47 protein-coding genes, 1 other RNA gene and 2 pseudogenes (2 of these 50 cut by a window edge) are annotated in these 57,671 nt (G+C 60.9%); 22 read left to right on the top strand and 28 right to left on the bottom strand.

All coding sequences use genetic code 11. The annotated features are described in order from the left end of the window. Positions 1-466 carry the 5' portion of a phosphatase PAP2 family protein gene (locus DN388_RS19450; RefSeq protein ID WP_255001734.1) on the bottom strand. The gene continues 380 nt to the left of window position 1, outside the view, so the window shows 466 of its 846 coding nt (coding positions 1-466); the start codon lies at positions 464-466; its stop codon lies beyond the left edge, outside the window. Positions 467-468: 2 nt separating this feature from the next. After that, positions 469-1,161 carry a histidine phosphatase family protein gene (locus tag DN388_RS19445; protein WP_080922928.1) on the bottom strand — a complete coding sequence of 231 codons (693 nt, stop codon included), beginning with the start codon at positions 1,159-1,161 and terminating at the stop codon, positions 469-471. Positions 1,162-1,546: 385 nt separating this feature from the next. Between DN388_RS19445 and DN388_RS19440 the strand changes: the two genes are divergently transcribed. From DN388_RS19440 to DN388_RS19425, 4 genes are all read left to right on the top strand, one after another. Further along, positions 1,547-3,592 (top strand): TonB-dependent siderophore receptor, encoded by a 2,046-nt coding sequence (locus DN388_RS19440; protein ID WP_255001732.1) that lies wholly within the window; start codon positions 1,547-1,549, stop codon positions 3,590-3,592. A 65-nt stretch (positions 3,593-3,657) separates the two neighbouring features. Beyond that, positions 3,658-4,227: a GNAT family N-acetyltransferase gene (locus DN388_RS19435; RefSeq protein ID WP_043863860.1), complete on the top strand. Its 570-nt coding sequence runs from the start codon at positions 3,658-3,660 to the stop codon at positions 4,225-4,227. A 75-nt stretch (positions 4,228-4,302) separates the two neighbouring features. Then, positions 4,303-5,172 carry an acyl-CoA thioesterase II gene (tesB, locus tag DN388_RS19430; RefSeq protein WP_043863859.1) on the top strand — a complete coding sequence of 290 codons (870 nt, stop codon included), beginning with the start codon at positions 4,303-4,305 and terminating at the stop codon, positions 5,170-5,172. Continuing rightward, a complete protein-coding gene (locus tag DN388_RS19425; RefSeq protein ID WP_253086427.1) occupies positions 5,169-5,759 on the top strand; it encodes an HAD family hydrolase in 591 nt (196 codons plus the stop codon). Before tesB ends, DN388_RS19425 begins: the two co-directional genes overlap by 4 nt. A 66-nt stretch (positions 5,760-5,825) precedes the next feature. Here the strand turns inward: DN388_RS19425 and DN388_RS19420 are convergent, their stop codons facing one another. The 3 genes from DN388_RS19420 to DN388_RS19410 all read right to left on the bottom strand — a co-directional run bounded on the left by DN388_RS19420 (position 5,826) and on the right by DN388_RS19410 (position 9,852). Continuing rightward, positions 5,826-8,297 (bottom strand): TonB-dependent receptor, encoded by a 2,472-nt coding sequence (locus tag DN388_RS19420; RefSeq protein WP_255001731.1) that lies wholly within the window; start codon positions 8,295-8,297, stop codon positions 5,826-5,828. A 105-nt stretch (positions 8,298-8,402) separates the two neighbouring features. Further along, positions 8,403-9,350: a FecR domain-containing protein gene (locus tag DN388_RS19415; protein WP_255001730.1), complete on the bottom strand. Its 948-nt coding sequence runs from the start codon at positions 9,348-9,350 to the stop codon at positions 8,403-8,405. A gap of 1 nt (position 9,351) precedes the next feature. Further along, the gene (locus tag DN388_RS19410; protein WP_043863856.1) at positions 9,352-9,852 is read right to left on the bottom strand and encodes a sigma-70 family RNA polymerase sigma factor; all 501 of its coding nucleotides are present in this window, start codon (positions 9,850-9,852) and stop codon (positions 9,352-9,354) included. A gap of 141 nt (positions 9,853-9,993) precedes the next feature. On the opposite strand from DN388_RS19410, the gene DN388_RS19405 reads away from it, so the two are divergent. The 3 genes and pseudogenes from DN388_RS19405 to DN388_RS19395 all read left to right on the top strand — a co-directional run bounded on the left by DN388_RS19405 (position 9,994) and on the right by DN388_RS19395 (position 11,663). Beyond that, the gene (locus DN388_RS19405; RefSeq protein ID WP_255001729.1) at positions 9,994-11,004 is read left to right on the top strand and encodes an NAD(P)-dependent alcohol dehydrogenase; all 1,011 of its coding nucleotides are present in this window, start codon (positions 9,994-9,996) and stop codon (positions 11,002-11,004) included. A gap of 171 nt (positions 11,005-11,175) precedes the next feature. Continuing rightward, positions 11,176-11,322 (top strand): annotated as a pseudogene (locus DN388_RS19400) (type II toxin-antitoxin system HicA family toxin); the annotation flags it as partial. Further along, positions 11,322-11,663: a type II toxin-antitoxin system HicB family antitoxin gene (locus tag DN388_RS19395; protein ID WP_043863853.1), complete on the top strand. Its 342-nt coding sequence runs from the start codon at positions 11,322-11,324 to the stop codon at positions 11,661-11,663. The pseudogene DN388_RS19400 and the gene DN388_RS19395, both read left to right, overlap by 1 nt. Before the next feature lie 82 nt (positions 11,664-11,745). Here the strand turns inward: DN388_RS19395 and DN388_RS19390 are convergent, their stop codons facing one another. From DN388_RS19390 to DN388_RS19370, 5 genes are all read right to left on the bottom strand, one after another. Then, positions 11,746-14,037: an autotransporter domain-containing protein gene (locus DN388_RS19390; RefSeq protein WP_255001727.1), complete on the bottom strand. Its 2,292-nt coding sequence runs from the start codon at positions 14,035-14,037 to the stop codon at positions 11,746-11,748. A 290-nt stretch (positions 14,038-14,327) separates the two neighbouring features. Further along, the gene (locus tag DN388_RS19385; RefSeq protein WP_043863851.1) at positions 14,328-15,107 is read right to left on the bottom strand and encodes a class I SAM-dependent methyltransferase; all 780 of its coding nucleotides are present in this window, start codon (positions 15,105-15,107) and stop codon (positions 14,328-14,330) included. 118 nt (positions 15,108-15,225) lie between these two features. Further along, a complete protein-coding gene (locus DN388_RS19380) occupies positions 15,226-16,281 on the bottom strand; it encodes a hypothetical protein (protein WP_255001725.1) in 1,056 nt (351 codons plus the stop codon). 96 nt (positions 16,282-16,377) lie between these two features. After that, the gene (locus DN388_RS19375; protein ID WP_058540570.1) at positions 16,378-16,758 is read right to left on the bottom strand and encodes a RidA family protein; all 381 of its coding nucleotides are present in this window, start codon (positions 16,756-16,758) and stop codon (positions 16,378-16,380) included. A gap of 28 nt (positions 16,759-16,786) precedes the next feature. Next, positions 16,787-17,923: an FAD-binding oxidoreductase gene (locus DN388_RS19370; RefSeq protein ID WP_255001723.1), complete on the bottom strand. Its 1,137-nt coding sequence runs from the start codon at positions 17,921-17,923 to the stop codon at positions 16,787-16,789. Positions 17,924-18,103: 180 nt separating this feature from the next. Here DN388_RS19370 and DN388_RS19365 point away from each other — a divergent pair, with 180 nt between their 5' ends. Next, positions 18,104-18,718 carry a helix-turn-helix domain-containing protein gene (locus tag DN388_RS19365; RefSeq protein ID WP_255001721.1) on the top strand — a complete coding sequence of 205 codons (615 nt, stop codon included), beginning with the start codon at positions 18,104-18,106 and terminating at the stop codon, positions 18,716-18,718. A 63-nt stretch (positions 18,719-18,781) separates the two neighbouring features. Here DN388_RS19365 and DN388_RS19360 read toward each other — a convergent pair whose 3' ends face one another. From DN388_RS19360 to DN388_RS19295, 14 genes and pseudogenes are all read right to left on the bottom strand, one after another. Beyond that, a complete protein-coding gene (locus DN388_RS19360) occupies positions 18,782-19,819 on the bottom strand; it encodes an ABC transporter substrate-binding protein (RefSeq protein WP_043863846.1) in 1,038 nt (345 codons plus the stop codon). Between the two features lie 755 nt (positions 19,820-20,574). Beyond that, positions 20,575-21,291 (bottom strand): M48 family metallopeptidase, encoded by a 717-nt coding sequence (locus DN388_RS19355; protein ID WP_255001719.1) that lies wholly within the window; start codon positions 21,289-21,291, stop codon positions 20,575-20,577. Positions 21,292-21,329: 38 nt separating this feature from the next. Continuing rightward, a complete protein-coding gene (locus DN388_RS19350; RefSeq protein WP_255001717.1) occupies positions 21,330-24,614 on the bottom strand; it encodes a type I restriction endonuclease subunit R in 3,285 nt (1,094 codons plus the stop codon). Between the two features lie 127 nt (positions 24,615-24,741). Next, positions 24,742-25,935 (bottom strand): restriction endonuclease subunit S, encoded by a 1,194-nt coding sequence (locus DN388_RS19345; RefSeq protein WP_255001715.1) that lies wholly within the window; start codon positions 25,933-25,935, stop codon positions 24,742-24,744. Continuing rightward, a complete protein-coding gene (locus DN388_RS19340; RefSeq protein ID WP_255001713.1) occupies positions 25,932-27,518 on the bottom strand; it encodes a type I restriction-modification system subunit M in 1,587 nt (528 codons plus the stop codon). The genes DN388_RS19345 and DN388_RS19340 overlap by 4 nt, the downstream gene beginning before the upstream one ends. A 74-nt stretch (positions 27,519-27,592) precedes the next feature. Continuing rightward, on the bottom strand, positions 27,593-28,180 hold the full coding sequence (locus tag DN388_RS19335; protein WP_255001710.1) for a restriction endonuclease subunit S: 588 nt from the start codon (positions 28,178-28,180) through the stop codon (positions 27,593-27,595). A gap of 789 nt (positions 28,181-28,969) precedes the next feature. After that, positions 28,970-29,245 (bottom strand): hypothetical protein, encoded by a 276-nt coding sequence (locus tag DN388_RS19330; RefSeq protein ID WP_255001708.1) that lies wholly within the window; start codon positions 29,243-29,245, stop codon positions 28,970-28,972. Further along, positions 29,242-30,222, bottom strand: a complete 981-nt coding sequence (locus tag DN388_RS19325; protein WP_255001706.1) for an integrase domain-containing protein — start codon at positions 30,220-30,222, stop codon at positions 29,242-29,244. Before DN388_RS19325 ends, DN388_RS19330 begins: the two co-directional genes overlap by 4 nt. Before the next feature lie 951 nt (positions 30,223-31,173). Then, a pseudogene (locus DN388_RS19320) lies at positions 31,174-32,423 on the bottom strand (integrase domain-containing protein). A 186-nt stretch (positions 32,424-32,609) separates the two neighbouring features. Continuing rightward, positions 32,610-33,001, bottom strand: a transfer-messenger RNA (tmRNA) gene (ssrA, locus tag DN388_RS19315). Between the two features lie 101 nt (positions 33,002-33,102). Next, positions 33,103-33,384 carry a hypothetical protein gene (locus tag DN388_RS19310; protein WP_043863844.1) on the bottom strand — a complete coding sequence of 94 codons (282 nt, stop codon included), beginning with the start codon at positions 33,382-33,384 and terminating at the stop codon, positions 33,103-33,105. Positions 33,385-33,531: 147 nt separating this feature from the next. Beyond that, positions 33,532-36,342, bottom strand: coding sequence for an FAD-binding and (Fe-S)-binding domain-containing protein (locus DN388_RS19305; protein WP_255001703.1), 2,811 nt, complete (start codon positions 36,340-36,342; stop codon positions 33,532-33,534). Between the two features lie 74 nt (positions 36,343-36,416). Next, on the bottom strand, positions 36,417-37,562 hold the full coding sequence (lldD, locus tag DN388_RS19300) for an FMN-dependent L-lactate dehydrogenase LldD (protein WP_043863842.1): 1,146 nt from the start codon (positions 37,560-37,562) through the stop codon (positions 36,417-36,419). A 68-nt stretch (positions 37,563-37,630) separates the two neighbouring features. Then, a complete protein-coding gene (locus DN388_RS19295; protein WP_043863841.1) occupies positions 37,631-39,298 on the bottom strand; it encodes a lactate permease LctP family transporter in 1,668 nt (555 codons plus the stop codon). Positions 39,299-39,551: 253 nt separating this feature from the next. Here DN388_RS19295 and DN388_RS19290 point away from each other — a divergent pair, with 253 nt between their 5' ends. Beyond that, on the top strand, positions 39,552-40,319 hold the full coding sequence (locus DN388_RS19290; RefSeq protein ID WP_043863840.1) for a GntR family transcriptional regulator: 768 nt from the start codon (positions 39,552-39,554) through the stop codon (positions 40,317-40,319). Positions 40,320-40,418: 99 nt separating this feature from the next. Here the strand turns inward: DN388_RS19290 and smpB are convergent, their stop codons facing one another. Further along, positions 40,419-40,901 carry an SsrA-binding protein SmpB gene (gene smpB, locus DN388_RS19285; RefSeq protein ID WP_043863839.1) on the bottom strand — a complete coding sequence of 161 codons (483 nt, stop codon included), beginning with the start codon at positions 40,899-40,901 and terminating at the stop codon, positions 40,419-40,421. Between the two features lie 170 nt (positions 40,902-41,071). Between smpB and DN388_RS19280 the strand changes: the two genes are divergently transcribed. After that, a complete protein-coding gene (locus DN388_RS19280; RefSeq protein ID WP_043863838.1) occupies positions 41,072-41,506 on the top strand; it encodes a type II toxin-antitoxin system RatA family toxin in 435 nt (144 codons plus the stop codon). Then, positions 41,499-41,810, top strand: coding sequence for an RnfH family protein (locus tag DN388_RS19275; protein ID WP_078481341.1), 312 nt, complete (start codon positions 41,499-41,501; stop codon positions 41,808-41,810). The genes DN388_RS19280 and DN388_RS19275 overlap by 8 nt, the downstream gene beginning before the upstream one ends. A 57-nt stretch (positions 41,811-41,867) precedes the next feature. Here the strand turns inward: DN388_RS19275 and DN388_RS19270 are convergent, their stop codons facing one another. Further along, positions 41,868-42,392, bottom strand: coding sequence for an outer membrane protein assembly factor BamE (locus DN388_RS19270; RefSeq protein ID WP_043863836.1), 525 nt, complete (start codon positions 42,390-42,392; stop codon positions 41,868-41,870). A gap of 97 nt (positions 42,393-42,489) precedes the next feature. Here DN388_RS19270 and fur point away from each other — a divergent pair, with 97 nt between their 5' ends. Next, positions 42,490-42,894, top strand: coding sequence for a ferric iron uptake transcriptional regulator (gene fur, locus DN388_RS19265; protein WP_043863835.1), 405 nt, complete (start codon positions 42,490-42,492; stop codon positions 42,892-42,894). A 109-nt stretch (positions 42,895-43,003) separates the two neighbouring features. On the opposite strand, the gene recN is transcribed toward fur, so the two are convergent. After that, the gene (recN, locus tag DN388_RS19260) at positions 43,004-44,677 is read right to left on the bottom strand and encodes a DNA repair protein RecN (RefSeq protein ID WP_054916543.1); all 1,674 of its coding nucleotides are present in this window, start codon (positions 44,675-44,677) and stop codon (positions 43,004-43,006) included. Between the two features lie 229 nt (positions 44,678-44,906). Here recN and grpE point away from each other — a divergent pair, with 229 nt between their 5' ends. The 8 genes from grpE (at position 44,907) to DN388_RS19220 (ending at position 55,251) form a co-directional block, all read left to right on the top strand. Further along, positions 44,907-45,461, top strand: a complete 555-nt coding sequence (grpE, locus tag DN388_RS19255; RefSeq protein ID WP_043863833.1) for a nucleotide exchange factor GrpE — start codon at positions 44,907-44,909, stop codon at positions 45,459-45,461. 102 nt (positions 45,462-45,563) lie between these two features. After that, entirely contained in the window at positions 45,564-47,480 is a 1,917-nt protein-coding gene (gene dnaK / locus DN388_RS19250) for a molecular chaperone DnaK (protein ID WP_043863832.1), read from the top strand. Positions 47,481-47,672: 192 nt separating this feature from the next. After that, positions 47,673-48,797 (top strand): molecular chaperone DnaJ, encoded by a 1,125-nt coding sequence (dnaJ, locus tag DN388_RS19245; RefSeq protein ID WP_043863831.1) that lies wholly within the window; start codon positions 47,673-47,675, stop codon positions 48,795-48,797. 13 nt (positions 48,798-48,810) lie between these two features. After that, complete coding sequence (dapB, locus tag DN388_RS19240; protein ID WP_058540555.1) at positions 48,811-49,614, top strand: 4-hydroxy-tetrahydrodipicolinate reductase; 804 nt, start codon at positions 48,811-48,813, stop codon at positions 49,612-49,614. 267 nt (positions 49,615-49,881) lie between these two features. Then, the gene (gene carA / locus DN388_RS19235; RefSeq protein WP_043863829.1) at positions 49,882-51,018 is read left to right on the top strand and encodes a glutamine-hydrolyzing carbamoyl-phosphate synthase small subunit; all 1,137 of its coding nucleotides are present in this window, start codon (positions 49,882-49,884) and stop codon (positions 51,016-51,018) included. Positions 51,019-51,126: 108 nt separating this feature from the next. Next, positions 51,127-54,348 carry a carbamoyl-phosphate synthase large subunit gene (carB, locus tag DN388_RS19230; protein WP_043863828.1) on the top strand — a complete coding sequence of 1,074 codons (3,222 nt, stop codon included), beginning with the start codon at positions 51,127-51,129 and terminating at the stop codon, positions 54,346-54,348. Then, positions 54,345-54,827, top strand: a complete 483-nt coding sequence (gene greA, locus DN388_RS19225; protein WP_255001697.1) for a transcription elongation factor GreA — start codon at positions 54,345-54,347, stop codon at positions 54,825-54,827. Before carB ends, greA begins: the two co-directional genes overlap by 4 nt. Before the next feature lie 28 nt (positions 54,828-54,855). Further along, positions 54,856-55,251 carry an MFS transporter gene (locus tag DN388_RS19220; protein WP_104571925.1) on the top strand — a complete coding sequence of 132 codons (396 nt, stop codon included), beginning with the start codon at positions 54,856-54,858 and terminating at the stop codon, positions 55,249-55,251. 12 nt (positions 55,252-55,263) lie between these two features. Here the strand turns inward: DN388_RS19220 and yhbY are convergent, their stop codons facing one another. Then, on the bottom strand, positions 55,264-55,572 hold the full coding sequence (gene yhbY, locus DN388_RS19215) for a ribosome assembly RNA-binding protein YhbY (protein ID WP_038606752.1): 309 nt from the start codon (positions 55,570-55,572) through the stop codon (positions 55,264-55,266). Positions 55,573-55,673: 101 nt separating this feature from the next. Here yhbY and rlmE point away from each other — a divergent pair, with 101 nt between their 5' ends. Together rlmE and ftsH are read left to right on the top strand one after the other, a co-directional pair. Beyond that, positions 55,674-56,297: a 23S rRNA (uridine(2552)-2'-O)-methyltransferase RlmE gene (gene rlmE, locus DN388_RS19210; RefSeq protein ID WP_043863826.1), complete on the top strand. Its 624-nt coding sequence runs from the start codon at positions 55,674-55,676 to the stop codon at positions 56,295-56,297. A 212-nt stretch (positions 56,298-56,509) separates the two neighbouring features. Next, positions 56,510-57,671: the 5' portion of an ATP-dependent zinc metalloprotease FtsH gene (gene ftsH / locus DN388_RS19205; protein WP_043863825.1), read on the top strand. It continues 746 nt past the right edge of the window; the window shows 1,162 of its 1,908 coding nt (coding positions 1-1,162); the start codon lies at positions 56,510-56,512; its stop codon lies beyond the right edge, outside the window.

Genomic DNA, 57,671 nt, shown 5'->3' with positions numbered 1-57,671 from the left:
GCGGATGGGTACCGCCGTAGAATGTGGTCTCTACCGGGCAGTACACCCCGGTGTGGCTCTTGAGGTAGTGAATGATGGCGGTGCACAGTGCGAATGCCACCACCACGAACAACAGGTCGCGCCGGTGCCGGGTGGTGAAACGAAGCACGCCGGCAATGCGGCTGCGTTGCAGCAGCCGGGTGGCGGCGGCCTGCGGATGGCGGGCGAAAAGCGGCCACACGAAGGACAGCAGGGCGCCGATCAGTGCGGCTTCGCCTGTCCAGTTGGGCAGGATGCGGGGCCACTTGTGGGTCACTTTCTCGAACCAGGCGTCGTGCAGCAGGGTGAACTGGCCGCTGGCCGGGTCGATGAACAACTGGCTGAACCAGCGGTCGAGGCCGGTGAGGTCGAAGGCCACGAACACGACCAGTGCCAGCAGCAGGGGCAGGCCCAGGTGGGTGAGGTAGAACGACTGGCGTGGCGACATGCTCATTGCTCCGCCCTGGCCAGCAGCTTGCGCCATTCGGGGGCGTTCATGCGGCCGAGGATTCTCGGTTTGCCGCTGGCGCCCACCGAGACGAATACGGCTTCGGCGTAGGCGCTGGAGCGTTCGCCACCGGGCACGTTCAACTGGCGTTCGAGCTGGTCTATGCAGCCGCTGTGGGTCACCAGCACCAGGTTGCGCTCGGCGGCCTTGCGCGCCAGGGCGTTGTCGGCGAAGCCCTTGTTGCATTGCTGCAGCCAGTCCTCACTGGCTGCCAGCTTGCCGAACATGAAGTGCGCGGTTTGCTGGGTGCGGGTCAGGGGGCTGGCCAGTATGTCGGCATGCTCCAGACCCAGGCGCTGCAGCCCTTCGCCCACCTGCGCCGCAGCCTGGCTGCCCGCCTGGGTGATACCTTGCGGATCATCCAGGCACGGGTTGCGCGAGCGGTCGCAACGCTCGGCATGCCGCACCAGCACGATGACTTCACCTTTGGCCCAGTCGGCATACACACCGCTGTTGCGCATCTGTCTTTCGCTACCCAGGTCCACGATCGCCAACCCTCTGAACAGCCACAGGCTTGAAACGGCCAGTGCAAGCAAGGTGCACAGGCCCAGCAGGAACGTCGCCGAAGGCAGGCGTCGTCGTCGCCCCGGACGGGCTGGGATCAAGGTCTGGTCGAGTACTGCATCGTGCAACATGGGGCCGCTCCGGCTACCGCGAGAATGTCTGCACGGTAAGCAACGGCCTGTGGTGAATCGGTGAAGGCGATGTGAAAGCCTTGTGGGGCAAGGGGCCAACAGCACGTTGCAGTTTCAATTCAATGAAGTAATAAGTTGTTACTCTCGGACATAAACTGAAACGCGGCGTAAATAATGTAAATCGGCTTTGAGTGATAATTGCTCGTAAATAGTATTGCGCATCATTTTCTGATGGTGGGCATTACCAATGGCACAACTTTCAATAAAAAGCCGTCGTTCTGAATCCGGTCATCTGTGTACTGCACTGGGGTTGGCGGTAGCCTCCTGGTCGACAGCCAGTATTGCGCAAACTTCCACACCGGCTGCATCGTCCACCGTATCGTCGGTGGAACTCGATGCCACCGATGTGAAGGGCGTGCACCATGAAACGTTCAAGGTCGATAACGCCTCCTCGCCCAAGTTCACCGCCCCGCTGCGCGACACGCCAAAGTCCGTGACCATCATCAATGAAGCGCTGATCAAGGAGCGTGGCGCCACGTCCCTGACCGATGTACTGCGCACCACTCCCGGCATCACCCTGGGCGCGGGCGAGGGTGGCACGCCACTGGGCGACCGCCCGTTCATTCGCGGCTTCGAAGCCAGTACCGATATCCAGATCGACGGCCTGCGCGACCTGGGCCGCGCCTCCCACGAGGCGTTCAACATCGAGACCGTGGAAATCGTCAAGGGGCCGGGCTCGGCCTACAGCGGCCGGGGTTCCACCGGTGGCTCGATCAACCTGGTGAGCAAGGCGGCCAAGGCCGAGGACTTCATTGGCGGCAGCTTTACCCTGGGTACCGACCAGCTGCGTCGCACCACCCTCGATGTCAACCAGTACCTGGGCGAGCAGGACCTGGCGTTTCGTCTCAACGCGATGAAGCACGAGGCCGACACCCCCGGGCGCGACCATGTCGAGGTCAGCCGCTGGGGCATTGCGCCGACGATCACCTGGGGCCTGCAGGGCCCGACCCGGGTCACCGCCAGTTACTACCACCTGCAAACCGACGACATTCCCGATCAGGGCCACCCGGTTTCGTTGATTACCAACAAGCCGGTGAAGGTCGACCGCGACAACTTCTACGGGCTGGTGGATCGAGACTTCCGGAAAACTTCCGCCGACCTTGCCACCTTCAGCATTGAACATGACTTCAATGAACACCTGAGCCTGCGCAATACCCTGCGCGGTGGCCGCACCATGCAGAACTATGTCATGAGCCGTCCGGTGTTCGCCAATGTGGGCCAGGAAGAGAGCGGGCTGGTGTCCCGGGGCTTTCGCCCGCGCAATGTGGTCAACACGTCGCTGATCAACCAGACCGACCTGTTCGGTACCTTCGACACCGGCACCATCAAGCACACTTACGCAGCCGGTATCGAAGTCAGCCGCGAAACCATCACCGACAAGGACAAGTACCAGGGCAACAACGGACGCCCGGGCGACCTTTACGACCCCAACCCGCACGACGGGGGCTGGACCCTGTTGCCGGGCACCGGCCAGGTCACCAGCAAGTACCAGACCGACACCCGCTCGCTGTATGTGTTCGACACGCTCGGCCTGCATGAGCAGTGGGACCTGAACCTGGGCCTGCGCTACGACGACTACGACGTGAAGAACCGCGTCGCCGGTGGCGCCGAGTCGTCCAGCGAGCTGTGGAACTACCAGGTGGGTATCGTCTTCAAGCCATTGCCCAACGGCAGCATCTACCTGTCCTACGGCACCTCGTCCAACCCGTCGGGCGAAAACACCCAGTCCGGTGGTGCCGATGGTGCCGGTGCCGGCAACCTCAACGGCAACAAGGCCAACCTCGACCCCGAAAGCTCGCGCAGCCTGGAGCTGGGCACCAAGTGGGACGTGTTCAACGAGCAGCTGTCGCTGACCGCAGCGGTGTTCCGTACCGAGAAGACCAATGCACGCGTGACCGATCCAGTCTCGGGCCTGGTGGCACTGGATGGCGACCAGCGTGTCACCGGCCTGGAGCTGGGCGCCACCGGACGCATCACCGATGCCTGGGCGGTGTGGGCCGGCTACACCTACCTGGATGCCGAAGTGGTGAAGGCCGGTGGCAACGGCGCCAACGACGGCAACCAGTCCAAGTTCATCGCGCCCAACAGCTTCAGCCTGTGGACCTCGTATGACATCGATGCACGCTGGACAGTCGGCGCTGGCGCCAACTACATGGACGAGCGCTACATGAATGACGCCAATACCATCACCGTCGACGACTACTGGCGCTACGACGCGATGGTCGGCTACAAGGTCAACAAGAACCTCGACCTGCAGCTCAACCTGCTCAACCTGACCGACGAAACCATCTACGACGCCTCGCACGTGGGCCTGTTCGCCACGGTGGCCCCGGGGCGTTCAGCCGAGTTGACTGCCAACTTCCGTTTCTGAGGCTGGGCGCTCGGGCATTGCCTGCCTACGCTGTACACTGCAAGGCAGTGATCACGGAGCAGGCAATGACCCCGATACTTGAACTGGAGAGCGCGCGGCTGCGGCTGCGCCAGTGGCAGGACGACGACCTCGCCGAGTTCGCCGCCCTGTGTGCCGACCCACTGGTGATGCAGTACTTCCCGGCGCCGCTGAGCCGGGTCGAAAGCGCCGCACTGATTGGCCGCATCCGCGGCCATTTTGCCGAGTACGGGTTCGGCCTGTGGGCCCTGGAGCGCCAGGACAGCGGGGCGTTCATCGGCATGACCGGCTTGCTCAATGTGAGCTTCGATGCGCCGTTCACCCCGGCGGTGGAGATCGGCTGGCGCCTGGCGCGGCGCCACTGGGGCCAGGGCTTCGCCAGCGAGGCGGCCTGGACCTGCCTGCGCTGTGCGTTCGCCCAGCTGGGCCTGGACGAAGTGGTGTCGTTCACTACCCAGGGCAATCTGCCGTCGCAGAAGGTGATGCAGGCCATCGGCATGCAGCCCGATCCGCTGGGCGACTTCGAGCACCCGCGCCTCGAGCCAGGCCACCCCTTGCGCCCCCATGTGCTGTACCGGATCAACCGCGCCCAGTGGCAGGCCACCTTGCATGGCTGAATCGCAGAACATACAGGCCGCCAATGACAAACCCTGTATTATTTGCGCCCTGGGCCTTGCTTTGGAGAATCTCGAATGAGCCACGTGTTGGACGATCTGGTCGACCTGTTGAGTCTGGAGGCGATCGAGGAAAACCTGTTCCGCGGACGCAGCCAGGACCTGGGCTTTCGTCAGCTGTACGGGGGCCAGGTACTCGGCCAGTCGCTGTCGGCGGCCAGTCAGACGGTCGAAGAGGCGCGCCACGTGCATTCGTTGCACGGCTATTTTCTGCGTCCGGGCGATGCGTCGATGCCGGTGGTGTATTCGGTGGACCGCGTGCGTGACGGCGGCAGCTTCAGCACCCGCCGGGTGACGGCGATCCAGAAGGGCCAGCCGATCTTCACCTGCAGCGCCTCGTTCCAGTACGACGAGGAAGGCTTCGAGCACCAGGGCCAGATGCCCCAGGTGGTCGGCCCCGAGAACCTGCCGTCGGAAGTGGAACTGGCCGAGCGCATGGCCGATCAGTTGCCCGAGCATATTCGCGACAAGCTGCTGTGCGCCAAGCCCATCGAAGTGCGCCCGGTGACCGAGAAGGACCCCTTCAACCCCAAGCCTGGCGACCCGGTGAAGTACGCGTGGTTTCGTGCCGACGGCAACCTGCCCGACTCCCAGGCGCTGCACAAGTACATGCTGGCATACGCCTCGGACTTCGGCCTGCTGACCACTTCGCTGATGCCCCATGGCAAGTCGGTGTGGCACCGCGACATGCAGCTGGCCAGCCTCGACCATGCGCTGTGGTTTCACGGCAACCTGCGCGCCGATGACTGGCTGCTGTACGCCATGGACAGCCCGTGGGCGGGCAATGCGCGCGGCTTTGCCCGTGGCAGCATCTTCAATCGCGCCGGGCAACTGGTGGCCTCGTCGTGCCAGGAAGGCCTGATTCGCCATCGCAAGGACTGGGCATGAGCCTGCGCTCGATTCGCCACTGGGTGTTCGACATGGACGGCACCCTGACCGTTGCCGTACATGACTTTGCGGCCATTCGCGTGGCGCTGGACATCCCGGCGCAGGACGACATTCTTACCCATCTGGCGGCCCTGCCTGCGGCAGAGGCGGCGGCCAAGCATGCCTGGCTGCTGGAGCACGAGCGCGAACTGGCAGTGGCCTCGCAGGCGGCGCCGGGGGCGGTGGCGCTGGTGCGCGAGCTGGCGGCGCGGGGCTGCCGGCTGGGGATCCTGACGCGTAATGCGCGCGAGCTGGCGCATGTGACGCTGGAGGCGATCGGCCTGGCCGACTGCTTCCCGGTGCAGGACATCATCGGCCGCGACGAGGCTCCGCCCAAGCCGCACCCGGGCGGGCTGCTGCAACTGGCCCAGGCGTGGGACGTGGCACCGGCGCAGATGGTGATGGTCGGTGACTATCGCTTCGATCTGGACTGCGGGCGTGCGGCGGGTGCGCGCACGGTGCTGGTGAACGTGCCGCAGAACCCGTGGCCGCAGCTGGTGGATTGGCATGCGGCTGATTGTGGGGTGTTGCACGGGATGCTGCAGTAGGTCCGTGCTGGCCTCTTCGCCGGCCTTGCCGGCGAAGAAGCCCGGATCATCAACCCAGGCCCTCGATCAGAACGCCCAGCGCGTAGTCAGCATCAGGTTGCGCGCTTCGCCATAGTAGGTGGTGTCGAAGTTGCCCAGCCCGGCCAGGTAGCGTTTGTCGAACACGTTGTTGGCGTTGAGCGTGAAGCTCAGGTGGTCGTTGTACTGGTAGCGGCCCATCAGGTCGACCAGGGTGTAGCCACCCTGCTTGATGAAGGTGTAATCCTTCACCGTAGGGCTGTAGATCTGGCCGTAGAACGCGCTCTGCCAGTTCACCCCGCCACCCACCGTGACCTTGTCCAGCGCCCCCGGCAGGCGGTAGGTGGTGAACAGCCGCAGCAGTTGCTCAGGCTTGGTGGTGCTCATCGGCGAGCCGAAGATGCGCTGGTGGTCCTTGTCGCGAGAACGCGCATAGGTATAGCCGGCCGACAGGTTCCAGCCCTCCTGCAGTTCGCCGGCAATCTCCAGCTCCACGCCCTCGGTGGTTGCGCCGCGGGTAGCCTTGTAGATCCCCTCGTTGGTGTTGGTGGTGCCGGTCTGCACCGCCACGTTGTCCTGCTCGATACGGAACAGCGCCAGGCTGGCATTGAGCCGCCCCTCGAAGTAGGCCGCCTTCAGCCCTGTCTCGTAGCTGTCGCCCTCCACCGGATCCAGCGGGGTGCGGTTTGCGTCCTTGTAGGTCTGTGGCTGGTAGATCGAGGTGTAGCTGGCATACACCGAGTAGGTGTCGTCCAGGTCATACACCACGCCGGCATACGGGGTCACCACACCATGCTGCTTGTAGCCGGCCTGGTTGTCGCTGAAGTACACCGGGTTGAGGCCGTCGTAATCGTAGTTGTCGTTGTACTTGAAGGTGCTGACGCGGGTGCCGAGGATCAGCGACAGGTCGTCGGTGGGGCGCAGGCGGGTGGCGATGTACGCGCCGTTCTGGCGCTTGGTCTGCTCGTACTTGCCGTTTTTCGGGAAGTCCGGCACGCCGATCTTGCCGTTCCATTCGTAGATGTTGCCCGGTGTGCCGCCCAGGCTGGTGTCCCAGGTGGCGCCGGTCTGGCGCGAGTTGGCCGCGTTGAAACCCATCACCAGGTCGTGCTGGCGGCCCAGCAGGGTGAAGGGGCCGGACAGGTTGATGTCGGCGGTGTTCTGCACCCGGTGACCTTCCCAGCGGCCCCAGAACATGAACATGCCTTCGCCCGTGGCACGGTCGGGATTACCGCCGCTGGCCGAGGCCAGGCGCGTGTCGTGGTCGCTCTGCAGCTGGTTGACGCTTAGCTTCAGGCTCCAGTCGTTGGCCAGCGCCTGCTCCAGCGAGGCGAAGTAGGTGCGGTTCTGGAAGTCGCGACGGCTCCAGTCGGCCCCCGGGTTGAACCGGCGCGAAAAGTCGGTGCGTCCGCCATCGGCGAAGTACACCGGGTTGCCGGTCCAGGAGGTGCCGCGCGGGGTGGTGGTCTGCTGGTCGATACCCACGCTCAGCAGGGTGTCGGGGGTGACGTCGACTTCGAGGATGCCGTAGTACACCTCTTTCTTCTGCTGGTAGTGGTCCTGGTAGCCCTTCCTGTCCTGCTGCGCGCCGACGAAGCGCCCGCGCACGCTGCCGCTGTCGTTCAACGGGCCGGAAACATCGCCTTCGCCACGATAGTCGTCCCAGCTGCCGGCGCTGCCCGACAGCGAGGCCTGGAACTGCGCGGTGGGTTTCTTGCGGATCAGGTTGACGGTGGCCGAAGGGTCGCCGGAGCCGGTCATCAGGCCGGTGGCCCCCTTGAGCACTTCGACGTGGTCGTAGATCGCCATGTCGACATGCGCGGTGCCTTCATCGTACACGCCGTCGTAGATGGTGTTGACGCCGTCGTACTGGAAGTTGGTGATGGCCAGGCCACGGCTGGAGAATTCGGTACGGTCGCTGTCGTAGGCCTGGGCGGAGACGCCGGGGGTGTTGCGCAGCACGTCGGTGATGCTCTGCGCGCCCTGGTCATCCATCTGCTGGCGGGTGACCACGGTGACCGATTGCGGGGTTTCGCGGATCGACAGCGGCAGCTTGGTGGCGGTGCGGGTGGCGGCGGTGGTGTAGGCGCCGGTGTTTTCGGTGGTCTCGCCAAGGGTATTGCTTTCGATGCTGGTGGCCCCCAGCTCGACGGCGCCGCCGTTGCCGGCTGGCACCAGCACGTAGCCGCCATTGGACTGGCGCTGGGCCTGCAGGCCGCTGCCCGCCAGCAGTCGCGCCAGGCCTTCATCGATGCTGTAGCTGCCCTGCAGGCCCGCCGATTGCAGGCCCTGGGTTTGCCGCGCATCGAACGACAGGGTGATGCTGGCGCGGGTGGCGAACAGGCTCAGCGCGGTGCCCAGCGGGCCTGCGGCGATCTGGAAGTGGGTGCTTGCGCTTTGTGCCAGGGCGTTTGACGGCAGCACCGCCAGCAACGGCAACGGTGCCAGCGGCAGGCTGAACAGGGCCAGGTGGACGACGCGTAGCAGAGGGCGAGGCGCTCGCGGGCAAGGGGCGGACATGCAGGTTTTCCTTCGATTGGCTGGGCAGGGTCGCGGCTTTTTTTTCCGCTTTAACTGCGTAGCCGAATGAGAATGAAAATCGGCAACCCGGTTTTCGATGTTTTTTCAGACCGGCTCGACGCTCACCCAGTACCGCGTGAGGTAGCGCACCTTGACCGGCAGCGAGGTGCCCAGGTTCTGCAGGACGGTGTCGGTATCGTCGATGCGAAAGGCGCCGGACAGGCGCAGGTCGGCAATACGCTCGTCGCAGCGCAGCAGGCCGGGACGGTAGCGGCGCAGCTCGCTGATGAAGTCGGCCAGGCGCCACTCGATCACGGTCAGCATGCCGTCGGTCCAGGCACCGGTGCCGGGGGCCGCGCTACCGACCGCTCCGAGCTGATGCGCGTCGAAGCTCACGCTTTGCCCGCTGTCCAGGCGCAGCACTTGCCCGGGCTGATCGGCGGGGCGGACCTCCACGGCGTGCTCCAGTACGCTGACCCGGCTCAGGCCGCCCTCGCTGTGCACGCTGAAACGGGTGCCCAGGGCGCGGATGCGGCCTTCCGGGGTTTGCACCAGGAAGGGCCGGCCTGCGGCGTCGGCGGCGGTTTGCACCATGATTTCGCCGCTGTACAGGCGCAGCAGGCGCTGCTGGCCGTCGAATTCGATATCCAGCGCGGTGTCGGTGTTGAGTTCCAGTTGACTGCCATCGGCCAGTGTCACGTGGCGGCGCTGGCCCTTGCCGGTACGCAGCCCGGCCATCAGCTCGCGGCCCGTGTCGCTTTCGCGCACGGCCCAGCCGGTGATGCCCACGCCCATCAGCAGGGCCAGGGTCTTGAGCACGGCGCGGCGTCGCGCGCGTACGCCGGCCAGGGTCGGTAGGGCCACGTCGGCGGGCAGGCGGCCAAGCTGGCGCTGCAGTTTTTCCACCCGTGCCCAGGCCTGGGCATGGGCCTGGCTCTTGGCCAGCCAGTCCCGCCAGGCCTGCACCTGGGCCTCGCTGGGCGGCGCGGCATTGAGCTTGACGTACCAGCTGGCCGCCGCCTCCAGGGTTGAGTAGTCCAGGGGCTGGGCCATGTCAGTCGTCCGTCAGCAGCAGGCAGTGGGTCATGGCGCGGATCATGTGTTTTTTCACCGTGGTCACCGACACGCCCATGCGCTCGGCGGTGGCCACGTAGCTCAGGCCCTCGAGCTGCACCGCCAGGAAGATCTGCCGGGTGCGTTCGCCCATGCCGTCGAGCAGGGTATCGACGGCCACCAGGGTTTCGAGAATCAGCAGGCGCGTTTCGGGCGACTCGACGACGCGCTCCGGGCGGGTGGCCAGTTCGGCGAGGTAGGCCTGTTCCAGGGCCTTGCGGCGAAACTTGTCGACCATCAGCGCATGGGCGATGGCGCCCAGGTAGCTGCGCGGTTCACGAATGGTCTGGGCATTGCGTGCGGTCAGCACCCGGATGAAGGTGTCCTGGGCAAGGTCTGCGGCATCGCTGGCGTTGCCCAGGCGCGCGCGCAGCCAGCTTTTCAACCAACCGTTGTGTTCGCTGTAGAGCGCGTGCAGGGCAGCGTGATCGGGTGCGGGCATGGCGCGGAGGATACTGAGTAATTGATAATTAGTCGCATTATTGTGGTTTGCCGGCGGATTGTGCAAGTGCTGGTGCTTGACCTGCGTCAGGCACGAGCGAAGACTGGTTGACCCTTTACAGACACGAGCGAGGCGCTTCCCATGAGCCACAAGGCCATTTACGTTCAACCCGGCGGCGGATATGACAAGGTGCAGGTGGGCACGTGCGAAGCGCCGGCGCCGCAGGCGGGCGAGATCACCGTGCGCCTGCGTGCCAACTCGCTCAACTACCACGACTTTGCCGTGGTCAGCGGCATGTGGGGGCCTGCCGAGCCGCGCATTCCGATGGCCGATGGTGCCGGTGAAGTGGTGGCCGTGGGCGCCGGGGTCAGCGAGTTCGCTGTCGGTGATGCGGTGGTCAGCACCTTCTTCCCCGACTGGCTGGATGGCGCGCCGCTGATCGAAGGCTTTGCCACGGTGCCGGGCGATGGCATCGACGGCTATGCCCGCGAGCAGGTGACGGCCCGTGCCACTTCGTTTACCCATGCGCCCAAAGGTTGGAGCCACGCCGAAGCGGCCACGCTGACCACTGCGGGCTTGACCGCCTGGCGTGCACTGATGGCCGACGACGCACTCAAGCCAGGCGACACGGTGCTGGTGCAGGGCACCGGCGGGGTGTCGATCTTCGCCTTGCAGTTCGCCAAGCTGGCGGGCGCCACGGTGATCGCCACCTCCTCCAGCGACGCCAAGCTCGAACGCCTCAAGGCCCTGGGCGCCGACCACCTGATCAACTACCGCACCACCCCGGCCTGGGGCGAGCAGGTGCGCACCCTGACCCACAATCGTGGTGTGGACCATGTGATCGAGGTGGGCGGCCCGGCCACGCTGGAGCAATCGATGATTGCCGCGCGCATTGGCGGGCACATCTCGTTGATCGGCATCCTCACCGGCGTGGCGGGGCAGTTGCCGCTGGTGCAGGCGCTGGTGCGCCAGTTGCGCCTGCAGGGGGTACTGGTGGGTAGCCGTGCCCAGCAGCAGGCCATGGTACGCGCCATCGACGCCAACGGCCTTCGCCCGGTGATCGACAAGCACTTTGGCCTGGAGCAGATCGCCGATGCGTTCCGCTATCAGGAAACCAACCAGCATTTCGGCAAGATCGTGCTGGATATCTGAGGCACGCCCCGACACGACAAAGCCCGCTTCTGGCGGGCTTTGTCGTGTCTGACTCGAAGAAATCAGGTAAGGCGGGTAGGCAGTTTCCTCAATTGGGATGAGAGGTGTCTTGACCACTGTGGGGCTGCTGTTCACAGCGGTTCATCTGGGGTTTCCTGGCGCGCCTGAGTGATCAACGGTAACGGAAGCCGAGTGAAGTTCGATAACGGGAATCCGCTGGCGATGATCAACTTGCATAAGCCACATCCCGGCAACGAGCTGAAGGCTTACATCAGATGCCAGGTTATTGAACACTTGAAAGCCGGAGGGTTGATTTGATGGGCACACTGTTGCATTACAGGGGGTATCACGGCTCCATTGAAGCCAGCCCAGAAGACAACTGTCTATACGGCAAGGTGCAGTTCATCCGGGCTCTGGTGAGCTATGAAGGAGAGACTGTGGCACAGTTGGACGCGGCATTTCGCGAGGCCGTGGATGACTATCTACACACATGTGCAACCTTGCATCAGGCTCCCGAAACCCCATGTAAAGGCTCATTCAATGTGAGGGTTGGCCATGACCTGCATTTGGCCGCCAGCGTGGTTGCCAACCGGCAGAGTATTTCGCTCAACGACCTGACGCGCCGGGCATTGACCGCCTACCTGAGTCACCATGAGTAGTACGATACGCTTGCAGCGCGCCTGAATACGCGCCACGACAAAGCCCGCTTCTGGCGGGCTTTGTCGTGTCTGGCGGTTGAGGTCAGAAGTCGTAGCGCACGTTGGCGGTGAAGGTGTCGGCATCGAAGCCGCTGCTGGTCAGGTAGTTGTACGACCCCCCCACGCTCCAGGCACCGACGCGGTAGGTTGCGCCCAGGCCCAGCTCGTAGCTGTCGCGGGCCGGGGTGGCGCCGCGGGTGGTGAATGGCGTGCCACCCAGCACGAAGGTGGAGGTGGTGCCGGCCTTGTCGCCGATGAAGTCATGCCAGGCCATCAGCTTGGCTTCGGGCTCCAGGCTGCCCACGCCCAGGTCGAAGGCGGCTGCCAGGCGTGCGCCCAGGCCCATCTCGCCGATTTCGTAACGCTGGCTGCCGACGTTGAGCGCCGCCGAGCTGCCTTTTTCACGGTACGAGTCGATCGAGACATTGGCGTAGCGCGCGCCGATCTGCGGCTCGAGCACTACCTGGCGGTCGAGCTGGAAGGTGTAGCCGGCCAGCGCGTTGACGCCGAAGATCTCGCTGTCGTAGTCGGCCTTGGCGCGGCTGCCGGCGATGTAGCGTTTGGACTCGTTGTCGTTCCAGCCGTACATCACCGAAGCGTCGACGAAGTAGTTGTCGAGGGTCCAGTTGCCGTACAGGGTCAGGGCATGGCCGCTGACATCGGTCTTGTTGCCCCGGTCGGATTTGACGTCGCTTGTCAGGTAGCTGTACGCCAGGCCCACGGTGGTATCGGGGTCGAGCTTGCCGTCGGCGCCCACGGCGATGCCGTTGGTGTTGGCATCGTAACCGTCGATACCGTGGCGACGATCCTGATCGGCATCGCTGGACAGTGCCTGTACCCATACGCCAGTGCCCGACAGGCCTTCACCGGACGACAGGCCGTTGCGGGCATTGCTGGAGCGGCGGGTGACGGCGTTGCCCACCAGGGTCTGGCTGCTGGTGGCGGCATTGATCACGCCGCGGCTGACATCCGGGGTCAGGGTTTCGGCGAGACTGGCCAGCTGCGCATCGCTGCTGGCGTTGGCGAAGGCCTGGAATACCGGATCGCTTTCGCTGAGCTGGCCCATCACGGTGTTCTTGAACGGTTGTATGGCATTGACCGCATTGCGCGAAGCACGGGCGCCGAGCAGGTTCTGCTCGATCGCTTCATCGCTGCGGGTTGCGACCAGCGCCTTCACATCCTGGCCCTCGATGCCGAAGTTTTTCACTTCGAGCAGCGCCGAGGACGAGACCACCGACAGGTTCTGCGCCTCTTCCCAGGTGCCGGAGTTCAGCAGGGTGTAGCGGGTGCCCTGGGCCGGGGTGCGGAAGTCGTCGGAGCGGGCTTGCAGCTCGATCTGGCTACCTGCGGAGAAGTAGGTGTTGCCGGTCACCTTGAGAATCGGTGAATCGGGCAGGGTCGTGTTGTCCAGCAGCAGACGCAGGCGTGCGGTGTCGCTGTCGAGGTCGAGATCGCCGTCCAGCGCGGTATGCGGCGCCAGCAGGGTCAGGGTGCCACCGTCGATGTCCACGTAGCCGGCACGGATGGTCGAACCGCCGAAAGCCACGTCGCCTTTGACTAGCACGCCACTTAGCCCCAGCAGATCGCCTTTTACCTGGCCGCCGGACCAGTAGAAGTACGACTGCGCGTTGCTGTCTTCGGCCAGAATCGCCGCAGTGCCGCCTTCGAGCAGGCCGGCGGTCTGGGTGATCGAAAACAGGTTGCTGCCGCTCAGGTTGACCAGATGGATGCCGATGCCATCTGCCGAAATGGTGCCGCTGTTGTTGATGTTGCTTTTGTAGGGCGGGGTGATGGACCCGCTGAAGACGGCATTCTCGACTTCGATACCGGCCGAGTCGGCGCCACGCGCGGTGATGGTGCCGCTGTTGATGATGCTCGACTGGGTGGAGGTGATCATCATGCCGTTGGCGTTCTGGCCCGTCACGGCAATGCTGCCGCTGTTGATCACATCACCGGCAATCTTGGCCAGGTACAGGTCCAGGCCCATGGCGCCTTCGCCGGTCACGTTGATGCTGCCCTGGTTGACCAGGTTGCCGCCGATGCTGGAATCAAGGGTGAGGGAAATGGCCGAGGGAATATCGGTGGCACTCGCCGCGCTGAGGTTGATCGCGCCGCTGTTGGTCAGGTTGCCCAGCACGGTGACATCGATCAGCTCGACGCCGGCGTTCTGCGATGTGCCGCTGAAGGTGGCGCTGCTGAAGGTATCGCCGTTATTGCTGTAGGCACCGGAGCTGAGGTCGTGATTCAAGTCGATAGCGGGAGAGGCATTGGCCGTGGCTGTAGCAGCGGCAATGGAAAGCGCCAGCAGTGAGCGGCGCAGCGATGCAGTATTCAAGAGGGTGTCCCTTCCAGGGTCGGAAACCGACGCGGGACAACCAGCGCATGCTGCGTCTGTATCGGCCATCCCTGCCGGCTTGTCAGTGAGTGCTGAATCAAGCGCTGGGTACTGTACAGGATGGTTGTAGGACAATTCAGCAGCGAAAGCCGGTTAGGCTGCTTTTCACGAAAAAAATGTGAATCAGCCTGCATCTGTAGGGAAAACAGGCAGATTCGCGGGAATTTAATCGATCGTGTGGGGTCGGCCGGTGTCGTCCTGGCGAAGGCCAGGACGTCTTGCAACCGCAATCAGGCGAAGCTGATGTTGATGCGCTGCTGGCCGTAAACGACTTTGGCGGCAGAGATCAGCTGGTGCGGGATCTCCACGAACGGAATGTCGGAGTTGGTCAGGGCGATGTCCACCAGTTGCACCATGATCGAGTTCTTGCGCACCAGGATCACGTCCGACCAGTCGGTGTTGGTCATGGCCAGCGGGATGAAGTCGGAGCGCTTCATGAAGCTGCTCAAGGCTTCGAGCACGCCCAGGTTCTGCTTGGTGCCGTTGGGGCTGTGGCAGCAGTCGTTGAGCAGGATGAAGCCATCCGGGCCGACCAGTTCCTGGTAGTACATCAGGTCACGCAGGATGAATTCGTACTGGTGGCTGGCATCGATGTACACCACGTCGAAGGTCTCGATGCCGGTACGCGGCTGGATCGCATCGATGGCGCTGATGGTGTCGGCGCGGATGACGGTGACGTTGTCCTTGTCGGCGAAGCGGTCCAGGCATTGCTGGTAGAGGTTGTCGAAGGTGGCCTGCTCATGCATCGGGCCGCCGTAGTAGTAGGCGTATTTCTCTGGCGGCTCGACCCATGGCGGCAACTGGTCGAATGGGCTGTAGTCGTCATTGGAGGCAGGGCTCCAGCTGTCGATCAGCACCATCTTTTCCGGGGTCAGGGCCTGGTAGAGCTTCATCGCGTTTTCGCCGCGCAGCACTCCCAGTTCCGCTACCACCGGCTGCTTGCCATAGGCGGTAAACACCGCGTTGAGTACGTGATAGAAGGTTTCACGGTAGGTTGTGCAGACTTTCATCGGTGACCTGCTCTGCTGCTAGTTCGGTTGCCAAGCATATCGGCCTGGCAATCGATTTCGAGAGGGCCGGTTCGATGCAATTTGTGACGCGCCCGATCAGCGCGTCACTGTCGATTGCTCAAGCCTGGGCCAGGCGGCCGACGCGTAGCCAGCCAAGCACGACCGCGCCAATCAGCAGGAAGCCCAGGTAGCCGAACAGCGGGTAGACCTGACCCACCAGGCTGACGAACCCGACCAGGCTGCCAACGAACGCCAGGGCGCCGGCGGCCGCCGAGCCGATGCGGAACGTGCGGGTGCCCGCTGGCAGCAATCGCGCCGAAAAGGAGTACAGGGTGCCAACGGCGGTGTTGAGGATCATCAGGAAAATGACCACGGCCATCACCAGGCCAAGCACCGGTGAAATCTCGGTGGCGATGGACAACATGGGCATGGGCAGGTCCGCCACGCTGTCCAGGCGCGACAACAGACCCAGGCTCATCACCAGCATCAGCACCCCCAGCAACGCGCCGCCGAAGATGCCACCCCAGATGGCGTGCTTCTCGGTCTTTGCGGTGCCGCCCATGATCGATAGAAAGGGCACCCCGGCCACGATGTTGTAGGACACGTACAACAGTGCCCCCAGCAGCCAATGGCTGGCGCCGGCGTCCTGCTGGCTGGCCAGTTGATCGAGCTCGCCGAAACTCAGGCCTCGGGTGGCCACACCATACAGGGCCACCGCTACTGCCGTGAGAATCAACAGCGGGGTGGCGGCGCCGATCATGCCAATCACCTTCTGCACATCCAGGCACACGATGGCGACCACGATCACGGTTACCGCCAGGCTGCCGAACAGGGCCGGGATGCCGAACTGCTGCTCCAGCAGGGCACCGCCACCGGCCAGCATGACCACGGTTACCGCAAACATGAAAAAGGTGATCATCAGGTCGACGAAGGCGCCCAGGTAGCGTCCGCACAGGGCGTTCACCACGTCTTTATGGGAGCTGGCCCGCAGGCGGCTGCCCATGCCTGCCAATGCCATGCCGAGAAAGATGAACAGTGAGGCGCTGACCACTGTCCCGAGCAATCCCCATACGCCGAAATCGACGAACATCAGCAGCAGTTCCCGACCGGAAGCGAACCCGGCGCCGACAATCACACCGACGAACGCGCCGGCTATTTTCAGGCTCTCTTTCATGACGATTTCCCTCGAATTATTGTTGTTAGGGCTTATGGGGCGGGCCACTTTCCGTGGCCATGCCGGGGCATCGCAGTGGCAGGCGGCAAGGGTGTGCTAGCGGGCGCCGACCCAGGCCTGGACTTCGATCTCTACGTCGACCCCCAGTGCCAGCTGGCTGCCGCCGACCGTGGAGCGCACCGGAAAACCATTGTCGAAGTAGCGCTTGTACACCTCGTTGAAACCGGCGAAATGTTGCATGTCGGTCAGCCAGACCGTGGCCTTGACCACCTGATCGAACCCCACACCGCACTCGGTCAGGGTTTCGCCGATACGGCTCATGACCGCCTCGGTTTGCTCGCGGATATCCCCGAGCACCACGTTGCCCTGTGGGTCCATTGGTACCTGCCCCGAGAGAAACAGGAAATCGCCGACACGGATGGCCTTGGAGAACGGGTAGGGCAGATGGCTGGGGTAACGCTGCAGTTGTTCGGACATGGCATTGAACCTCGTGGGTGATGAGTGATTAACGCAAGCGGGCAGGTGCCAGGCGCTGTGGCTCGACACCTTGATGAAGCAGTGTTTGGGGCAGCGGCTGATCGAGCAACTGGGCGCAGGCCAGTTGCGACACGCCGGCCGCAGACTGGATGCCATAGCCGCCCTGTGCCGCGAGCCAGAAGAAGCCTTCGCGGTGATTGTCCCAGCCGACCACCAGGTCGCCATCGGCGACGAACGAGCGCAGGCCGGCCCAACTGTGACGCGGGCGGCGGATGGTCAGGGAGGTGGCGGCCTCGATGTGGTAGATGCCGGTGGCGATGTCCAGCTCTTCAGGCATCACGTCATGAGGCGGCACGGGGGCGGCGTTGGCCGGGGAGCCCAGCAACTGGCCGGCATCGGGCTTGAAGTAGAAGCTTTCGTCGATGCCGATCACCGTGGGCCAGCGCGAGAAATCCATGCCCTGGGGGCCGTCGAAGGTAAAGGCTGTGCGTCGGCAGGGCTGCAAGCCGATGGGCTTCACGCCGCACTGCTGCGCAACCTCATCAGCCCAGGCGCCTGCGGCATTCACCAGCGTGCGCGCGCGCAACTGGCGACCGTCGGCCAGGGTCAGGTGCCAGTGACCGCCTTCGCGCGTGGCGACGCTCAGTTGCGCATCGCATTGCAGCACACCACCGGCACGGCGCATGGCGCGCAAGAAGCCCTGGTGCAGTGCATGCACGTCCAGATCGCGGGCGTCGGTTTCGAGCATCGCGCCAACCATTGCTTCCGGGTTCAGGCACGGCACCAACGCGAGCGCATGCTCGGTATCGATCAACGACACATTGCCAGCCTGTGCTGCACCGACAGCGAAGGTCTGTTCCAGCAGAGCCTGTTGCCCCTGGCCTGCGACATACAGGCAACCGCGAGGCTCCAGCAGCGCATGCTCGGTGAAATCAGCGGGCGGTTGCTCATAGAAAGTGCGGCTGGCGCGGGTCAAGGCCTGGATCTGCGGTGTGCCGTAACTTTCCATGAACATGGCTGCGGAGCGGCCGGTGGCGTGATAGCCCGGCTGGCTCTCGCGCTCGAGCACCACGACCCTGGCTTGCCCAGCCAGGCGATAGGCCAGAGAGGCCCCCGCTATACCGCCGCCAATGATGGCGAAATCGAAACATTCGCTGTCGTGCATACCGAGGTGCCTCCTGTTCCGAGTGGGAAAAGCAATGTCTTCGCCGCTGTTCTTGTAATTCTCAGATACGAGAAATGTAAGATATGAGAATTTTCCAGTCAACCTATTACCTTGAGGTATTATTTTTGGCCCTTGCCCGGCTTGGCCCAGGCATCGTTTCCGTATGGCAGAGAAGTTTGCATGAGCTCCGATCCAGTCTCGCGTTCCCCGGACCACCCCTTGATAGATCGCGCCCAGGTGGGTGCCCGTCTTCGTGTCATACGCAAGAACCAGAAGCTCACGCTCAAGCAATTGTCCGAGCGTTCAGGCGTGGCGCTGTCGACCCTGTCGAAGATGGAGCTGGCGCAGGTATCGGTGAGTTACGAGAAGCTGGCGGCGGCAGCGCGGGCATTGGGTGTGGACATCGCCCAGCTGTTCAGCCCGGCCAAGGTGAGCGTGGGTGCGGTACAGCCCACGGTGGTGAGCACGGCCATCGATACGGCGGCGGGTTACAGCACGGGCAACTACGAGTACCACCCGATGGCGGGGGATTTTCCCGGGCGCAACATGACGCCGATGTATGCCCGCATCTGCGCGCGTGAGATGAGCCAGTTCGAAGACTACATTCGCCACCCCGGGCAGGAGTTTGCCGTGGTGCTTTCGGGCCGTGTGCGCATTCAGTTCGAAACGGGTGAATCCGTCAGCGTTGGTTGCCGGGAGACGGTGTATTTCAACAGCGCGATCGGGCACATCTACCTGGCTGAGGGCGAGGCGGGGAGTGACGCCGAGGTGATGGTGGTGATGACGGAGGTCTGACCTTGTGCTCGGCAGATTCCGAAAGCCATGGGGTGAGTGCCCCATGGCTGGCCGTTCAGGGGGTTAACGCGACGCCCAGGCGTTGAAGCGTTGCTCCAGTTGTTCGCCATGGTCGGCCCAGAACAGGGGGTCTACCGGCACCTGCTGGGAAAGGTTGGCTGGCGCGGTGGGCAGTTCGGCGATGCGGTCCTTGTCGAGCAGTTGCATGGCCTGCAGGTTGGCGGCGCCGTAGTCGATATGTTCGGCGAAGCTTTTCTGTTGCGCGGGGTCGAGCGTGAAGGCAATGAACTCGCGGGTTTTCTCCTGGCGTGAAGCGCCCCGCGGGATAGCCCAGGAATCGAACTCGTAGAGGCCGCCGGACCAGACGATGTCCAGGTCGTACTTTTTCTTCTGCTTGGCCGAGAGGCGGCCGTTGTACACCGAGCTCATCACCACATCCCCCGCGGCGAGATACTGAGGTGGCTGGGCACCGGCTTCCCACCACTGGATATGCGGCTTGATCTCATCCAGCTTGGCGAAGGCGCGATCCTGACCTGCCTTGGTGGCCAGCAGCGTGTAGACGTCAGCGTGCGCTACCCCGTCGGCGATCAGGGCGAACTCCAGAGTCGACTTGGCCAGCTTGCGCAGGCCGCGCTTGCCCGGGAATTTCTCCACATCCCAGAAATCCTTCCAGCCGGTGGGGGCTTGCTTCAGCTTGCTGGTGTTGTAGGCCAGCACCGTCGAGTACACCAGGAACCCTATGCCGCAGGGCTGGATGGCGCCGGGAACGAAATGCTTGGTATCGAGGCCGATCTGAGCTGGGTCCAGCGTCTCGAACATGCCCTCTTCACAGCCCCGGGCAAGCTCGGCGGACTCCACCTCCACGGCATCCCAGGACACGCTGCGGGTATCGACCATGGCCTTGACCTTGGCCATTTCGCCGTTGTACTCGCCGGAAATGATCTTGCTGCCCCGGGCTTGTTGCCAGGGCTTGTAGAAGGCCTTTACCTGGGCCTCCTTGTTGGCGCCACCGAAGGAGACGATGGTGAGGTCGGCCGCGAGGCCGTGACTGGCAGTGACTATCCCCGTTGCGAGTGCTGCGAATTTCAGAGCTTTGATCATTATTGTTATCTCCTACTGTTCAAGGGTGATTGCACATCACTCGAGACACCGGGATCAATCGGTCCTCCCAGACGAGAGACATCCGGTTCTCGTTCCATGCGCTGTAGGGCGAACCGCACAGCCAACAGCAGTGCTCGCCACGCAGCGCAGTGTTCTCCTAAGGTGGTTTTGTGGTGCCCTAAGGTTTCATGGGGGTAAGGAGGGTAAAAGCTGACTTTTTCGATTCTTGGATTGGGGTTTACTAAACTATGGGGGAGGTGGGGGGGGGCTTCGGTTTTTTATGGATGGAGCTTTGATGTTTATTCGATTTTCAGGCTTAAAGAAGACGTTTGAAGAGGTCTTTTATATTTTTGATGTGCCGGGGTAATCTGTATTGATGTTTTAACTTGCTGAGATTCAATAAAAATTTCCGGTTAGATTTTTACTTGGAATACCATTTGGAATACGTGTACCTGGATTTGATTTCAGGAACCCTGATCGTTGATTCACGCTTCACGCTTCACGCTTCACGCTTCACGCTTCACGTTTGACCGCTAGGTATCGCTGCTCTCAGGTCGCCCTAGGGTTCATGTATGTTTGGCCATGGCAGCGTCGAAAGCCTCCTGGCTTGCACTCCAAGCTAGATCGATCCTGGTTCAATTGGGGAGCGTATTTTTAAGAGCGTCTCGGTGCTGTGACTTCGTCCTCTGCAGGCTACCGGCAAAAAGCCTGCGCCCTTTAGCCCAGCGCAAGGGCAGCGAGCACTTACAGGCTGTTTAATGCGCGATTAGTGGCGCCATGCCATCCAGCTGATCTTTGATTTTTTCCCAACGCGGCATGACCTGGCTCATCAGGCGGTAAAACCGCTCGCTATGGTTATGCTCAGCGATGTGGCAAAGCTCGTGCAGAATCACGTAGTCGATACATTCACGCGGTGCTTTTACCAAGTGAGGGTTCAACGTGATGCGCCCATTGGGCGAGCAACTCCCCCACTGGGTTTGCATGGTCAAAATACGCAGCGGTGGCTGCTCCGCCACCCACAGGGCTTGCTCCAGTGTGGCCTCAAGGCGCTTGGCGAACACTTCCTTGGCGCGCGCTTTGTACCAGTCAGCAAGCAGCTCTTTTACTTTCTCGGTGTTTTTGCTGCGAACCGAAACCTCCAGCTTGCCGCGTAGCAGCTTAACGCCCTGAACCTGCTCGGGCGCCTCAATCACTTTTAGAAGGTATTGTTTTCCAAGGTAGTGATGGCTCTCGCCGCTGATGTATTGGCGTGGCGTGATGTACTCAAGCTGCTTGCGAAACTCACGCAGTTGCTCATAAATCCAGCGCCCGCGCTTTTTCACGGCAGTGAGCACCGCATCGTCGCGGGCATCCGCAGGTGCAGCAACAACAACCCGGCAATCTGGCAACACTTTAATCAACACTTTGCCTGTTGCTTGGGGGCGCTTTACCCGCTCAAAAGCGATGTGTTCGTCACCGTAGCGAAAGCTCATGTGCTGGGTGTCAGGCTTAATCGGCACGCTCATTAGGCTTAGATACCGCTCAGGCCCACACGGGTGATCTGCACAATCATCTCCACAATCTTTTTGGCTTGATCCATACCGCCACCAATGGCTTTGCACTCCTGGAACATGCGCGGCAAAAGCTTCTTGCGGATATCCGCTTCAATGTTCTGCGGGCTAATCGAGTGTTCCGCTACTGAGGTCTCAACCGACTTGTCGATCTCAAAGGCCAGCTTTACCCACATACCCAGAACCTGCTGATCGAACACCGTCAGCGCGGCGGGCAACACCTTTTTGAACACACCAAAGTACGCCTGTGCATGGCGATGGCCAGCCAACGCATCGGGAATGTCATTCAGGCGGCGCTCTTGAACTTGCTCTTCAAACTCACGGAACAGCATGTACTGCTTTAGCGGGTGATCGAAGAGTTTTTCGGCTTCTTCAATGGCCTGGCGCAGCAGTGTCGAGAAGGCCTCTTGGGCGTAGGGATCATCCCGAAGCTCCTGTTCAATCATACGTGTGACACGGGTTTTGATGATGTCGGTTTCGTTGCGGGTCTTGTCGTCGCTCCAGTCTTGCGGCTGTTGCTTTTGGCCCATCTTGCCCACTTCGTAAACACCGTCGGGCTCTTTCACCTCGACACCGACCACATGCTTATCAAGCAGCTTTTTCACCTGCTCGGCGTATTCGTCATAGTCGATCTTTTCGCCAGCATCCTGCTGTACCAGCTGCCGCAAGCTGGAGAACTGTTTAACGGTTTCTTTGTAGTGCCGGCGATCCTCGTCGCTGAAACTCTTGTCGTCAAAAAAGGTGGCCGACTGCAGGGCAACTTTCAGGCAACTGGCAAACTCGGACAGGGCTTCGTAGAAGTCCTCACGCACCTTCAAGTGCACATCCACCAGCTCTGCATCGCGCTCTTCAATTTTGGGCACTAGCACTTGGCGCAACTGCTCGATGTCATTCTTGTTTTTTACGCCGTCGAAGATGGCCCAAAGCTGTTTATACAGCTGTGGCAGGCGCTTGTACTCGGTGCTCATTTGGTTGTACAAGCCGGCAATATCATTGATATCGTAGCCGCCCTGGGTGCGTGAGGCTAAGTCCTGATACTTGGCAATAGTGGTATCCAGCTCCGCCAGAATGCCGCGATAGTCAATCAGCAAACCAAACTGCTTCTTCGGGTGCAGGCGGTTAACCCGTGCAATGGCCTGAATCAGGTTGTGTTCTTTCAGCGGCTTGTCGATGTACAGCACGGTGTTTTTCGGCTCATCAAAACCGGTCAGCAGCTTGTCCACCACGATCAGCAGCTTGAGGTCGTCGTCCTTATCGAAGCGCTCCACCAGCTGCTTGGTGTAAGCCTGCTCATCCTGGTTGCCTACATGGGTTTTCCACCACTGCGCCACCTCGGGCATGCTGGCTTCATTCACTTCGGTATTGCCTTCGCGGGTGTCGGGCGGGCTCATCACCACGGCGCTTTCAAACAGGCCGGCTTCGTCTAAGTACTTTTTGTACTTGATAGCCGACAGCTTGCTGTCGCAGGCCAGTTGGCCTTTTAAGCCTGCGTCGATGTTCTTCACAAAGTGGTTGGCAATATCCAGCGCGATCAGGCGGATACGATCATCGGCTGCATACACCTGGCCCTTTTTGGCGAACTTACGTTTTAGGTCTGCCTGCTGTTGCTCGCTTAAGCCCTCGGTGATACGTGCAAACCAGCTGTCGATGGCGCGCTCATTCACATCTAGGTCGGGAATCCGCTCTTCGTACAGCAGTGGCGTCACCGTCTTATCTTCTACCGCTCGCTGCATGGTGTAGGCATGCACGATAGGGCCAAACTTGTTGGTGGTTTTGTCGTCTTTCAGTAGCGGCGTGCCGGTAAAGGCGACAAACGCTGCATTGGGTAGCGCCTGCTTCATGCGGATGTGGTTTTCGCCGCCTTGGCTACGATGGCCCTCGTCGATCAGCACGACGATATCGGCACTGGTGTTCACACACTCCGGCAGCTTAGTGGCGGTATTAAATTTCTGGATCAGCGAAAAAATAATCCGCTCAGTGCCTTTGCCGATCTGCTCGGCCAAGCGCTTGCCTGAAGTGGCCATGGCGGCTTCTTTATCTTTCTTACCGGCCAGCTCGCCGCCCGAGGCAAAGGTTTTACTCAGCTGGGTTTCCAGATCAACGCGGTCTGTCACCACCACAATGCGGCAGGCTTTCAGGCTTTCGTGCAGAATCAGCGCCTTGCTTAAAAACACCATGGTGAACGACTTGCCCGAGCCCGTGGTATGCCAGATCACCCCACCTTCACGGCCGCCGGTTACGCTCTTGGTATTGATGCGTTCAATCAGCCGCTTGATGCCAAACACCTGCTGATAGCGGGCGACAATCTTGCCGGCTTTCTTATCGAACAAGGTGAAATAGCGGGTCATCTCCAGCAGGCGCACCGGGCTCAGCAAGCTGATCAGCAAGGCGTCTTGCCCGGTGACGGCCAACTCGCCAGCTGCGGTCAGGCTTTGATACCAATCCAAGTCTTTCGCCGCGCGGTGGCTGAATAAGCCCGCCAGCTGTTCGGCCGAGAGCTTGCGGTTTTTAATGGCAAACATCTCGAGATCCGAGAGGTCTTCTTCGCGCCACGCGGCCCAAAACTTAGCTGGCGTGCCACAGGTGCCATAACGGCCTTCGGTACCGTTGATGGCCAGCAGCAACTGGCTATAGGCGAATATCAGCGGAATCTCATCATGGCGCTGATTGCGCAGGCTTTGTGAAATGCCTTCATCAATCGTCGGCCCTTTCTTGCTGTTGCCATCGGGGCGCTTGGCCTCGATCACCACCAGGGGAATGCCGTTCACAAAGCACACGACGTCTGGGCGACGGCTCTCGACACCGCCCGAGCGGGTCACGGTAAATTCCTCAGTGAACACAAAGCTGTTATTGGCAGGTTTTTGCCAATCAATCAGTGCAATGGTTGGGCTGGCTTTTTTACCATCCACAAATTCCGTGACCGAGATGCCATACAGTAGATGGTTGTACAGCCGCTCGTTGGCGGCTTGCAGCCCCTCGTTGAGCGCCGGGCTACACACCTCGGTAATCAGGTTGTCGATCGACTTGGCCGACAGAGCATGCTCTTTACCGGCAAAGGTAAAGGTGCGCTTTTGCAGCACATCGCGTAACAGCTCACGCAGTACAACGTGATCCGCTTGACCACCGCGAGCGGCCAAGGCCTGCGCAGGCGACAAGAACGACCACCCGAGATTGGCCAGCAGGGCGAGAGCAGGAATTTTCGCGCTGTATTCTTCCTGAAATTTGGGGGCGTAATGCTTAGCCATCGATATCAATCCCTTGTGCCTGAAAGGCGAAGAACCTTTTTATTCGGTTGCGATTCATCCCACTCTCCACCAAGCGTAACAAACTTGGCGGTAAGATCTGCGAATGTGCCAGAAAACTTCAGTGCCATTATGCAACCTCCTGGTCATCAACTTTTACTCTTCGCTTGCCCGTTAACAGCTGCTGCATCAGAGCTTTTTTCTCCTGCTTTAAGGCATCTAACTTTTGTTGCAGGTTGGTGATTTCACTATCGGCAGTGGAAAGCACTTCGGCGATTTTTTTCTGTTCATCTTTTTCTGGGAAAGGAACAACAAGGCGTGAATAGATCGAAATCCAGTGTCGCTGGTGACCTCCAACAGCGAAATCCAGCAATTGCATCGCTTCGTATACATACCTGATTGAGACACCATGTCTAGCAGTCAAAATCTTCATTGCACTGGACTTTGCTTTGAAAGGAAACTCCACGAATTTGCTATCAGTTGTGAAGTCATCGAAAATTATGACGGGCAGGTTTTCCGCAAAGATACCCGAGTCTTCGTTTGTATATCCGAGAATAAAAGTCTTCCCGGCCGTAAGAACGGGCGTAGAAAAAGCATCACTGTAATTCGTACTTTCAACCAAATAGGGAGTTGGCTGTCGATAGTCCAGTAGATCGCCTAATTCGACCCGCTTCCATTCCCCACTAAACCTGACTCCATTCTTATCCAGCAGGCGTTTTTTGCCGGTGAGCAGTTGTTGCATCAGGGCTTTTTTCTGCTGCTGACTGTTGGCGAGTAGCTGTTCGGTGGTGGTGATGGCCTTATCCCAAGTGGAGAGGATTTTGGTGATTTTCTTTTGTTCGGAAAGTGGGGGTAAAGCTACTGGGAACTCTTTGATATCGTTTGGACTGATGTGGGGGACAGCAGTCGCTGTCTGTACTGATTTCACATATTGTTCAAAGCGGTGGCCAGAAAAATACTGACGCAACAAGCTTTGCTCCAATGTCGAATTAGCCCTAACTCTTGCTACGCGTTGAACAAGTAAGCAGGGTAAGTCGGCTGGAGTTACTTCAGCCACCTTGAGCCCGCTTGAAATCCAGGTGCGGTCAAGCGCAATAACAAAGTCGCCCTCTTGAAGTCGATATCTTTCAAAGCTGTCGAGTTCGGTGTCAGGCCAGAATTTAGCATCTTTCCAGCGAAGATTACCTGGCTCGATGTTGTCGCCTCTTAGCAGTCGGACATCTTTTTCATCACTTGAATAGTCACTGCTTTTGAATGCAAATCCTGTTAAGCAATCAACATGTTTATCGAAAGTTGTGTGAGTCCATCCGAGAGGCGCTTTCATTCAACACCTCCGGCACCCACCGCTTTGGGGTTCCCGTCTCGCGCGGCACGAGCACTTCCCTGTGCGTCGTATCCCAATTCCTCCAGATACTTCGCCATCTCGGTTTCCAGCTCGGTCAGTTGGGTTTTCAGCTGTTCACGCTCAGCCCGCACGACCATCAGGTCGATTACTTCCTCTTCTTCAAAGGTATCAACATAGCGCGGAATGTTGAGGTTGTAGTCGTTCTCTTTGATCTCATCGAGGCTGGCAACATAGGCGTATTTATCGGCGCTCTCGCGGGCCTGATAGGTGGCGACAATTTTGGCGATGTTGTCTGCGGTGAGCAAGTTCTGGCTTTTGCCGGCTTTGCACTCGCGGCTGGCGTCGATAAACAAGACTTGGTTATTGGTTTTGTGCTTCTTGAATATCAAGATGGCTGCTGGAATACCTGTGCCGTAGAAGAGTTTTTCCGGCAGACCGATGACGGCATCCAGCAGGTTTTCATCGATCAGTTGCTGGCGAATTTTGCTCTCGCTGGAGCCACGGAACAGCACGCCGTGGGGCACCACTACGCCCATCCTCCCGCTCTTGGGCTTTAAGGTTTCGATCATGTGCAGGATAAAGGCGTAGTCGCCCTTGGCTTTCGGTGGTACGCCACGGCGGAAGCGGCTGAATTTGTCGTGCTCGGCTTCGTCATGACCCCACTTATCCAAGCTGAAAGGCGGGTTGGCGGTGACGATGTCGAACAGCATCAAGTCGCCTTTTTTATCCAGCAGTTTGGGGTTGCGAATGGTGTCGCCCCATTCGATTTTGTGGTTGTCTTCGCCATGCAGGAACATGTTCATTTTCGCCAGCGACCAGGTGGAGCCAATGGCCTCTTGCCCGTAGAGGGCATATTGCTTGCTGCCGTGGTTAGCCACCACTTTGCGACCGCACTTCATGAGCAGCGAGCCTGAACCGCAGGCTGGGTCGCAGATGCTGTCGCCGGGTTGCGGGTCAAGCAGTTCGGCAATCAGGTCGCTCACTTCGGGCGGGGTGTAGAACTCGCCGGCCTTCTGGCCACCGCTGGCGGCGAAGTTTTTGATCAGGTATTCGTAGGCGTTGCCGATCACATCCAGCGTGCCGACGCGGCTGGGTTTTAGGTTCAGCTCGGGCTTGGCGAAGTCTTCCAGCAGGTGGCGCAGGATGGTGTTTTTCTGTTTTTCTTCACCGAGTTTGTCGGTGTTGAAGCTGATGTCTTGGAACACGCTTTTGCCGGCGTCTTTGAGCTTGGTGCCGTTGGCTTCTTCAATGGCGTGCAGGGCTTGGTCGATGCGCTCGCCGTTGCCGGGCTCGTGGCGGCGGTCATGCAGGGCGTAAAAGCTGGCTTGCTTGGGCAGCACAAAGCGCTCATTTTTCATCATCTCTTCAATGAGTTCCGGCTCGTCGCCGTATTCGGCTTTGTAGCCGTCGTAGTGATCCTGCCAGACATCGGAGATGTACTTGAGGAACAGCATGGTGAGGATGAAGTCTTTGTAGGTGTCGGCGCTGATGGTACCGCGGAAGGTGTCGCAGGCCGCCCAAAGGGCTTTGTTGATGCTGTCTTGGTTGATCTTGTCGTTCATTGGTTTACTTCCTTTTATAGAGGCCAGGTCATGGGTTTGGCCCTGTTCAATGCTGGGGTGTACGGTGCCGAGCCTTAGCGGCTGGGCGCTGGGTATAAGTCGCTGGCAATCGCCATCATCATGCGTTCGCCGTTGGTGATCAGTTGCTGGATCAAGCGTTGCTCCTCGCGCAGGGTGTTGGCCATAGCGATGATGGTCTGTTGTTTGGCGAGTGGCGGCACAACCACGGGCACCTCTTCCAGCACGCTGCGGCGAATGCTTTTGGCCAGTGTGCCTTCGGCGTTTTGCTCGAAATAGCGCTGCGCGGGTTGCTGGTTGAGTAGCCACACCATAAAGGCGGGCAAGATCTCTTTCTTCGTTAGACGCACAACAAAAAAATGCGGCGCGGCCACGGCTTGCTTGCCGCTGGCTGGCAAGGCTTGGTCGACGTGTACGGCATAGTTGTGGCTACCCCGTGCTGCCACCAAGATATCGCCCGGTGTGAGGTAGTCGGGCTCGCGTTTGCCTGTGAGTTCTGTGCCTAGGCAGTCTCGCCAGTGAATCCCTTCGGTGAGTGAGATATCCCGCATTTGCACAACCACCACGGACGAGCCTGCTACCTCTGGTAGCTTGCCTCGGAACGGATAGCCTGCCGTGATGCTTGCAACCTGTCTGAGCTTCACGCTTGCTCCGCTTCATAATCAATGATGCAGTCATGATCGGCCTGGATTAGCTGTTCGTCAAGCGAAAAAATGCGTCATCTCTATTGATGCAATTTTGCATGCTGGTTTTGCTCATTTTCGTGACGATCAAAAAAAAACACCTTTGCAAGAAGAGTGAGCAGCCTTGCGGCTGCTCACAGTCAGCTAGTTGGCTTGGCGCCGCTTAGCTCTTGGTCGAGCCAGCACGCCAGCAGCAGCGTTGCCAGGCAGAAGTCCGGCTGCGGAGGTTCGTAATAGACGCGAGTGTTGGGCGGTGCCTTAATTGCTCGGCTAAGGGTCTAAGTTTTTCTTTTGGAAAAAGTAGCTAACAGTCGATGATGAAAGTTATTTCTCTGCAAGTTTTGGAGTAAATTGAAGAGCAGTTTCTTTGCGGGATTCACTGCTGCTGCAAGTGAGGAAGAATTTTCCGGCATCCAAGATTTTGCATGATTGATACATTAGAAAGCATGGGGGTGGAAGAGGTTAGCAGTAAGAATTTTCAGCGATTGCTAGTTAATCGCTCAGCCAAGCTTAAGGCTAGGCATCAAATAATCTATGCAGCTGCTATGATTGATTCAGGGCTAGATAATATCTCCTATACACTTGGTCGCTACTCTACAAGGGATGAGCCTACTATTGAGTTGTGGAAGTAGGTGGTGAGGCTGTGGTCTTCTCTACTATGATGGATAAGGTCACAGCATCATTAAAAGATTACCAAGGTATAGATTGGTCGATGGCACCTGGTCAAGACTATAAACCTTAGCCCCTCGCTCAACGGTCGAACACCCATGATTTTTCAAGCCGACGAGCGAGCAGCCGTATAGTCAGCACATAATAATACCGCGTCAGCTCGCTGCACCGGCCTAGGCGATGCTCGAGGAACCAAGCCACATGCTTTCTCTGCCAAGCCCAAGGTGTTTCTCGCTGCCAGCGTTCTGCAATCTCAGTTTGGATGATCTTTGCTTGCTGCAAATGGCGCTGTCGCGTCGCATGCGACCCGGTCAGCACGCCAGCCAAGAACAGCTCCATGTCGAATTGCTTTCTCATGTCCGCCCTCCAATGTAGGCGGCTACCACGTCAATCCGTCCGTGCCCCAGTTCATAGCTGATTTGTCGTCGGGCCTCACGATCAAGGCACCGATCTATCTGGCAACATTCACCGCCGTTGATAGGCGCACGGTGCTGGGTGATCTGTTCGTAGCGCTCACACGCATACGCCGCTCGTAGTTCATGGAAGCCTTTGAGTTTGTGTGCATGCAGCGTGTCCCGCGCAGGACGGACGATTTTCTGCAGAACGCTCAGGTAGCTCTCGCCTAGAGCAATCAAATTGCGACTTCCTGTTGGCGACACCTCGTCTGCAAATCCAAGCGCTCCTCGAACATGCTCGTCCACCGTAATCCAACGAGGTGCCGATGCACCGGCGCGGCCGCCTTTGGTGCCGTCCTGGATGTTGATCCTGCCTAAGTGATCAGCTTCACGACTCAATCGGGGCAGGTCAGCCAAGATGGCTTCTCGCAAACGCATGCCAGTGGCTCGCGCCAACAGAACGATCGCTGCGGCTCTTAATTGATCACGACTACAAAGTGCGTCGACGATCTGCTTAATCTGTTCGTGGTCTTGGCCCTGTGGAATCAAGTGACGAACCCCGGTGCGCTGCATACCCAACGCCTTGCTCGGGCTTGGCAATTTCACGTACTGATCACCACGAAGCGCTGCCATAGTCCTGTTAACGCTGGACAGCCGGTTTTGTGCGCTACTGACAGCTAAATCACCGCGCATAATCAAGTCACTCAGGTACGCTGCGTAGTCTGCCAAGATCTCTCGATCAATCTGCCGCGCATCATTGATACCGGGCCCCTTTTCGGAACGGCACCATTTGACGAATGCCTGCCACCGATCACAGTGCGCTTTGACCGTGCCGTAATGACCGCTGCCGAACATGTCTTTCAGCGCTTGCGGCCCTGCGTAGCTCAATTGCCTGCCGTAACCGAAATTGCGGCCATCGCGTCTACCCACCAATGCCATGTCAGTCACCTCATCATCCGCTCTCCGATCCTCGCCCCACGTCATCCCGCCAAGAATGTTGAGTGTTATCAGGGATCAAGGCCCCTGCGACCTGTGGGGAATGTCCTCTACGCGGGACTGGCGGCTCCTTACGACCGGGAGCAAGGGCATCTCATGATCTGGCCTCCTCAGCACCGATACCGGTGGGCGGGTGGAGGCAGCACTGGCTGACAAGACCAGCGCCTATAGATCTTGAGTCGGGTGAACGCAGCGATGTGTTGACCGGGGCATGCCTGACTGTCAGTCAGGTGCAGTCCATTCCTTGGTCTGCGGCACCATCAACTACAACGCTGTTGCTGGTGACATCGGCGTTTGTCACGCCGATTGTCACGAGGGGGATTGCCGCAAAGCCTTGTGGGATCAGGGCTGCAGCAGTGTCATGAGCGCCCGTCTCTTTCCAGAAGAAAGAGACGGGCGCAGGTTGGCGCAAGATTCGGCCAAGCGGATAGGTTGCTGCAGGGCAGCGAAGTAGGAAGTGTCATCTGGCGCACGAGGGCCATGATCTGAAGTAGGCATCCATCACCGGGGAGGTGACCGGGCGAGCTGCCGGATGCGAATCGCCATTTGGGGGGAGAACCACCGCAAGAGCGGCGTGACCTTCAAGGTTCGGGCCACCTGGGTTGCTGTCATCGACAGCGTTTGCACGGCCAGTTCTACGCCTGTGGATAAACCCGGTCAAGGGTCGAAATTCGGCGCCACTTTGGGCTTTAAGAGCGGTTATCCACCGGTGGAATTCCGTGGTAAATCCTGGACAACGTGTTCGCTTTTAGCTCTTCAAAGTGAGGTCCTTCCAAACAGGGCGGCTTTGCAGCCCTGTTTGGAAGGACCCGTGCTGAGAAGCGGATAAGCGAGGTTGCTTGCCCCGAATCTTGAACGTTCAGTTGTTGCTGCCGTTATTGCGCCTGTACAGCGCTAGCGAATCGGCACCACGTTCTTGTCTCTGACTTGGCCGTACGCTGAGGCGAGCAGGCTGCCGGTGGCGGCTTTCTGGATGTACTCACTCCACCAGGCCATCATCGGGCGCCGGCGCTCGATGTAGTCGGCTCGGTTGTAGGCGCTACGCACCTCATCGACGTGCGCCAATGCGACCTCAATGAGTTCCGGGTCCCACCCATGTTCATTCAAGATAGTACTGGCCATCGAACGCATGCCGTGGCTGACCAAGCGATCCTGGAAGCCCATACGTTTCAACGCCATGTTGGCCGTTTGGCTATTGGCGTGGGTGCGTGGATTTCTGTCTGCCGGGAAGACGTATTCGCGATGGCCGCTGTGAGTCTTCAGTGACTCCAACAATGCGACGGCGTGATCACTCAACGGGATGCTGTGAGGGCGGCGCTTCTTCATCCGCTCCGGTGAAATAGTCCAGACACGCCTTTCAAAGTCGATGTCTGCCCAGCGAGTAGTTGCCGCCTCGGCGGGGCGAGTCATTGTGTGTAACTGCCATTCGATCAGGCAGCGGGTGGTGCGTTTGATGCTGGCGTTCGCGGTCTCCAGCATGAGCTCGGGGAGTTCTTCGGGCGGCTGCGCAGCCATGTTCTCTTTCTTGGGCTTCTTGAATACTGCCCTGATGCCGCTGAGCGGATTGGCGAAGATCAGGCGGAGTTCACGCCGTAGGTCATGATCTCGTTTAGCCGCTGGCTAAGGCGATTGACCGTCTCCAGGCTGCCTTTCGCTTCTATTGGTCGAAGCAACGCGATCACCATCGGCGCGGCGATTTTGGTGAGTGGTGTCGTCTTCAAATCGGGGAGCACGTGCAGCGTGAGCGACCGCCAGATGTCCTCGGCGTAGGCAGGGGTCACCGAGTCTTTCTTGAGCTCGAACCAAGCGGTGGCCACGTTCTCGAAGGTGTGTTCCGTTTCTGCGCGCTTCGCCTCATTCAACGTATCGCGCTGCACCTTCGGATCGATGCCTTGGGCGAGCAGTTCGCGTGCTTCGACCGCCATCTTTCGGGCGTTCGCCAGCGAGAGCTCTGGGTAGGTGCCCAAGCCCATGTTGATGCGGTTCTTGTTCACCGGTTCACGGTAATTGAAATTCCAAAGCAGAGAGCCGTTGCTGCGTACACGAAGTTGCAAACCGTCACCGTCGGTAAGGACGTAAACCTTGGACGCGGGTTTGACTCCCTTGAGCTGTCGATCGGAGAGGCGGAGGTTTTGAGCAGGCATGAGATTGTCCTCAGCACTGATTCGGTATTCCAAAGATTAGCGCCGGGTGAGGTGGAATACCGTCTGGAATACCCGAATGACTGGAACTCAAAAACTCTCAAAAGACCGCAAAAGCGCTGAAAGCCCCGAATTTACTGGATTTCAGGCACAAAAAAAGACGTCCGTGGACGTCTTTAGATGTTGAATTGGTGGAGCCGGGGGGATTTGAACCCCCGTCCGCCAGTACTCCGCTGTCGGTACTACATGCTTAGCCGTGTCTATTGAGTTAATCCGCAGCCGCCCGACGGGCAGGGTGCTTTGGACGAGTTGGGTAAGTTTTAGTCGCTTTGCCCCCAACGTGCTACACGACGATCCTGTTCTGTATGACAATCACTTCGGGTTTACAGGCATCCCCTAGTGATTGCTGGAGCCGAAGCTACCAGGAGAGCGGGCTCGGCTGCTTACGCAGCGAGAGCGTAACCCTCGTAGTTTTCGTCATTGGCAACTATAGAAAGTTGCAACAGTGGATTTACGAGTTCTGTTACCAACTCGGCATGCACCTAGAGTTTCATCACCGGCGTCGAATCCTAATCGGCCCCATTTTTTACTGCTCTAGCGCTAGCACCGTTTCGGGTGCATGTGACGGAGTATACGCCATCGGTCGGGCGACGTCGACTACCGGTCCGGTCGCCCACCGAGGTTACTGACCGTTGCCGCCCTTGTCGGTCTTCTCGAGGCGCGACAGCACCTTGGCGCTGATGGTGATGCAATCCTTGTCGTTGCCCGCCGCCTGCGCGGCCTTGGCGTCAGCCACATGCTGCTTCAGCGCATCGTCCAGCCCTTCGGAGGTCGCGCCCATGGTTGCCATCTGGTCGTCGATCTTCTGCAGGTTGCTGGTACACAGGTCTTTATCCGCCGCGAACACAGGCGAGGCTAGCAGTGCGGCGCTGAGGAACAGTCCGGTAATCGCAGTACGCTTCATGTGAATCTCCTTGGCTGGGAAGGCCTCAGGATAAGGGGCCTATTTGCATGGACTGCGGCCGATGCCAGGGGTTCAGACGGATGTTGTGGCAGATGGCCTGTTCGCCGGCAAGGCCAGCTCCTGCCGGTGTGCAGGAGCCGCCTTGGCTCACAGCGCCCTGGCTCTGGTCACCCGGTCCACCAGGTACACCAGGCCGTGATAGTCGATGCCGCCATGCTCGCTCAAGCCGATTTCACAGGTGCGGCTGGTGGAGATGCCTTCGCTGCAGTACTGCACGGCGTCCTTTAGGCTGCGCAGTGAATGTGCGTTCAGTTCGGGGGTGGTGAAGCCCTTGTCGCCGGCGAACCCACAGCAGTGGATGCCCTCGGGTATCACCACCTCTTTGCTGCAACGCCGTGCCAGGTCGATCAGCGCCTGGCTCTCGCCCAGGTGCTGGGTGCTGCAGGTCACGTGCACGGCAATGGGTGCGTCCTGCGGGGTGAACTCCAGCTTGTCCACCAGGTGGGTGCGGATGAAGCGCACCGGGTCATACAGGTCCAGGCGCGAGTCCTTGAGGTCCTGCACCAGGCGCAAGGTGCACGGGCTGGTGTCGCAGTAGATCGGGTCGAGCCCGCCGCGGCTGGCATGCAGCAGCGCGCCGATCAGTTCCTGGCGCTTGTGTTCGGCCTGTTCGGCATAGCCCTTGGAGGCGAACGGCTGACCGCAGCACAGGCTGTCCTGGTTCTCGGGGAACACCACCTGGTAGCCGGCCTTTTCCAGCAGGCCGCGGGTCTTGTCCAGCAGCGAGGTCTGTTCGCGATCGCCAGCGGCCGGGCCCATGACGCGCGATACGCAGGCCGCCAGGTACACCACGCGGGGCCGCGCATCGTTGCTCGCCGGGCTGAACTGGATGGGCTGCAGGGGCTGCGGCATGGCCGGCGTCCAGAGCGGCAGGCGGCCGTTGCTGGCTTTGCTCAACGACTGGCTGATACGGGCCAGACGTGGCGCGCCCAACAGGCGGCGGGCACCGTTGGCTGCGCGCAGGGTGAAGCGGGCGCCGCTTAGCGCGGTGTGGAAATGCTCCGCCAGCCATTCGGCTGTTTTCACGTGGCTGGCAGCCTGGGCGCGTAGTTTCTTCACCAGTTCGCCGGTGTTGATGCCTACCGGGCAGCGCTGGGCGCACAAGCCGGTGGCGGCGCAGGTGTCGATGCCCTGGTACTGGTAGTCGCGTTCAAGCGTGGTGGTATCGACCCCGGCGCGCTTCTTGGCCTGGATGTCGCGCCACATCACGATGCGCTGGCGCGGGCTCAGGGTCAGCCCCTTGGACGGGCACACCGGTTCGCAGAAGCCGCACTCGATGCACTTGTCGACGATCTCGTCGGCGGCGGGCAACGGCTTGAGGTTTTTAAGGTGGATCTGCGGGTCGTTGCTGAGCACCACATCCGGGTTGAGGATACCGTTGGGGTCGAGCAGGCGCTTGAGCGTCCACATCAGTTGGTAGGCATCGTGGCCCCATTCCAGTTCGACGAACGGCGCCATGTTGCGCCCGGTGCCATGCTCGGCCTTGAGCGAACCGCCGAATTCGACCGCCACCAGGTGTGCCACGTCGTCCATGAACGCCTGGTAGCGGGCGACCTCTTCGGTACTGTTGAAACCCTGGGTGAACACGAAGTGCAGGTTGCCCTCCAGCGCATGGCCGAACAGGATGGCTTCGTCATAGTGGTGCCGCTCGAACAGCTCGATCAGGCGGTTGACGCCGATGGCCAGTTGCTCGACCGGGAAGGTCACGTCTTCGATGATGACCGTGGTGCCGGTCTTGCGCACGGCGCCGACGGCCGGGAAGGTGTCCTTGCGGATGGCCCAGAGCTTGGCGTTTTCCTTGGCGTCTTCGGTGAAGTCGACCTGTTTCTCGACCGGAAATTGCGCCAGCGAGGCCATGATCAGGCCCAACTGCTCGTGCAGCAGTGTCTGGGTGGCAGCGCGGGACTCGATCAGCAGGGCGCACGCACCCTCGGACAGCTGCTGCACGAAGGCCGGCATGCCGGGCTTGTCCTGCACCGAGCGCAGGCTGCGCCGGTCGAGCAGTTCCACGGCCGATACCGGCTGGCTTTTCAGCACGGTGACGGCGGTGCAACAGGTTTCCACGTCCGGGAACACGATCAGCGCCGACGCCTTGTGCGGGTGATCGATCACGGTGTCGTAGGTAACCGCGCTGATGAAGCCCAGTGTGCCCTCGGAGCCCACCAGCAGGTGGTTGAGGATGTCCAGTGGCTGGTCGTAGTCGACCAGGGCGTTGAGCGACAGGCCGGTGGTGTTTTTGAGCCGGTACTTGTGGCGGATTTTCGCAGCCAGTTCGGTGTTGGCGCGGGTCTCGCGGCCCAGGCGCGCGAGCGATTCGAGCAGGTCGGCATGGCTGCTCTGGAAGGCCGCGACGCTGGCCGGGTCTTCGCTGTCCAGGCGGGTACCGTCGGCCAGCACCAGGCGCAGGCCGGCCAGGGTGTGGTAGGTGTTCTGGGCGGTGCCGCAGCACATGCCACTGGCGTTGTTGGCAACGATGCCGCCGATCTTGCAGGCGTTGATGGACGCCGGGTCGGGGCCGATCTTGCGTCCGAACGGCGCCAGCCAGGCGTTGGCCTGGGCGCCGATCACGCCAGGTTGCAGGCGGATCTGCCGGCCTTGCTCGCGAATCTCGCGACCGTTCCAGTTGTCGCCCAGCACGATCAGCACCGAGTCGCTGATGGCCTGGCCCGACAGGCTGGTGCCGGCGGCGCGGAAGGTCACCGGCACGCGGTCGCGCTGGGCCAGCTGGAGCAGGCCCACCACTTCGTCTTCGCTTTCCACGCGCACCACCAGCTTGGGGATCAGCCGGTAGAAGCTGGCGTCGGTACCGAAGGCCAGGGTAGACGTGGGGTCGTCGAAGCGGCGCTCACGGGGGATCAGGCGTTCAACCGAGTCGAGAAACGCGGTGGGCAGGCTCATGCAAACTCCTCGCGGGGCCACGGCGTCTATCGCGCCGCGTGCCCCGGACAATCAGGCGGTGATGGGGCAGGCGGTCAGGCGCCGAATTCGCGTACCAGCGAATCGCGAGTGATCTCGCTGATGGACTTGGCGCCGGTCAGCACCATGGCCACGCGCATTTCCTTTTCGAACAGGTCGAGCAGGTTCTTCACGCCCGCTTCGCCTGCGGTGGCGAGGGCATAGAGGAAGGCACGGCCGATCAGTACGGTGTCTGCGCCCAGGGCGATCATGCGCACCACGTCCAGGCCGCTGCGGATACCGGAATCGGCAAGGATCTTCAGGTCGCCCTTGACCGCATCGGCGATGGCCGGCAGGGCACGGGCGCTGGACAGCACGCCGTCGAGCTGGCGACCGCCGTGGTTGGACACCACGATGCCGTCGGCACCGAACTTCACGGCGTCGCGCGCGTCGTCCGGGTCGAGAATACCCTTGATCACCATCGGGCCATCCCAGAACTCGCGGATCCATTCCAGGTCCTTCCAGGAAATCGACGGGTCGAAGTTGGCGCCCAGCCAGCCGATGTAGTCGGCCAGGCCGGTGGGGCTACCGCGGTATTTGGAGATGTTGCCCAGGTCGTGGGGCTTGCCCAGCAGGCCTACATCCAGCGCCCACTGGGGGTGGGTCATGGCCTGCCACATGCGCCGCAGCGGTGCGTTAGGGCCGCTCATGCCAGAGTGGGCGTCACGGTAGCGTGCGCCGGGTACGGGCATGTCCACGGTGAACACCAGGGTGGTCACGCCGGCGGCCTTGGCACGCTCCAGGGCATTGCGCATGAAGCCGCGGTCCTTGAGCACATAGAGCTGGAACCACATGGGCCGGTCGATGGCCGGGGCCACTTCCTCGATCGGGCACACCGACACGGTCGACAGGGTGAAGGGGATGCCCTTGGCCGCCGCGGCACGTGCCGCCTGCACCTCGCCGCGCCGGGCGTACATGCCGGTCAGGCCGACCGGTGCCAGGGCCACGGGCATGCTCAGGGTTTCATCGAACAGGCGGGTCTCGAGGCTGAGCTCGGACATGTTCTTCAGAACGCGCTGGCGCAGGGCGATGCTGGCCAGGTCTTCGACGTTGTGGCGCAGGGTGTACTCGGCGTAGGCGCCGCCGTCGGCGTAGTGGAACAGGAAGGGCGGCAGCTTGCGTTGGGCTGCGGCGCGGTAGTCGGTAGAGGCTGAAATGATCATGGTGTCTCGCAGCGTCGGTTGAAAGGGGCAGCTGCCGGGCGCCCTTGGGGCGCCCGGCCTCTTTCACTTTAGTGAACCAGCATGCCGGTCAGCCAGTACGCCTGGATCAAGGTGATCAGGCCGACGATGGTGGCGAAGAACAAGCTGTGCTTGAGGGTGAAGCGGAACAGGTCCGACTCTTTGCCAACCAGCCCGGTGGCCGCGCATGCCACGGCGATGGACTGTGGCGAGATCATCTTGCCGGTAACGCCGCCGCTGGTGTTGGCGGCCACCAGCAGGGTGTCGTTGACCCCGATCTGGTGCGCGGTGGTGGCTTGCAGCGAGCTGAACAGCGCGTTGGACGAAGTGTCCGAACCGGTCAGGAACACGCCCAGCCAGCCAAGGAACGGCGAGAAGAACGGGAACGCTGCGCCGGTGCCGGCCAGTACCAGGGCCATGGTCGACGACATGCCCGAGTAGTTGGTGACGAAGGCAAAGGCCAGCACCATGCCGATCGACAGGATCGGCCAGCGCAGTTCGAAGAAGGTTTCCTTCAGCGTGGTCAGGCCGGTCTTGAAGTTGATCTTCAGCACCAGCATCGACAGCAGCGCGGAGAAGAAGATCGCGGTACCGGTGGCCGAGATCGGGTCGAGCTTGAACACCGCCGGCATGGCGGTCGGGGCGGCGACGATCGGCGCGGTCTTGATCACCAACTGGTCAAGGTGCGGGATGGCGAAGTTGAACACCCAGCTGTACATCGAACCACCGGCGGCAAAGGCTGCCTTGAATGGCTTGAGGGTCCAGATGGTGACCAGCACGGTGAGGATCAGGAACGGCGACCAGGCCTTGAAGATCTCGCCAAAGCTGTAAGGCGAAGGCTGGCTGCCGCCACCGTTGACCACGGCTGCACCAACGCTGCCGGTGGCGGTGGTCATCGAGCGCTTGGGCTGCCAGACCTTGAGGAACAGGGTCAGGGAGATCAGGCTGGCCAGTGCCGAGGTGATGTCCGGCAGTTCCGGGCCGATGAAGTTGGAGGTGAAGTACTGGGTGACGGCGAAGCTCAGGCCGGCCACCAGGGCTGCAGGCCAGGTCTCCTTGACGCCGCGCAGGCCGTCCATCATGAACACCAGCCAGAACGGCACGAACAGCGACAGCAGCGGCAATTGACGGCCGGTCATGGCGCCGATCTTGAAGGCGTCGATACCGGTGACCTGGCCGGCCACGATGATCGGGATACCCAGGGCGCCGAAGGCCACCGGGGCAGTGTTGGCGATCAGGCACAGGCCGGCGGCGTACAGCGGGTTGAAACCCAGGCCCACCAGCAGTGCAGCGGTAATGGCCACGGGTGCGCCGAAGCCTGCCGCGCCTTCCAGGAAGGCGCCGAAGCAGAAGCCGATCAGCAGAACCTGCAGGCGCTGGTCGTCGGTGATCGACAGCACCGAGCTGCGGATCACTTCGAACTGGCCGCTCTTGACCGTCAGTTTGTACAGGAACACCGCCGCGACGATGATCCAGGCGATGGGCCACAGGCCATAGGCAAAACCGTACCCGGCAGCAGCCAGGGCCATGTCGGCGGGCATCTGGAAGGCGAAGATGGCGACCAGGATCGACAGCGCCAGCGTGATGCTGCCTGCCACATGACCCTTGAGGCGGAACACGGCCAGCGCCAGGAAGAAGAACACGATAGGGATGACTGCCGCCAGGGCGGACAGGCCGAGACTACCAAGCGGACTATAGAGTTGTTGCCAGGTTTGCATATGGGGTGGCCCCTAATTGTTGTTGGTCATGCAGTGGCATTGGCTAATTGGTCATACCAATTTACAATGTCGAGCCGCTAGGTTAAGAGCCCTGTGGTGGGTGTGTCAATTTGCCCCGCTAAAACTTTCGTCGGACGGTTGAAAAAAGGTCGGCTGAGCGGCTTCGAAATTCGCCAACTGGTGGGTGTGGCGTGGGCACCGATAGGCCAAAATAGGCGGCCCCGAACGAACTCGGGATTGTGGAGAGCATGTGATGGTTTTCAACCAGGTCCGCCAACGCCGTTTGTCCGACGATATCGTCGAGCGGCTTGAGGGGATGATTCTTGAAGGCACCTTGACCGCCGGTGAGCGGTTGCCGGCCGAGCGGCAACTGGCCGAGCAGTTCGGGGTGTCACGCCCGTCGTTGCGCGAGGCGATCCAGAAGCTGGTAGCCAAGGGCATGCTGGTGAGTCGACAGGGCGGCGGCAATTATGTTGCCCAGTCGATGGGTTCGACGTTCAGCGACCCCTTGTTGCAATTGCTGGAGAACAATCCGGAGGTCGAACGCGACCTGCTGGAGTTTCGTCATACGCTGGAGGCGTCGTGTGCCTATTACGCCGCATTGCGTGCCACCGCGGTGGATCGCGAGCGGTTGAAGGTGGCGTTCGATGCGCTGCAGGACTGTTATGCGCGTGCCGATGAGGTGAGCCGAGCCGAGGAAGGGGCGGCGGATGCGTCGTTCCACCTGGCGATTGCCGAGGCCAGCCATAACGCGGTGCTGCTGCATACCATTCGCGGGTTGTTCGACCTGCTCAAGCGCAACGTGGTGACCAACATCGGCGGTATGTACAAGCAGCGCAGCGAGACCCGCGACATGCTGATTGCGCAGCATCGGGACCTGTACCTGGCGATTGTCGAAGGGCGTGCGCAGGATGCACGGGAGGTGTCGAGCCAGCACATTCTGTATGTGCAGGAGGTGCTCGAAGAGGTACGTCAGGAAGTGCAGCGGGTCGCGCGGGCAGAGCGGCGCAACGGGCGCTAGACAAGTGTTGCGGCTTTCGCCGGCAAGGCCGGCTCCTACAGGGTTTCGCTTGGCCTGTAGGAGCCGGCTTTGCTGGCAAAGTGGCTAGAGCAGGCGTGCCTACTCGTCGCGGCCCTTGCTGCGCACGGCGCGCTGCAACTCGCGATCGGAATCACGCTCGCGCTGGGTATCGCGCTTGTCGTATTCCTTCTTGCCCTTGCCCAGGGCAATCTCGCACTTGATCAAGTGCTTGCTCCAGTACATCGACAAGGCCACGCAGGTATAGCCCTTCTGCTGTACGCCCACGAACAGGCGCTCCAGCTCGCGGCGATTGAGCAGCAGTTTACGGGTACGGGTCGGGTCGGCGATCACGTGGGTGCTGGCTGCGGTCAGGGGGGTGATATGGCAACCCATCAGCCATGCTTCACCGTCCTTGAGCAGCACGTAGCTGTCCACAAGATGCGCCTTGCCGGCACGCAGACTTTTTACTTCCCAACCGGACAGGACCAATCCGGCCTCGAACTTGTGCTCGATGAAGTAATCGTGACGCGCCTTTTTATTCTGCGCGATGGTCCCTGTCGGATGCTTCTTTTGTTTAGCCATAGGGGCGGCATTATAGGCAGTCGTCGCGCTGTCGGCTACGGGGTAGCGGTACGCTTGAGCCGTTGGAGTGAATCCCGGACAATACGCGCTGTTTTTCCTCTTGATGCGCTATGTGGCGCCCCTCGGCATTCGCATCGTGTTTACCGCTCAGCTTTGGAAGTGACGCCTGGATGACTACCCATATTCAACGTTCGGCACTGTTGCCGTACCCCGCTCAGGCGCTGTATGACCTGGTGAATGACGTCGCCCGCTATTCGGAATTTCTGCCGTGGTGCTCCTCCAGCACGGTGCTGGAGCAGAGCGAGACCCTGATGCGTGCGCGAGTCGAGGCGGCCAAGGGCGGCATGAGCCAGAGTTTTGTAACGCGAAATGAGTTGGTGCCAGGGCAGTCCATCGAGATGAACCTTGAGGAGGGGCCGTTCAATCAGCTGCACGGGCTGTGGACGTTCAAGGCACTCGGCGACAAGGCCTGCAAGATCAGCCTGGATCTGTCGTTCGATTACGCCGGGCCGCTGGTGCGCGCCACCCTGGGGCCGATCTTCAACCAGGCGGCCAACACCCTGGTGGATGCGTTCTGCCAGCGGGCCAAGCAACTCAATGGCTGAGCCGATGCTGCCCATCGAAGTGGTCTACGCCACCGCCGAGCAGCAGCTGTTGCTGGCGCTGGAGGTGCCGGCGGGTACGTCGGTGAGCGAGGCAGTTCGCTTGTCGGGCATCGCCGGGCAGTTGCCGGGCGTGTCGATCGGGGATTGCCCGATGGGTATCTTTGGCAAGGTGGTTGCGTCGCAGCATCCGGTCGAGGCGGGTGATCGGATCGAGCTGTATCGGCCGCTGCTGATCGACCCCAAGGAGGTGCGCAAACAGCGCGCGGCCAAGGTAGCCAGGGTGTTCAAGAAGGCCAAGCGGTGAAACGCCGCGCATGAAAAAGCCCGGAATGATCCGGGCTTTTTATTGCCTGCGCCTTGCTTACTGCGGCGAGGTGTCCAGCGGTTCCGGCACTGGAACCGGGATGACTTCGATGGTATCGACGTCGCGCTGGATCGTGTCTTCCAGCGAGCCAGGCTTGGCGGGGGCTTCCTGCTTGGCAGGTGTCTCGCCTTCGGCAGGGCTGACAGTGGTGCCCGCTGCGCCGCCAAGGATTTCCTGATCGCGGCTCACACCCGGCATGAAGTCACCCGACAGGCTGGCGAGCTGGTCGTTCTCGTTGAAGAACACGCTCATCCGTTCCTGCTGGCGCTCGCCCCCACCTGGTTGCAGACTGTACAGGTAGTCCCAACGGTTGGTGTGGAAGGTGTCCTGGATCAGAGGGTTGCCCATGATAAACCGTACTTGCCGGCGGGTCATTCCCGGCCGCAATTGGTCTATCATGTCCTGCGTGACGACATTGCCCTGCTGGATGTCGATTTTGTAAACCCCGGGGAACGAGCAACCGGCGAGTGCGAGCAGTCCCACAAAGGTGAGGCTGGTTAGCAAGAGCTTGGTGTTTTGCATCGGTGGGCGACTTCCACTATCTTGGCTGGACAACGTAAACCCCGATCATACCCGTATTCAGAGAAGCTGCGAAGCAGCATCGGCGAGAAAGCTGACCATGGTTGAAAATAGCGAATTACGCAAAGCCGGTCTCAAGGTGACCCTGCCTCGAGTCAAGATTCTACAGATGCTCGACTCCACCGAGCAGCGCCACATGAGTGCTGAAGACGTCTACAAGGCGTTGATGGAGGCAGGCGAGGACGTCGGTCTGGCCACGGTTTACCGTGTTCTGACCCAGTTCGAGGCGGCAGGTCTTGTCGTTCGTCACAACTTCGACGGCGGTCATGCAGTGTTTGAACTGGCCGACGGCGGCCACCACGACCATATGGTCAACGTGGAGTCTGGCGAAGTCATCGAGTTCTTCGATGCCGAAATTGAAAAGCGCCAGAAGGAAATCGTGCTGGAGCACGGCTACGAGTTGGTAGATCACAATCTCGTGCTGTACGTGCGCAAGAAAAAGTAAGCACTTTGCTTTGAATTTGCACGGCATTGAAGGCGACCCTGGGGTCGCCTTCGTGCTTTGTGGGGGCTGTAATGTTGTACGCCGGCAAGGCCGGCTCCTGCGGGGGCACTCAGGCTTTGCTGGTGACGACCATCTTTCTGGCATGCGCCAGCGATTCCTTGGTCAGGTCGATGCCGCCCAGCATGCGCGCCACTTCTTCGACCCGCTCACGTTTGCCCAGGCTCGCCACCGCCGTATGGGTCGCATCGCTGTTGCGCACCTTGTGCACGAACAGGTGATGGTGGCCCTGCGCGGCTACCTGCGGCAGGTGGGTGACCGTCAATACCTGCCCACGCTCGCCCAGGCGACGCAACAGCTGCCCCACGATTTCCGCAGTCGGGCCGCCGATACCCACGTCGACTTCGTCGAACACCAGGGTCGGAATGCGCGAGGTCTGAGCGGTAATGACCTGGATCGCCAGGCTGATCCGTGACAATTCACCCCCGGAAGCCACCTTGGCTAGTGCCTTGAGCGGCTGGCCGGGGTTGGCGCTGACCAGCAGTTCGACCTGCTCCAGGCCCTGGGGCAACAAGTCTTCGCCACTGTTGGGGCGAAGTTCGATGCTGAAGCGTCCGCCAGGCATGCCCAGGCGCTGAATCTCAAGCTCCACCGCGCCAGCCAGCTGGGTCGCGGCCTGCTGGCGCAGGCGGCTCAGCTCCGAGGCCTTTTCCTGGTAATGGCGGGCAAAGGCGGCAAGTTCGTCACCCAGTCGGGCAATGGACTCGTCGTTGGCGTTGAGGCCTTCGAGCTCCTCCATCAAGCGTTGCTGCAGGTCGGCCAGCTCGCTGGGGTGCACGCGGTGTTTGCGCGCCAGGGTGTACAGGGCGTCGAGACGTTCTTCCAGCTGCTGCAGCCGCGCGGGGTCGGCGTCGAAATGGTCGAGGAAGCGGTTGAGCTCGCCCACTGCTTCTTCTACCTGAATCTGCGCACTGGCGATCATGTTGGCCGCCTCGGCCAGCGCCTTGGGGGCATTCTGTACGGCGGTCAGGCGATTGAGGCTGACGGTCAGCGCACTGAGCACATTGCCCGAGTCGCTCTCGCTGCAATGGTCGATGACCTGGCGGCAGATACCGAACAGGGCCTCTGCATTGGTCAGGTTCTTGTGTTCCTGTTCCAGCAGCTCAAGTTCGTTTTCGCCCAGGTTGAGGTTTTCCAGCTCTTCGAGCTGATAGCTGAGCAACTGGTGCTGCGCGCGCTGTTCGTCCCCGGAATTGCTCAGCCGCTCGAGCTCCTGGCGGGTCTGCCGCCAGCGCTGCGCCGCCAGCTGCACCTGGCGTGCAAGGTCAGTGGCGCCGGCGTACTCGTCGAGCAGGCGGCGATGGGTGTCGGTCTTCAGCAGCGACTGGTGTTCGTGCTGGCTGTGGATGTCGATCAGCAGCTCGCCCAGGGCCTTGAGGTCGCCCAGCGGGCAAGGCGTGCCGTTTATATAGCCGCGGCTGCGGCCTTCGGCGGTGATCACCCGGCGCAGTATGCACGGGCCGTCGGTGTCCAGGTCGCGCTCGGCCAGCCAGGTACGGGCCTCGGGAATGTCGCCCAGGTCGAAGGTGGCCAGGATGTCGGCCTTGTCTGCCCCGGGGCGCACCACGCCGCTGTCGGCGCGATCACCCAGGGTGAGGCCGAGGGCGTCGAGCATGATCGATTTGCCGGCCCCGGTTTCACCGGTGATGACGCTCATCCCGCGGGCGAGTTCGAGGTCCAGGTGTTCGACGATGGCGTAGTTGTGTACGGAAAGATGCACCAGCATTGGGGCGGCTCCCAGGCGTAAGGTCTGGTTATTTATACAGTGTTTTGAAATCGCCTGACAATGCTTGTGCTTAGTTTGATTCGGTTGCTCGGTGAGGGTTTTGATCGCAAGGGGTTATGAGGGTAATGCTGCGGACTGTTCATCAGCCCTTGAAGCTGCATTTTCAGACCCCATATAGCCGGCAGACGTGCGAGTAAGTTCGCTGACGAAATTGCAAAGGAGAGATTTTATGGCTGACGAACAGACGCTGGATGAACAGAATCTGAACGCCGAGGCGGCCGGCGATGAGCTGAGCACGCGCGTGCAGGTGCTCGAAGAGCAACTGGCGGCGGCCCAGGATCAATCCCTGCGCACCGCCGCAGACCTTCAGAACGTGCGCCGTCGCGCCGAGCAGGATGTCGAGAAGGCGCACAAGTTCGCCCTTGAGAAATTCGCTGGTGACCTGTTGCCGGTGATCGACAGCCTTGAGCGCGGCCTGGAGCTGTCCAGCGCCGAAGACGAGAGCATCCGCCCGATGCGTGAAGGCATCGAGCTGACCCTGAAGATGTTCCACGACACCCTCAAGCGCTACAACCTCGAGGCGATCGACCCGCACGGCGAACCGTTCAACGCCGAACTGCACCAGGCCATGGCCATGCAGGAGAGTGCGGACGTCGAGCCCAACAGCGTGCTCAAGGTGTTCCAGAAGGGCTACCAGCTCAATGGGCGTCTGCTGCGCCCGGCCATGGTCGTGGTCAGCAAGGCTCCGGCTCCGGTTTCGCCCTCGATTGACGAGAAGGCTTGAAATTAGCCTGGCGGCCCCCATTTAAGTGTCAAGCGTTTAAGTGCTACCGCAGTTGGCAACCACCGCTGCGGCAACCAAATCCAAAGTTTCGGGAGAGTTAACATGGGCAAAATTATCGGTATCGACCTGGGGACCACCAACTCCTGTGTCTCCATTCTGGAAAACGGCAACGTCAAGGTCATCGAGAACGCCGAAGGCGCTCGTACCACCCCTTCGATCATTGCCTACGCCAATGACGGCGAGATCCTGGTCGGCCAGTCGGCCAAGCGTCAGGCGGTGACCAACCCGCACAACACCCTGTACGCAGTAAAGCGTCTGATCGGCCGTCGTTTTGACGAAGAAGTCGTTCAGAAAGACATCCAGATGGTCCCTTACAAGATCGTCAAGGCTGACAACAACGACGCCTGGGTGGAAGTGAACGGCCAGAAGATGGCTCCGCCTCAGATCTCGGCTGAAATTCTGAAAAAGATGAAGAAAACCGCCGAAGACTATCTCGGCGAGGCAGTGACCGAAGCGGTCATCACCGTACCTGCCTACTTCAACGACAGCCAGCGTCAGGCTACCAAGGACGCCGGTCGCATTGCCGGTCTGGACGTCAAGCGCATCATCAACGAACCGACCGCAGCCGCACTGGCCTACGGTATGGACAAGGCCAAGGGTGATCACACCGTGATCGTCTACGACCTGGGTGGCGGTACCTTCGACGTGTCGGTGATCGAGATCGCTGAAGTCGACGGCGAGCACCAGTTCGAAGTACTGGCTACCAACGGCGACACCTTCCTGGGTGGTGAAGACTTTGACATTCGTCTGATCGACTACCTCGTCGACGAATTCAAGAAAGAAAGCGGCATGAACCTCAAGGGTGACCCGCTGGCCATGCAGCGCCTGAAAGAAGCTGCCGAAAAAGCCAAGATCGAGCTGTCCTCGAGCCAGCAGACCGACGTGAACCTGCCGTACATCACTGCAGACGCCACCGGTCCTAAGCACCTGAACGTGAAGATTTCCCGCGCCAAGCTGGAATCGCTGGTCGAAGACCTGGTGCAGCGCACCATCGAGCCATGCCGCATCGCGCTGAAAGACGCCGGTATCGACGTGAGCAAGATCAACGACGTGATCCTGGTCGGCGGTCAGACCCGCATGCCACTGGTGCAGAAGCTGGTGACCGACTTCTTCGGCAAGGAAGCACGTAAGGACGTGAACCCTGACGAAGCTGTGGCCATGGGTGCTGCCATTCAGGGCGCCGTACTGGCTGGTGACGTGAAAGACGTGCTGCTGCTGGACGTCAGCCCGCTGACCCTGGGTATCGAAACCATGGGTGGCGTGATGACTGCGCTGATCGAGAAGAACACCACCATCCCGACCAAGAAGTCGCAGGTGTTCTCGACGGCCGACGACAACCAGGGCGCCGTGACCATTCACGTGCTGCAGGGCGAGCGCAAGCAAGCTGCGCAGAACAAGTCGCTGGGTAAATTCGACCTGGCCGAGATTCCGCCAGCACCACGTGGCGTACCGCAAATCGAAGTGACCTTCGATATCGACGCCAACGGCATCCTGCACGTAGGTGCCAAGGACAAGGCGACCGGCAAGCAGCAGTCGATCGTGATCAAGGCCAACTCGGGTCTGTCCGAGGAAGAAATTCAGCAGATGGTGCGTGACGCTGAAGTCAACGCCGAGGAAGACCGCAAGTTCGAAGAGCTGGCCGCTGCCCGCAACCAGGGTGACGCGCTGGTTCACTCGACCCGCAAGATGGTCGCCGACGCCGGTGACAAGGTAACCGCGGACGAGAAGGCTGCTATCGAAGCTGCCGTTGTCGCCCTGGAAGCCGCTGTCAAAGGCGACGACAAGGCTGCCATCGAAGCCAAGGTCGAAGAGCTGTCGAAGGTCTCCGCGCCAGTGGCTCAGAAGATGTACGCCGAGCAGGCCGAACAGCCTCAGGGCGGTGCTCAGCCAGAAGCTGAAGAGCCCAAGCACGACGACGTGGTCGACGCTGAGTTCGAAGAAGTAAAAGACAACAAGTAATAGCTACAGGTTGTCGCCCGGTTGACTGCTGTTCGGCAGTGACTGGTAGGATGTCGCCGCGCGGGGGCTTGCTCCCGCGTTGGCGTGTCTGGAATACCCGAATTTTTACAGCATTCGAGCGCGCTTGAATGCTGGCGGCACAGCGCGGTATGCGCCGAGGTATGCCGAACGTCCTCAAGAGTGCAAAGAATTATGGCAAAGCGTGACTATTACGAGGTTCTGGGAGTCGAGCGCGGCTCGAGCGAGGCCGACCTGAAGAAGGCCTATCGTCGCCTGGCGATGAAGCACCACCCGGACCGTAATCCTGATGACAAGGCCTCGGAAGAGCTGTTCAAGGAAGCCAACGAGGCTTACGAAGTGCTCTCCGATGCCAGCAAGCGTGCTGCGTATGATCAGTATGGCCATGCCGGTGTCGATCCGAGCATGGGTGGTGGCGGTGCCGGTTTCGGTGGCGCCAACTTCTCCGACATCTTTGGTGATGTGTTCAGCGACTTCTTCGGCGGTGGCCGGGGCGGTGGCCGCGGTGGCGCTCAGCGTGGCAGCGACCTGCGCTACACCCTCGAGCTGAACCTGGAGGAGGCCGTGCGCGGCACCACGGTCAACATCCGTGTGCCGACGCTGGTCAACTGCGCACCGTGCGATGGCTCGGGTGCCAAGAAGGGCTCGTCGCCTTCGACCTGCCCGACCTGCGGCGGTATTGGCCAGGTGCGCATGCAGCAGGGCTTCTTCTCGGTGCAGCAGACCTGCCCGCGCTGTCACGGCCAGGGCAAGATCATCACCGATCCGTGCGATTCGTGCCATGGCGAAGGCCGTGTCGAAGAGTACAAGACCCTCTCGGTCAAGGTGCCGGCCGGCGTCGATACCGGTGACCGCATTCGCCTGTCGGGCGAAGGCGAGGCAGGTTCCCAGGGTGGCCCGACCGGCGACCTGTACGTGGTGATCAATGTGCGCGAGCACCCGATCTTCCAGCGCGACGGCAAGCACCTGTACTGTGAAGTGCCGATCAGCTACACCGATGCGGCGCTGGGTGGCGAGCTGGAAGTGCCGACCCTCGATGGCCGGGTCAAGCTGAAGATCCCCGAGGGGACCCAGACCGGCAAGCAGTTCCGTCTGCGCGGCAAGGGCGTTGCGCCGGTGCGTGGCGGTGGCGCGGGCGACCTGATGTGCCGGGTGGCGGTAGAAACGCCGGTCAACCTGAGCCGTCGTCAGCGTGAGCTGCTCGAAGAGTTGCGTGTTTCGCTGGATGGCGACAGCTGCCATTCTCCCAAGGCCAATGGCTGGTTCGAAGGCGTGAAGCGCTTCTTCGGCGATCTGTAAGAAGGAACAGGGCATGCGACGTATAGCGGTAATGGGCGCGGCAGGGCGGATGGGCAAGACCCTGATCGAGGCAGTGCAGCAGACGCCGGGGGCGGGCCTGACCGCCGCCGTGCATCGTCCGGACAGTACGCTGGTCGGGGCCGACGCCGGCGAGCTGGCGGCGCTGGGGCGTATTGGTGTGCCGCTGTCGGGTGATCTGGATCGGGTGGTCGACGAGTTCGATGTGCTGATCGACTTCACCCATCCTTCGGTGACTTTGAAGAACCTGGCGTTCTGCCGCAAGGCGGGCAAGGCGATGGTCATCGGCACCACCGGTTTCAGTGTTGAAGAGAAGCAACTGCTGGCCGAGGCGGGCAAGGACATCCCTATCGTGTTTGCCGCCAACTTCAGCGTTGGCGTCAACCTCAGCCTGAAGCTGCTGGACATGGCGGCGCGTGTGCTGGGCGACGATGTGGACATCGAGATCATCGAGGCCCATCACCGTCACAAGGTGGATGCGCCGTCGGGTACCGCGCTGCGCATGGGCGAGGTGGTGGCCAATGCACTTGGCCGTGACCTGCAGGAAGTGGCCGTGTATGGCCGGGAAGGCCAGACCGGTGCGCGGGACCGCAAGACCATCGGCTTTGCCACCGTGCGTGCCGGTGACGTGGTGGGTGACCACACCGTGCTGTTCGCCGCTGACGGCGAGCGCCTGGAGATCACCCACAAGGCCTCCAGCCGCATGACCTTCGCCAAGGGTGCGGTACGTGCCGCGCTGTGGCTGGATGGGCGTGCGCCGGGCCTGTACGACATGCAGGACGTGCTCGACCTGCGTTGATCGCTGCATCAGGGGCTGCCATGCGGCCCCTTCGCCGGCCTCCCTGGCCGAGCGTTTGAAACAAGCGACTTTCTGTCGCATTCCCATGCCTTTCAGGCACATCAGTGGTAGACCGAAAAAGCCTTTTTCTGTAAGCTACAGCTTTAGTGTGTCCACTAAAAGCGCGCAGATAATTCGACGAAGAAAGCGGGGTGACGTGTCTATACGTCATTCCGCTTTTTTGCAACCTGCGATCGCCCCTTCAGGCTTTATTTTTGGGAGGTCTTCTTGACTAAGCCAGCCATACTCGCCCTTGCCGATGGCAGCATTTTTCGCGGTGAGGCCATTGGAGCCGACGGTCAGACCGTTGGTGAGGTGGTGTTCAACACCGCAATGACCGGCTATCAGGAAATCCTGACTGACCCTTCTTACTCGCAGCAGATCGTTACCCTGACCTACCCGCACATCGGCAACACCGGCACCACGCCGGAAGACGCCGAGTCCGATCGGGTCTGGTCGGCCGGCCTGGTCATCCGTGACCTGCCGCTGATCGCCAGCAACTGGCGCAACACGATGTCGCTGTCCGATTACCTCAAGGCCAACAATGTGGTGGCCATTGCCGGTATCGACACCCGTCGCCTGACCCGCATCCTGCGTGAGAAGGGCGCGCAGAACGGCTGCATCCTGGCTGGCGACAACATTTCTGAAGAGGCGGCCATCGCAGCCGCGCGCGGCTTCCCAGGCCTGAAGGGCATGGACCTGGCCAAGGTCGTCAGCACCAAGAGCCGCTACGAGTGGCGCTCCAGCGTGTGGAACCTGAAGACCGACAGCCACCCGACCATCGACGCCGCCGAGCTGCCGTACCACGTCGTGGCCTACGACTATGGCGTCAAGCTGAACATCCTGCGCATGCTGGTCGAGCGCGGCTGCCGCGTCACCGTGGTGCCGGCGCAAACCCCGGCCAGCGAAGTGCTCGCGCTCAACCCCGATGGCGTGTTCCTGTCCAACGGCCCGGGCGACCCCGAGCCTTGCGACTACGCGATCCAGGCGATCCGCGAAATCCTCGAAACCGAAGTGCCGGTGTTCGGTATCTGCCTGGGCCACCAGCTGCTGGCCCTGGCCTCCGGTGCCAAGACCGTCAAGATGGGTCATGGTCACCACGGTGCCAACCACCCGGTCCAGGACCTGGACACCGGCGTGGTGATGATCACCAGCCAGAACCACGGTTTCGCGGTAGATGAAGCGACCCTGCCAGGCAACGTGCGCGCCATCCACAAGTCGCTGTTCGACGGTACCCTGCAGGGCATCGAGCGCACCGACAAGAGCGCCTTCAGCTTCCAGGGTCACCCTGAGGCGAGCCCGGGCCCGACCGACGTCGCGCCACTGTTTGATCGTTTCATCGATGCCATGGCCAAGCGCCGCTGAGCACCCCCCGGAGGCAGCCCTGAACCGGCACAGGCCGCGTTCAGGCGCTCCTCGAGTGGATTGTTCGACACAGCTTGCCCACTGACCCGCGGATTTGAGTGACAACCCATGCCAAAACGTACAGACATCAAAAGCATCCTGATTCTCGGCGCCGGCCCGATCGTGATCGGCCAGGCCTGCGAATTCGACTACTCCGGCGCCCAGGCCTGCAAGGCCCTGCGCGAGGAGGGTTTTCGCGTCATCCTGGTGAACTCCAACCCGGCCACCATCATGACCGACCCGGCCATGGCCGACGCCACCTACATCGAGCCGATCAAGTGGCAGTCGGTGGCCAAGATCATCGAGAAGGAGCGCCCTGACGCGCTGCTGCCGACCATGGGCGGCCAGACCGCGCTGAACTGCGCACTGGACCTGGAGCGCGAAGGCGTCCTGGAAAAATTCGGCGTGGAAATGATCGGTGCCAACGCCGACACCATCGACAAGGCCGAAGACCGCTCGCGTTTCGACAAGGCCATGAAGGCCATCGGCCTGGAATGCCCGCGCTCGGGTATCGCCCACAGCATGGAAGAGGCCAATGCGGTGCTCGAGAAGCTGGGCTTCCCGTGCATTATCCGCCCGTCCTTCACCATGGGTGGCACTGGTGGCGGCATCGCCTACAACCGTGAAGAATTCGAAGAAATCTGCGCCCGTGGTCTGGACCTGTCGCCAACCAAGGAACTGCTGATCGACGAATCGCTGATCGGCTGGAAAGAGTACGAGATGGAAGTGGTCCGCGACAAAAAGGACAACTGCATCATTGTCTGCTCCATCGAGAACTTCGACCCGATGGGCGTGCACACCGGTGACTCGATCACCGTCGCACCGGCACAGACCCTGACCGACAAGGAATACCAGATCATGCGCAACGCCTCGCTGGCGGTGCTGCGTGAAATCGGTGTCGAAACCGGCGGCTCCAACGTGCAGTTCGGTATCTGCCCGGACACTGGCCGCATGGTCGTGATCGAGATGAACCCGCGGGTTTCGCGTTCCTCGGCCCTGGCCTCGAAAGCCACCGGCTTCCCGATCGCCAAGATCGCCGCCAAGCTGGCTGTTGGCTACACCCTCGACGAACTGCAGAACGACATCACCGGTGGTCGCACGCCGGCCTCGTTCGAGCCGTCGATCGACTACGTCGTCACCAAGCTGCCACGCTTTGCCTTCGAAAAATTCCCGAAAGCCGATGCCCGCCTGACCACCCAGATGAAATCCGTGGGTGAAGTCATGGCTATCGGCCGCACCTTCCAGGAGTCGCTGCAGAAAGCCCTGCGCGGCCTGGAAGTCGGTGTATGCGGGCTGGACCCGAAAGTCGACCTGGCCAGCCCGGAAGCTGCCAGCATCCTCAAGCGCGAGCTGACCGTGCCGGGCGCCGAGCGTATCTGGTACGTGGCCGACGCCATGCGTTCGGGCATGAGCGTGGATGAAATCTTCGCCCTGACCATGATCGACCGCTGGTTCCTGGTGCAGATGGAAGACCTGATCAAGGAAGAAGAGAAGGTCAAGACCCTGGGCCTGGCCGATATCGACAAGGCACTGATGCTGCGCCTCAAGCGCAAGGGCTTCTCTGACCAGCGCCTGGCCAAGCTGCTGGGCATCACCGACAAGAACCTGCGTCGTCACCGTCACAAGCTCGAGATCTTCCCGGTCTACAAGCGCGTCGATACCTGCGCTGCCGAGTTCGCCACCGACACCGCCTATCTGTACTCCACCTACGAGGAAGAGTGCGAGGCCAACCCGTCGACCCGCGACAAGATCATGATCCTGGGTGGCGGCCCCAACCGTATCGGCCAGGGCATCGAGTTCGACTACTGCTGCGTCCATGCGGCACTGGCACTGCGTGAAGACGGCTACGAGACCATCATGGTCAACTGCAACCCGGAGACCGTCTCCACCGATTACGATACCTCCGACCGCCTGTACTTCGAGCCGCTGACCCTGGAAGACGTGCTGGAAGTGGTGCGTGTCGAGAAGCCGAAAGGCGTCATCGTGCACTACGGCGGCCAGACTCCGCTGAAACTGGCCCGTGCCCTGGAAGAAGCCGGCGTACCGATCATCGGTACCAGCCCGGACTCCATCGACCGTGCCGAAGACCGTGAGCGCTTCCAGCAGATGGTTCAGCGCCTGAACCTGCTGCAGCCGCCAAACGCCACCGTGCGCAGCGAAGACGAAGCGATTCGTGCTGCCGGCGTCATCGGTTACCCGCTGGTGGTGCGCCCGTCCTACGTACTGGGCGGCCGTGCGATGGAGATTGTCTACGAACTGGACGAACTCAAGCGCTACCTGCGTGAAGCGGTGCAGGTGTCCAACGACAGCCCTGTGCTGCTGGACCACTTCCTCAACTGCGCCATCGAGATGGACGTGGATGCGGTCTGCGACGGCACCGACGTGGTGATCGGCGCGATCATGCAGCACATCGAGCAGGCCGGTGTTCACTCCGGTGACTCGGCATGCTCGCTGCCGCCGTACTCGCTGCCTGCCCACGTGCAGGACGAAGTGCGCGACCAGGTCAAGAAGATGGCACTGGAGCTGGGCGTTGTCGGCCTGATGAACGTGCAGCTGGCGCTGCAGGGCGACAAGATCTACGTGATCGAGGTCAACCCGCGTGCTTCGCGTACCGTACCGTTCGTGTCCAAGTGCATCGGCACCTCGCTGGCGATGATTGCGGCTCGCGTCATGGCCGGCAAGACCCTGAAAGAGATCGGTTTCACCCAGGAAATCATTCCGAACTTCTACAGCGTGAAGGAAGCGGTGTTCCCGTTCGCGAAGTTCCCGGGCGTCGATCCGATCCTCGGCCCTGAAATGAAGTCCACCGGTGAAGTCATGGGTGTCGGCGACACCTTCGGCGAAGCCTTCGCCAAGGCCCAGATGGGCGCCAGCGAAGTGCTGCCGACCGGCGGCACCGCGTTCATCAGCGTGCGTGACGACGACAAGCCGCAGGTGGCTGGCGTTGCCCGCGACCTGATCAACCTGGGCTTCGAAGTGGTTGCCACGGCCGGTACCGCCAAGATCATCGAGGCGGCAGGCCTGAAAGTGCGTCGCGTGAACAAGGTGACCGAAGGTCGTCCGCACGTGGTCGACATGATCAAGAACGACGAAGTGTCGCTGATCATCAACACCACCGAAGGTCGCCAGTCGATTGCCGACTCCTACTCGATTCGTCGCAATGCGTTGCAGCACAAGATCTACTGCACCACGACCATTGCGGCCGGTGAAGCCATCTGCGAAGCGCTGAAGTTCGGTCCGGAAAAAACCGTACGTCGCTTGCAGGATCTGCATGCAGGACTCAAAGCATGAGTATTACCAAATACCCGATGACCGTTCAGGGCGCTCGCGCCCTGGAGGAAGAGCATCTCTTCCTGAGCAAGACCGAACGCCCGCGCCTGAGCCAGGCGATTGGCGAAGCCCGTGAGCTGGGCGATCTCAAGGAAAACGCCGAGTACCACGCTGCCCGTGAAGAACAGGGCATGGTCGAGGCGCGTATCCGCGATATCGAAGGCCGCCTGCAGAATGCGGTAGTGATCGACGTTACCACCATTGCCCACACGGGCAAGGTGATCTTCGGTACCACCGTGAACCTTGAAAACACCGAAACCGGCGATCAGGTGACCTACCAGATCGTTGGTGAGGACGAGGCGGACGTCAAGAACGGCAAGCTCTCGGTCGGTGCTCCGATCGCCCGCGCCATCATCGGCAAGGAAAAGGGTGACACTGTGGTGATCAAGACGCCGAGCGGCACAGTCGAGTACGAGATTGTCGAAGTCCGTCACATTTGATCGCCCGCGCGGCTTTGCCGCGTCGGCAGTGATCTGGCAGCTGGCCCAGGTGCTCTGGGTCGGCGGCGTGTGGATGCTGCATTTTGCGGTACTGCCGGTGCTGGGCCAGATTGGCCTGGCGCCGCTGTTGATCGAAGATTTTGGCGTGCTGGCCGCGTCGCTGCTGGTCGCCTTTGCGGCGGCGGGCTGCGGCGTGCAGGTGCTGGTGCTGATTCAGGCCGAAGGGATGGCCAGCCTGTGGCGAGACATGCGTGGGCAACTGCTGCTGATGGCAGTGGCGGCGTGCGTGATGTATTTCGTCTTGCGGGTTGGCGGGGCGGGGCAGTTGCGTTGGCAGCTGTTCTGCTACCTGGTGCTGGGCCTCAGCGGTTTGCTGCTGGTGCTGCAGCCGCCGCCGGGCAGGGCGCGCAAGGCGCGCCACTGAACGGCGCGAACATCACTTGTAGCGGTGGATGTTCGACAGTTGCTTGTTGGGCTGCGGGTTGCGGCGATAGATCAGTGCCTTCTTGCCGATGGTCTGCACCAGTTCGGCGCGACCGGCCTTGCACAGTGCGGCAATGGCGGCGGCACGTTCTTCGCGGTCTTCCGAGCGGATCTCTACCTTGATCAGTTCGTGATCGGCCAGGGCGCGCTCGAGTTCGGCGATAACCCCTTCAGTCAGGCCGTTGCCTGCCACAATCAGAACTGGTTTCAGGTCGTGGCCAATGGATTTGTACTGTTTCTTCTGCTCGTTATTGAGCGGCATAATCTGACCCTTTGTCTAGATTCTGTAAAAATGGCGGCCATTTTACCCGAGGGCCCGTGGATCCGCCCAGTTAATCACGACCCTTATCATCGAGGTGCCCAGTGGCGCGTTCCAAGACAAGCCTTGGCTGGCTGAAAGAACACTTCAACGATCCTTACGTCAAAAAGGCGCAAAAGGACGGATATCGCTCGCGCGCGAGCTACAAATTGCTCGAAATCCAGGAAAAGTACCGTTTGATCCGCCCGGGCATGAGCGTGATCGATCTGGGCGCGGCGCCCGGTGGCTGGTCGCAGGTGACCAGTCGTCTGATTGGCGGTCAGGGGCGTCTGATCGCCTCCGACATCCTCGAAATGGACAGTATTCCCGACGTTACCTTCATCCAGGGCGACTTTACCCAGGATGAAGTGCTCGCGCAGATTCTCGAGGCGGTCGGTAATTCGCACGTAGACCTTGTGATTTCCGATATGGCCCCCAATATGAGTGGTACGCCCGCTGTGGATATGCCCAAGGCCATGTTCCTGTGCGAGCTGGCCCTTGATCTGGCGACCCGGGTACTCAAGCCGGGTGGCGATTTTCTGATCAAGATCTTTCAGGGCGAGGGGTTTGACGTCTACCTCAAGGACGCCCGCAAGAAATTCGACAAGGTGCAGATGCTCAAGCCCGATTCTTCACGCGATCGCTCCCGCGAGCAGTACATGCTGGGGCGTGGCTACAAGGGCGAGTAGGGCTTCAGGCCGGCAGCTTCCAGGGTATCCGATAGCTATTTCCAATCGGATGTCCTGCCTGACCTGGATGAACATCGTGTAGTCTAGGTTTCACAAAGGGTTACAGACGGCGCCTGCAGACATGTAGGTAATGTAGTAAGTTAAGCCGGTGATTATCATGCGAGGCACGGCTGCGCCTAAGGCCTGCCTCAGAGGGTAGCTAATTGAACGACATGGCAAAGAATCTGATCCTGTGGTTGATCATCGCCGCGGTCCTGGTGACCGTGATGAACAACTTCTCCAGCCCGAACGAGCCGCAGACCCTCAACTATTCCGACTTCATTCAGCAGGTCAAGGATGGCAAGGTCGAGCGTGTGACGGTCGACGGTGCAGTCATCATTGGTAAGCGTACCGACGGCGACAGCTTCAAGACCGTGCGTCCCGCGATCGCCGACAACGGCCTGATCGGCGACCTGGTCGACAACCACGTCGTGGTCGAAGGCAAGCAGCCTGAACAACAAAGCATCTGGACCCAGTTGCTGGTCGCCAGCTTCCCGATCCTGGTCATCATCGCCGTGTTCATGTTCTTCATGCGCCAGATGCAGGGCGGTGCCGGTGGCAAGGGTGGGCCGATGAGTTTCGGCAAGAGCAAGGCGCGCCTGCTCTCCGAAGACCAGGTCAAGACCACCCTGGCCGACGTCGCAGGTTGCGACGAAGCCAAGGAAGAGGTTGGCGAGCTGGTCGAGTTCCTGCGCGATCCAGGCAAGTTCCAGCGCCTGGGCGGTCGTATTCCGCGCGGCGTGCTGATGGTCGGCCCGCCCGGTACCGGTAAGACCCTGCTGGCCAAGGCCATTGCGGGTGAGGCCAAGGTGCCGTTCTTCACCATTTCCGGTTCCGACTTCGTTGAAATGTTCGTGGGTGTCGGTGCCAGCCGTGTACGTGACATGTTCGAGCAGGCCAAGAAGCACGCACCGTGCATCATCTTCATCGACGAAATCGACGCCGTCGGTCGCCACCGTGGCGCCGGCATGGGCGGTGGTCATGACGAGCGCGAGCAGACCCTCAACCAGTTGCTGGTGGAGATGGACGGCTTCGAAATGAACGACGGCATCATCGTGATCGCCGCTACCAACCGTCCGGACGTGCTTGACCCTGCGTTGCTGCGTCCAGGCCGTTTCGACCGCCAAGTGGTCGTGGGCCTGCCCGACATCCGTGGTCGCGAGCAGATTCTCAAGGTGCACATGCGCAAGACGCCGATCGGCGACAACGTGAACCCTGCCGTAATCGCTCGTGGTACGCCCGGCTTCTCCGGTGCCGACCTGGCCAACCTGGTCAACGAGGCGTCGCTGTTCGCTGCGCGCGGCGGCAAGCGTGTGGTCGAGATGAAGGAGTTCG

This window comes from Pseudomonas sp. S12(2018) (genome assembly GCF_024355235.1).
GTDB lineage: Bacteria > Pseudomonadota > Gammaproteobacteria > Pseudomonadales > Pseudomonadaceae > Aquipseudomonas > Aquipseudomonas palmensis.
Note: the sequence above shows the minus strand (reverse complement) of the source record. Positions and strands in the feature narration are given on the sequence as shown.

Coding starts and splice junctions, on each gene's coding strand:
- DN388_RS19445 (WP_080922928.1), bottom strand. CDS start 1,161: ATGTTGCACGATGCAGTACTCGACCAGACCTTGATCCCAGCCCGTCCG.
- DN388_RS19435 (WP_043863860.1), top strand. CDS start 3,658: ATGACCCCGATACTTGAACTGGAGAGCGCGCGGCTGCGGCTGCGCCAG.
- tesB (WP_043863859.1), top strand. CDS start 4,303: ATGAGCCACGTGTTGGACGATCTGGTCGACCTGTTGAGTCTGGAGGCG.
- DN388_RS19425 (WP_253086427.1), top strand. CDS start 5,169: ATGAGCCTGCGCTCGATTCGCCACTGGGTGTTCGACATGGACGGCACC.
- DN388_RS19420 (WP_255001731.1), bottom strand. CDS start 8,297: ATGTCCGCCCCTTGCCCGCGAGCGCCTCGCCCTCTGCTACGCGTCGTC.
- DN388_RS19415 (WP_255001730.1), bottom strand. CDS start 9,350: ATGGCCCAGCCCCTGGACTACTCAACCCTGGAGGCGGCGGCCAGCTGG.
- DN388_RS19410 (WP_043863856.1), bottom strand. CDS start 9,852: ATGCCCGCACCCGATCACGCTGCCCTGCACGCGCTCTACAGCGAACAC.
- DN388_RS19405 (WP_255001729.1), top strand. CDS start 9,994: ATGAGCCACAAGGCCATTTACGTTCAACCCGGCGGCGGATATGACAAG.
- DN388_RS19395 (WP_043863853.1), top strand. CDS start 11,322: ATGGGCACACTGTTGCATTACAGGGGGTATCACGGCTCCATTGAAGCC.
- DN388_RS19385 (WP_043863851.1), bottom strand. CDS start 15,107: ATGAAAGTCTGCACAACCTACCGTGAAACCTTCTATCACGTACTCAAC.
- DN388_RS19380 (WP_255001725.1), bottom strand. CDS start 16,281: ATGAAAGAGAGCCTGAAAATAGCCGGCGCGTTCGTCGGTGTGATTGTC.
- DN388_RS19375 (WP_058540570.1), bottom strand. CDS start 16,758: ATGTCCGAACAACTGCAGCGTTACCCCAGCCATCTGCCCTACCCGTTC.
- DN388_RS19370 (WP_255001723.1), bottom strand. CDS start 17,923: ATGCACGACAGCGAATGTTTCGATTTCGCCATCATTGGCGGCGGTATA.
- DN388_RS19365 (WP_255001721.1), top strand. CDS start 18,104: ATGAGCTCCGATCCAGTCTCGCGTTCCCCGGACCACCCCTTGATAGAT.
- DN388_RS19360 (WP_043863846.1), bottom strand. CDS start 19,819: ATGATCAAAGCTCTGAAATTCGCAGCACTCGCAACGGGGATAGTCACT.
- DN388_RS19355 (WP_255001719.1), bottom strand. CDS start 21,291: ATGAGCTTTCGCTACGGTGACGAACACATCGCTTTTGAGCGGGTAAAG.
- DN388_RS19350 (WP_255001717.1), bottom strand. CDS start 24,614: ATGGCTAAGCATTACGCCCCCAAATTTCAGGAAGAATACAGCGCGAAA.
- DN388_RS19345 (WP_255001715.1), bottom strand. CDS start 25,935: ATGAAAGCGCCTCTCGGATGGACTCACACAACTTTCGATAAACATGTT.
- DN388_RS19340 (WP_255001713.1), bottom strand. CDS start 27,518: ATGAACGACAAGATCAACCAAGACAGCATCAACAAAGCCCTTTGGGCG.
- DN388_RS19330 (WP_255001708.1), bottom strand. CDS start 29,245: ATGAGAAAGCAATTCGACATGGAGCTGTTCTTGGCTGGCGTGCTGACC.
- DN388_RS19325 (WP_255001706.1), bottom strand. CDS start 30,222: ATGGCATTGGTGGGTAGACGCGATGGCCGCAATTTCGGTTACGGCAGG.
- DN388_RS19310 (WP_043863844.1), bottom strand. CDS start 33,384: ATGAAGCGTACTGCGATTACCGGACTGTTCCTCAGCGCCGCACTGCTA.
- DN388_RS19305 (WP_255001703.1), bottom strand. CDS start 36,342: ATGAGCCTGCCCACCGCGTTTCTCGACTCGGTTGAACGCCTGATCCCC.
- lldD (WP_043863842.1), bottom strand. CDS start 37,562: ATGATCATTTCAGCCTCTACCGACTACCGCGCCGCAGCCCAACGCAAG.
- DN388_RS19295 (WP_043863841.1), bottom strand. CDS start 39,298: ATGCAAACCTGGCAACAACTCTATAGTCCGCTTGGTAGTCTCGGCCTG.
- DN388_RS19290 (WP_043863840.1), top strand. CDS start 39,552: ATGGTTTTCAACCAGGTCCGCCAACGCCGTTTGTCCGACGATATCGTC.
- smpB (WP_043863839.1), bottom strand. CDS start 40,901: ATGGCTAAACAAAAGAAGCATCCGACAGGGACCATCGCGCAGAATAAA.
- DN388_RS19280 (WP_043863838.1), top strand. CDS start 41,072: ATGACTACCCATATTCAACGTTCGGCACTGTTGCCGTACCCCGCTCAG.
- DN388_RS19275 (WP_078481341.1), top strand. CDS start 41,499: ATGGCTGAGCCGATGCTGCCCATCGAAGTGGTCTACGCCACCGCCGAG.
- DN388_RS19270 (WP_043863836.1), bottom strand. CDS start 42,392: ATGCAAAACACCAAGCTCTTGCTAACCAGCCTCACCTTTGTGGGACTG.
- fur (WP_043863835.1), top strand. CDS start 42,490: ATGGTTGAAAATAGCGAATTACGCAAAGCCGGTCTCAAGGTGACCCTG.
- recN (WP_054916543.1), bottom strand. CDS start 44,677: ATGCTGGTGCATCTTTCCGTACACAACTACGCCATCGTCGAACACCTG.
- grpE (WP_043863833.1), top strand. CDS start 44,907: ATGGCTGACGAACAGACGCTGGATGAACAGAATCTGAACGCCGAGGCG.
- dnaK (WP_043863832.1), top strand. CDS start 45,564: ATGGGCAAAATTATCGGTATCGACCTGGGGACCACCAACTCCTGTGTC.
- dnaJ (WP_043863831.1), top strand. CDS start 47,673: ATGGCAAAGCGTGACTATTACGAGGTTCTGGGAGTCGAGCGCGGCTCG.
- dapB (WP_058540555.1), top strand. CDS start 48,811: ATGCGACGTATAGCGGTAATGGGCGCGGCAGGGCGGATGGGCAAGACC.
- carB (WP_043863828.1), top strand. CDS start 51,127: ATGCCAAAACGTACAGACATCAAAAGCATCCTGATTCTCGGCGCCGGC.
- greA (WP_255001697.1), top strand. CDS start 54,345: ATGAGTATTACCAAATACCCGATGACCGTTCAGGGCGCTCGCGCCCTG.
- yhbY (WP_038606752.1), bottom strand. CDS start 55,572: ATGCCGCTCAATAACGAGCAGAAGAAACAGTACAAATCCATTGGCCAC.